At 51.8% G+C, this 56073-nt stretch carries 61 protein-coding genes (1 of these 61 only partly in view); 53 read left to right on the top strand and 8 right to left on the bottom strand.

All coding sequences use genetic code 11. The features are described from left to right. Both DG046_RS06320 and DG046_RS06325 read left to right on the top strand, forming a co-directional pair. On the top strand, nt 1-258 hold a 258-nt coding region (locus DG046_RS06320; protein WP_108831663.1), incomplete at its 5' end, for a hypothetical protein. Nucleotides 259-356: 98 nt separating this feature from the next. Continuing rightward, nucleotides 357-1127: an ADP-ribosylglycohydrolase family protein gene (locus DG046_RS06325; protein ID WP_108831664.1), complete on the top strand. Its 771-nt coding sequence runs from the start codon at nt 357-359 to the stop codon at nt 1125-1127. Nucleotides 1128-1279: 152 nt separating this feature from the next. Here DG046_RS06325 and DG046_RS06330 read toward each other — a convergent pair whose 3' ends face one another. Both DG046_RS06330 and ychF read right to left on the bottom strand, forming a co-directional pair. After that, on the bottom strand, nt 1280-1969 hold the full coding sequence (locus tag DG046_RS06330) for a stalk domain-containing protein (RefSeq protein ID WP_159082082.1): 690 nt from the start codon (nt 1967-1969) through the stop codon (nt 1280-1282). 82 nt (nt 1970-2051) lie between these two features. Further along, complete coding sequence (ychF, locus tag DG046_RS06335; RefSeq protein ID WP_108831666.1) at nt 2052-3137, bottom strand: redox-regulated ATPase YchF; 1086 nt, start codon at nt 3135-3137, stop codon at nt 2052-2054. A gap of 121 nt (nt 3138-3258) precedes the next feature. Here ychF and DG046_RS06340 point away from each other — a divergent pair, with 121 nt between their 5' ends. From DG046_RS06340 to guaB, 28 genes are all read left to right on the top strand, one after another. Then, nucleotides 3259-4524, top strand: coding sequence for an ATP-binding cassette domain-containing protein (locus DG046_RS06340; protein WP_108831667.1), 1266 nt, complete (start codon nt 3259-3261; stop codon nt 4522-4524). Continuing rightward, nucleotides 4524-5336 carry an ABC transporter permease subunit gene (locus DG046_RS06345; RefSeq protein ID WP_108831668.1) on the top strand — a complete coding sequence of 271 codons (813 nt, stop codon included), beginning with the start codon at nt 4524-4526 and terminating at the stop codon, nt 5334-5336. Before DG046_RS06340 ends, DG046_RS06345 begins: the two co-directional genes overlap by 1 nt. Nucleotides 5337-5382: 46 nt before the next feature. Further along, a complete protein-coding gene (locus DG046_RS06350) occupies nt 5383-6225 on the top strand; it encodes an HAD hydrolase family protein (protein ID WP_108831669.1) in 843 nt (280 codons plus the stop codon). Further along, nucleotides 6215-7078 (top strand): ribosome biogenesis GTPase YlqF, encoded by an 864-nt coding sequence (gene ylqF, locus DG046_RS06355; RefSeq protein ID WP_108831670.1) that lies wholly within the window; start codon nt 6215-6217, stop codon nt 7076-7078. Before DG046_RS06350 ends, ylqF begins: the two co-directional genes overlap by 11 nt. Continuing rightward, nucleotides 7059-7670, top strand: coding sequence for a ribonuclease HII (locus DG046_RS06360; protein ID WP_108831671.1), 612 nt, complete (start codon nt 7059-7061; stop codon nt 7668-7670). Before ylqF ends, DG046_RS06360 begins: the two co-directional genes overlap by 20 nt. A 74-nt stretch (nt 7671-7744) precedes the next feature. Next, entirely contained in the window at nt 7745-8113 is a 369-nt protein-coding gene (locus DG046_RS06365; protein WP_108831672.1) for an Asp23/Gls24 family envelope stress response protein, read from the top strand. Nucleotides 8114-8128: 15 nt separating this feature from the next. After that, nucleotides 8129-8641, top strand: a complete 513-nt coding sequence (nusB, locus tag DG046_RS06370) for a transcription antitermination factor NusB (protein ID WP_108831673.1) — start codon at nt 8129-8131, stop codon at nt 8639-8641. Continuing rightward, nucleotides 8628-9959: an exodeoxyribonuclease VII large subunit gene (gene xseA, locus DG046_RS06375; protein WP_108831674.1), complete on the top strand. Its 1332-nt coding sequence runs from the start codon at nt 8628-8630 to the stop codon at nt 9957-9959. Before nusB ends, xseA begins: the two co-directional genes overlap by 14 nt. Further along, the gene (xseB, locus tag DG046_RS06380) at nt 9949-10152 is read left to right on the top strand and encodes an exodeoxyribonuclease VII small subunit (protein ID WP_108831675.1); all 204 of its coding nucleotides are present in this window, start codon (nt 9949-9951) and stop codon (nt 10150-10152) included. Before xseA ends, xseB begins: the two co-directional genes overlap by 11 nt. Then, nucleotides 10142-10918, top strand: coding sequence for a polyprenyl synthetase family protein (locus DG046_RS06385; protein WP_108831676.1), 777 nt, complete (start codon nt 10142-10144; stop codon nt 10916-10918). The genes xseB and DG046_RS06385 overlap by 11 nt, the downstream gene beginning before the upstream one ends. Before the next feature lie 4 nt (nt 10919-10922). Further along, on the top strand, nt 10923-11717 hold the full coding sequence (locus tag DG046_RS06390) for a TlyA family RNA methyltransferase (protein WP_108831677.1): 795 nt from the start codon (nt 10923-10925) through the stop codon (nt 11715-11717). 1 nt (nt 11718) lies between these two features. After that, nucleotides 11719-13374: a DNA repair protein RecN gene (gene recN, locus DG046_RS06395; RefSeq protein ID WP_108831678.1), complete on the top strand. Its 1656-nt coding sequence runs from the start codon at nt 11719-11721 to the stop codon at nt 13372-13374. An 8-nt stretch (nt 13375-13382) separates the two neighbouring features. Then, complete coding sequence (locus tag DG046_RS06400; protein ID WP_108831679.1) at nt 13383-13934, top strand: NUDIX hydrolase; 552 nt, start codon at nt 13383-13385, stop codon at nt 13932-13934. After that, nucleotides 13918-14715, top strand: coding sequence for a purine-nucleoside phosphorylase (locus DG046_RS06405; protein ID WP_108831680.1), 798 nt, complete (start codon nt 13918-13920; stop codon nt 14713-14715). Before DG046_RS06400 ends, DG046_RS06405 begins: the two co-directional genes overlap by 17 nt. Before the next feature lies 1 nt (nt 14716). Continuing rightward, nucleotides 14717-16027 carry a thymidine phosphorylase gene (locus DG046_RS06410; protein WP_108831681.1) on the top strand — a complete coding sequence of 437 codons (1311 nt, stop codon included), beginning with the start codon at nt 14717-14719 and terminating at the stop codon, nt 16025-16027. Beyond that, nucleotides 16017-16625, top strand: a complete 609-nt coding sequence (locus tag DG046_RS06415) for a site-2 protease family protein (protein ID WP_108831682.1) — start codon at nt 16017-16019, stop codon at nt 16623-16625. Before DG046_RS06410 ends, DG046_RS06415 begins: the two co-directional genes overlap by 11 nt. After that, the gene (locus tag DG046_RS06420) at nt 16622-17365 is read left to right on the top strand and encodes a segregation and condensation protein A (RefSeq protein WP_108831683.1); all 744 of its coding nucleotides are present in this window, start codon (nt 16622-16624) and stop codon (nt 17363-17365) included. Before DG046_RS06415 ends, DG046_RS06420 begins: the two co-directional genes overlap by 4 nt. Beyond that, nucleotides 17343-17861: an SMC-Scp complex subunit ScpB gene (gene scpB, locus DG046_RS06425; protein WP_108831684.1), complete on the top strand. Its 519-nt coding sequence runs from the start codon at nt 17343-17345 to the stop codon at nt 17859-17861. The genes DG046_RS06420 and scpB overlap by 23 nt, the downstream gene beginning before the upstream one ends. Beyond that, complete coding sequence (locus tag DG046_RS06430; RefSeq protein WP_199909593.1) at nt 17858-18568, top strand: pseudouridine synthase; 711 nt, start codon at nt 17858-17860, stop codon at nt 18566-18568. The genes scpB and DG046_RS06430 overlap by 4 nt, the downstream gene beginning before the upstream one ends. After that, nucleotides 18559-19116 (top strand): tRNA 5-(aminomethyl)-2-thiouridylate-methyltransferase MnmM, encoded by a 558-nt coding sequence (gene mnmM / locus DG046_RS06435; protein ID WP_108831686.1) that lies wholly within the window; start codon nt 18559-18561, stop codon nt 19114-19116. Before DG046_RS06430 ends, mnmM begins: the two co-directional genes overlap by 10 nt. Beyond that, nucleotides 19117-20328, top strand: a complete 1212-nt coding sequence (locus DG046_RS06440; protein WP_108831687.1) for a BaiN/RdsA family NAD(P)/FAD-dependent oxidoreductase — start codon at nt 19117-19119, stop codon at nt 20326-20328. Further along, nucleotides 20329-20982: a (d)CMP kinase gene (cmk, locus tag DG046_RS06445; protein WP_108831688.1), complete on the top strand. Its 654-nt coding sequence runs from the start codon at nt 20329-20331 to the stop codon at nt 20980-20982. Beyond that, nucleotides 20972-21559, top strand: a complete 588-nt coding sequence (locus tag DG046_RS06450) for a lysophospholipid acyltransferase family protein (RefSeq protein ID WP_108831689.1) — start codon at nt 20972-20974, stop codon at nt 21557-21559. The genes cmk and DG046_RS06450 overlap by 11 nt, the downstream gene beginning before the upstream one ends. Next, on the top strand, nt 21540-23618 hold the full coding sequence (locus DG046_RS06455) for a bifunctional 4-hydroxy-3-methylbut-2-enyl diphosphate reductase/30S ribosomal protein S1 (protein WP_108831690.1): 2079 nt from the start codon (nt 21540-21542) through the stop codon (nt 23616-23618). Before DG046_RS06450 ends, DG046_RS06455 begins: the two co-directional genes overlap by 20 nt. Nucleotides 23619-23666: 48 nt before the next feature. Then, nucleotides 23667-24239 carry a DUF5317 family protein gene (locus tag DG046_RS06460; protein WP_108831691.1) on the top strand — a complete coding sequence of 191 codons (573 nt, stop codon included), beginning with the start codon at nt 23667-23669 and terminating at the stop codon, nt 24237-24239. After that, nucleotides 24223-25014 (top strand): diadenylate cyclase CdaA, encoded by a 792-nt coding sequence (cdaA, locus tag DG046_RS06465; protein WP_108831692.1) that lies wholly within the window; start codon nt 24223-24225, stop codon nt 25012-25014. Before DG046_RS06460 ends, cdaA begins: the two co-directional genes overlap by 17 nt. Next, on the top strand, nt 25014-26207 hold the full coding sequence (locus tag DG046_RS06470; RefSeq protein WP_108831693.1) for a CdaR family protein: 1194 nt from the start codon (nt 25014-25016) through the stop codon (nt 26205-26207). The genes cdaA and DG046_RS06470 overlap by 1 nt, the downstream gene beginning before the upstream one ends. 64 nt (nt 26208-26271) lie before the next feature. Beyond that, nucleotides 26272-27729 (top strand): IMP dehydrogenase, encoded by a 1458-nt coding sequence (guaB, locus tag DG046_RS06475; RefSeq protein WP_108831694.1) that lies wholly within the window; start codon nt 26272-26274, stop codon nt 27727-27729. A 47-nt stretch (nt 27730-27776) separates the two neighbouring features. Here guaB and DG046_RS06480 read toward each other — a convergent pair whose 3' ends face one another. From DG046_RS06480 to DG046_RS06490, 3 genes are read right to left on the bottom strand one after another with little or no spacing between them, the layout of a single operon-like run. Then, entirely contained in the window at nt 27777-28499 is a 723-nt protein-coding gene (locus tag DG046_RS06480) for an ABC transporter permease (protein ID WP_108831695.1), read from the bottom strand. An 8-nt stretch (nt 28500-28507) separates the two neighbouring features. Beyond that, nucleotides 28508-29263 carry a hypothetical protein gene (locus DG046_RS06485; RefSeq protein ID WP_108831696.1) on the bottom strand — a complete coding sequence of 252 codons (756 nt, stop codon included), beginning with the start codon at nt 29261-29263 and terminating at the stop codon, nt 28508-28510. After that, complete coding sequence (locus DG046_RS06490; RefSeq protein WP_108831697.1) at nt 29256-30167, bottom strand: ABC transporter ATP-binding protein; 912 nt, start codon at nt 30165-30167, stop codon at nt 29256-29258. Before DG046_RS06490 ends, DG046_RS06485 begins: the two co-directional genes overlap by 8 nt. 129 nt (nt 30168-30296) lie before the next feature. On the opposite strand from DG046_RS06490, the gene DG046_RS06495 reads away from it, so the two are divergent. The 5 genes from DG046_RS06495 to DG046_RS06515 all read left to right on the top strand — a co-directional run bounded on the left by DG046_RS06495 (nt 30297) and on the right by DG046_RS06515 (nt 34872). Beyond that, nucleotides 30297-30989, top strand: coding sequence for a response regulator transcription factor (locus DG046_RS06495; protein WP_108831698.1), 693 nt, complete (start codon nt 30297-30299; stop codon nt 30987-30989). 10 nt (nt 30990-30999) lie between these two features. Next, complete coding sequence (locus DG046_RS06500; RefSeq protein WP_108831699.1) at nt 31000-32307, top strand: sensor histidine kinase; 1308 nt, start codon at nt 31000-31002, stop codon at nt 32305-32307. Nucleotides 32308-32378: 71 nt separating this feature from the next. Continuing rightward, nucleotides 32379-32870, top strand: coding sequence for a 5-(carboxyamino)imidazole ribonucleotide mutase (purE, locus tag DG046_RS06505; protein WP_108831700.1), 492 nt, complete (start codon nt 32379-32381; stop codon nt 32868-32870). 1 nt (nt 32871) lies between these two features. Next, nucleotides 32872-34536 carry a formate--tetrahydrofolate ligase gene (locus DG046_RS06510; RefSeq protein WP_108831701.1) on the top strand — a complete coding sequence of 555 codons (1665 nt, stop codon included), beginning with the start codon at nt 32872-32874 and terminating at the stop codon, nt 34534-34536. Between the two features lie 9 nt (nt 34537-34545). Then, nucleotides 34546-34872 (top strand): YerC/YecD family TrpR-related protein, encoded by a 327-nt coding sequence (locus DG046_RS06515; RefSeq protein WP_108831702.1) that lies wholly within the window; start codon nt 34546-34548, stop codon nt 34870-34872. A gap of 41 nt (nt 34873-34913) precedes the next feature. Here the strand turns inward: DG046_RS06515 and DG046_RS06520 are convergent, their stop codons facing one another. Further along, on the bottom strand, nt 34914-36665 hold the full coding sequence (locus DG046_RS06520) for an Rqc2 family fibronectin-binding protein (RefSeq protein WP_108831703.1): 1752 nt from the start codon (nt 36663-36665) through the stop codon (nt 34914-34916). A gap of 60 nt (nt 36666-36725) precedes the next feature. On the opposite strand from DG046_RS06520, the gene DG046_RS06525 reads away from it, so the two are divergent. Genes DG046_RS06525 through DG046_RS06595 form a run of 15 tightly spaced genes read left to right on the top strand, consistent with a single transcriptional unit; the run spans nt 36726 to nt 51229 of the window. After that, nucleotides 36726-37580 carry a YicC/YloC family endoribonuclease gene (locus DG046_RS06525; protein WP_159082084.1) on the top strand — a complete coding sequence of 285 codons (855 nt, stop codon included), beginning with the start codon at nt 36726-36728 and terminating at the stop codon, nt 37578-37580. Between the two features lie 20 nt (nt 37581-37600). Then, nucleotides 37601-38218 carry a guanylate kinase gene (gene gmk / locus DG046_RS06530; RefSeq protein WP_108831705.1) on the top strand — a complete coding sequence of 206 codons (618 nt, stop codon included), beginning with the start codon at nt 37601-37603 and terminating at the stop codon, nt 38216-38218. Next, on the top strand, nt 38215-38505 hold the full coding sequence (gene rpoZ, locus DG046_RS06535) for a DNA-directed RNA polymerase subunit omega (protein WP_108831706.1): 291 nt from the start codon (nt 38215-38217) through the stop codon (nt 38503-38505). The genes gmk and rpoZ overlap by 4 nt, the downstream gene beginning before the upstream one ends. Then, on the top strand, nt 38495-39691 hold the full coding sequence (gene coaBC / locus DG046_RS06540) for a bifunctional phosphopantothenoylcysteine decarboxylase/phosphopantothenate--cysteine ligase CoaBC (RefSeq protein WP_108831707.1): 1197 nt from the start codon (nt 38495-38497) through the stop codon (nt 39689-39691). The genes rpoZ and coaBC overlap by 11 nt, the downstream gene beginning before the upstream one ends. 36 nt (nt 39692-39727) lie before the next feature. Beyond that, nucleotides 39728-42025 carry a replication restart helicase PriA gene (gene priA, locus DG046_RS06545; RefSeq protein ID WP_108831708.1) on the top strand — a complete coding sequence of 766 codons (2298 nt, stop codon included), beginning with the start codon at nt 39728-39730 and terminating at the stop codon, nt 42023-42025. A gap of 23 nt (nt 42026-42048) precedes the next feature. Continuing rightward, nucleotides 42049-42531, top strand: a complete 483-nt coding sequence (gene def, locus DG046_RS06550) for a peptide deformylase (RefSeq protein WP_108831709.1) — start codon at nt 42049-42051, stop codon at nt 42529-42531. Beyond that, a complete protein-coding gene (gene fmt / locus DG046_RS06555; protein WP_108831710.1) occupies nt 42531-43445 on the top strand; it encodes a methionyl-tRNA formyltransferase in 915 nt (304 codons plus the stop codon). The genes def and fmt overlap by 1 nt, the downstream gene beginning before the upstream one ends. Next, nucleotides 43445-44128 carry a zinc metallopeptidase gene (locus tag DG046_RS06560; RefSeq protein ID WP_108831711.1) on the top strand — a complete coding sequence of 228 codons (684 nt, stop codon included), beginning with the start codon at nt 43445-43447 and terminating at the stop codon, nt 44126-44128. Before fmt ends, DG046_RS06560 begins: the two co-directional genes overlap by 1 nt. Then, nucleotides 44128-45381 (top strand): 16S rRNA (cytosine(967)-C(5))-methyltransferase RsmB, encoded by a 1254-nt coding sequence (gene rsmB / locus DG046_RS06565; protein ID WP_108831712.1) that lies wholly within the window; start codon nt 44128-44130, stop codon nt 45379-45381. The genes DG046_RS06560 and rsmB overlap by 1 nt, the downstream gene beginning before the upstream one ends. Next, nucleotides 45381-46406: a dual-specificity RNA methyltransferase RlmN gene (gene rlmN, locus DG046_RS06570; RefSeq protein WP_108831713.1), complete on the top strand. Its 1026-nt coding sequence runs from the start codon at nt 45381-45383 to the stop codon at nt 46404-46406. The genes rsmB and rlmN overlap by 1 nt, the downstream gene beginning before the upstream one ends. A 4-nt stretch (nt 46407-46410) precedes the next feature. Next, the gene (locus tag DG046_RS06575) at nt 46411-47115 is read left to right on the top strand and encodes a PP2C family protein-serine/threonine phosphatase (RefSeq protein ID WP_108831714.1); all 705 of its coding nucleotides are present in this window, start codon (nt 46411-46413) and stop codon (nt 47113-47115) included. A gap of 4 nt (nt 47116-47119) precedes the next feature. Beyond that, complete coding sequence (gene pknB / locus DG046_RS06580; RefSeq protein WP_108831715.1) at nt 47120-49081, top strand: Stk1 family PASTA domain-containing Ser/Thr kinase; 1962 nt, start codon at nt 47120-47122, stop codon at nt 49079-49081. Further along, nucleotides 49081-49965, top strand: a complete 885-nt coding sequence (gene rsgA, locus DG046_RS06585) for a ribosome small subunit-dependent GTPase A (RefSeq protein WP_108831716.1) — start codon at nt 49081-49083, stop codon at nt 49963-49965. Before pknB ends, rsgA begins: the two co-directional genes overlap by 1 nt. Continuing rightward, the gene (rpe, locus tag DG046_RS06590) at nt 49956-50597 is read left to right on the top strand and encodes a ribulose-phosphate 3-epimerase (protein ID WP_108831717.1); all 642 of its coding nucleotides are present in this window, start codon (nt 49956-49958) and stop codon (nt 50595-50597) included. Before rsgA ends, rpe begins: the two co-directional genes overlap by 10 nt. Next, on the top strand, nt 50594-51229 hold the full coding sequence (locus DG046_RS06595; protein ID WP_108831718.1) for a thiamine diphosphokinase: 636 nt from the start codon (nt 50594-50596) through the stop codon (nt 51227-51229). Before rpe ends, DG046_RS06595 begins: the two co-directional genes overlap by 4 nt. Before the next feature lie 47 nt (nt 51230-51276). Here DG046_RS06595 and DG046_RS06600 read toward each other — a convergent pair whose 3' ends face one another. Both DG046_RS06600 and rpmB read right to left on the bottom strand, forming a co-directional pair. After that, nucleotides 51277-52224 (bottom strand): 2-hydroxyacid dehydrogenase family protein, encoded by a 948-nt coding sequence (locus tag DG046_RS06600; RefSeq protein WP_108831719.1) that lies wholly within the window; start codon nt 52222-52224, stop codon nt 51277-51279. A 57-nt stretch (nt 52225-52281) separates the two neighbouring features. Further along, nucleotides 52282-52473 carry a 50S ribosomal protein L28 gene (gene rpmB, locus DG046_RS06605; protein WP_077075217.1) on the bottom strand — a complete coding sequence of 64 codons (192 nt, stop codon included), beginning with the start codon at nt 52471-52473 and terminating at the stop codon, nt 52282-52284. A 140-nt stretch (nt 52474-52613) separates the two neighbouring features. On the opposite strand from rpmB, the gene DG046_RS06610 reads away from it, so the two are divergent. The 3 genes in view from DG046_RS06610 to recG are tightly spaced (at most 37 nt apart) and all read left to right on the top strand, a layout consistent with a single transcriptional unit that may run on beyond the window. Further along, nucleotides 52614-52967 (top strand): Asp23/Gls24 family envelope stress response protein, encoded by a 354-nt coding sequence (locus DG046_RS06610; protein ID WP_108831720.1) that lies wholly within the window; start codon nt 52614-52616, stop codon nt 52965-52967. A gap of 9 nt (nt 52968-52976) precedes the next feature. Next, nucleotides 52977-54611: a DAK2 domain-containing protein gene (locus DG046_RS06615; RefSeq protein ID WP_108831721.1), complete on the top strand. Its 1635-nt coding sequence runs from the start codon at nt 52977-52979 to the stop codon at nt 54609-54611. 37 nt (nt 54612-54648) lie between these two features. Then, nucleotides 54649-56073 carry the 5' portion of an ATP-dependent DNA helicase RecG gene (gene recG / locus DG046_RS06620; protein ID WP_108831722.1) on the top strand. It continues 606 nt past the right edge of the window, so the window shows 1425 of its 2031 coding nt (coding positions 1-1425); the start codon lies at nt 54649-54651; its stop codon lies beyond the right edge, outside the window.

The following is a 56073-nucleotide window of genomic DNA, read 5'->3' on the forward strand; positions in this document are numbered from 1 at the left end:
ATGGACCTGAAAGCGGTGCTGACCTTTGCATGCATGAACATGAAAAAACTGGCACTAATGATGGATCGAAAAGAGCGGGACGGAGGAGGCGACGGCCCTTCTTTTGCTGATTTATGGAAAAAATACACAAAAAAGAGACAAACCCCGAGTTTTGTTCGGAGTTTGTCTGCAGTCTGGAACCGCCTGCGGGCGGTTTTTTTGTGGGGAAATTTACGAAATTTGCTTTATACAGATGATCAGGTCATTTGCCGTGATTAGATAAGAAACCGCCGTCCATAGGACATCGGCTGAAAAAATGATAAACTAATAATAGAGTCAGCGAAAATGAGCGATGCATAAACAGAGGAGTGGAAAAAATGTTGAAATCGGCGATTTACGGCTTGGCCGTGGGGGATGCGTTAGGCGTGCCTTTCGAATTTAAAAAACGGGGCACCTTCACCTGCAAAGAAATGACCGGCTACGGCACGTGGAATCAGGCACCGGGCACCTGGTCCGACGACACGAGCATGACTCTGGCCACATTGGATTCGATTAAAGAGACGGGCCGCATCGACTGCGAGGATATGCGGAGGCGGTTTTGCGATTGGCTCCATAGAGATGCCTACACCGCCAACGGCGAGACCTTCGATGTCGGCACCACGACGCGCCTCGCCTTGGAACGAGGGCAAGGGTTCGACGATTACAACGCCAACGGCAACGGTTCCTTGATGCGCATTTTGCCCTTGGCATTTACTGAGGCGACAGACGATGAGATCAGAGCCGTCTCCGCCATTACCCACGCCCATAAAATTTCCACGGACGCCTGCGTCGACTACGTACATCTGGCGCGGCAATTAATACGCAAAGAACCAGTCACGCGGGATGAAATCAAAAACAAAAGCGTGGACGACATTCAATCCACCGGCTTCGTTTTGCACACATTGGAAGCCTCGATTTGGTGCTTGTTAAATACTACATCCTACGCAGAAGCCGTGCTTACGGCGGTGAACCTCGGCGACGATACGGACACCACCGCGGCGGTGGTGGGCAGCCTGGCGGGAATTTTGTACGGCTACGACAGCATCCCGAAGGAATGGATCGATGAACTGAAAAATAAAGGGCTTATCGACTCGATTATAAATAAATAAGAGATGGACGTAAAATTAATAGTACGGCGGGAGAGAAGCAAGGTCGATGGCCATCGGATGCCGGGAAAGGTCGAAGAAGATTGCATATGCATGGACGCAAAAAAAGCCGTTGGTCATTACAACCAACGGCTTCAACCATCTGTACATAGTCCTTATCTTTTCGCGCGTCTGTAACCCGCAGCTTGGGCCTGTGCTTCACTTTCAAATAAAACAATATTTCTCGGTGCGATTTTTTGGTAGCTTGCATCCTGAGGAAGGTGGTAAATGCGCGAATTTCGATTTCCGCGAATATGTCCTTTTCCCTGTGGAGCGCCGATTGCCCGATTATTTTTATTGTTTTGAACAATTGGCGTGACGGGAATATTTTGCTCGTTCTTTTCATCCGTCTTTTCGTTGCTTGATGGCGTTTCGGGGCTGTACCCTGTGCCGACTACGGCCGTATAGGTGGCCTGATCCCAGGAAACCGGCTTACCCATGGCTTCGGCGATAACTCGAAGCGGCAAGAAGGTGCGATTGTCGCGAATGACGGTCTCCGTATCCATTTTGACCATTTTGTCCCCGGCGCGATAATGGGATTCACCGGGCGAAAAGATAAAGTCCTCGTCGTTGATTTTGATGTGTACCTGACGTTCCTTTGTGTTCCACTGAATGTCGAGTCCTAAAGCTTCAGCTACTTGACGTAGAGGAACCAGGGTTCGGTTCTTGTGGATATAAGGCGATACATCGCCTGTAATGTAACGGCCCTCGACCCAAAGTCTTGCGTCGCGGGCAGATGCCGGTTGCGGGATGAAGCCGATCAGCATGGCCACGGCCAACAATACAGATAGAATTTTTCTTTGCAAATCAGAGTCCTTTCTATGCTAAATTATAACTTTTCGGATGGAATGCGGCCGGTCGTTTTTTCGTAGAAACGCACGGCTTGCTTTACACATTAAACTTAAAATTGACGACATCGCCGTCTTCCATGACATAATCCTTGCCTTCACTTCGGATCCAACCTTTTTCACGGGCCTGTGCTATTGAACCGGCTTCCACCAGTTTCTCGTAAGAAATGGTGTCGGCTTTAATGAAGCCGCGTTCGATGTCGGTGTGGATTTTCCCGGCGGCTTCCGGTGCCTTGGCGCCTTTTTTTACAGTCCAGGCGCGGCTTTCCATTTCGCCGGTGGTAAGGAAGCTGATTAAGCCCAAAAGGGTGTAGGATGCTTTTACCAGGCGGTCCAAACCGGAATCGGCGAGGCCCATGGCGTCGAGAAATTCCGCTTTGCTTTCGTCGTCCAGGGCGGAAATTTCTTCTTCGATGGCGGCGGAGATAATAATGGTCTCATCGCCGCTTTGATCGGCAAAGGCTCTCACCTGATCCACGTAGGCGTTGCCGCTGACGACGTCGTCTTCGCTGACATTGGCCGCGTAGATCACGGGCTTCATGGTCAAGAGGCTGAAGGAGGATAAGAGTTTTAAATCCTCTTCCGAGTAGTCCAAGGAGCGGGCCGGTTTTTCGGCTTCCAATGCGGCGATGATTTTTTCGATTAAATCGTGTTCCGCTTGCAGGCTCTTGTCGCCCTTCATTTGTTTTTTGACCCGATCCCGGCGCTTTTCCAAAAGTTCCAAATCGGAAAAGATCAGCTCGAGATTAATGGTGTCGATGTCTCGCACGGGATCGATGCTGCCTTCCACGTGGATAATGTTGCCGTCGTCGAAACAGCGTACCACGTGGACCAAAGCGTCTACTTCGCGAATGTGGGACAAGAATTGATTGCCCAGGCCTTCGCCTTTGCTTGCGCCCTTTACGAGTCCGGCGATGTCGGCGAATTCGATGGTGGCATAAATGATTTGCTTGGAGTGGCTCATTTCGCTCAACACGTCCAGTCGACGGTCTTTCACTTCCACCATGCCCACATTGGGCTCGATGGTGGCGAAGGGATAATTTGCCGCTTCGGCACCGGCTTGTGTGATGGCGTTAAATAATGTGGACTTGCCTACATTGGGCAATCCGATAATTCCTAATTTCATAAATACTTCCCCCTAATCCTAATCCAGCTCATTATACCATAGTTTTTGCCGCTCTTTTATGGGATTGGATTTCATTTTATGGGGCATTCATGTATAATATGAAGGTAAAGCGAGGTGACACATGAGTGCTATTGTAGTAAATGAACTGACCAAAAAATTTCGTCGGAATTTAGTTTTCAACGATTTTAACTTGGAAGTGTTCGATGGTGAGATTTTTTCGATCATGGGGATGGAAGGTGCCGGCAAGACGACCTTGGCCCGCATTTTGTTCCATTTTTTAAAACCGAATAAGGGAACGATCCGTATTTTCGATATGGACGGCCAAAAGGAATCCAAATCCGTAAAGGAATTTACCGGCTACATCCCGGAAGAGGTTTGGATGTACGACAATTTAAAACCCATGGCGATATTTAATCATACCTTGGCATTCCATGGATTAAAGAATACGGACGACATCCAGTCGTTAATGGAATATTTTGAATTGGACAATCGGCACAAATTCGCCGATTTAACGGATTCGGAACGCAAGCGCGTGGCGATTATTAATGCCCTGATTGCGAAACCGAAGTTGTTGGTTTTGGACAATCCGTCGAAGGATTTGTCCCGCGCCATGTTGGATAAACTTTTTACCCACATTGAGCGCCTTCAAAGTTCCGAAGGCCTTTCCGTCTTGCTCTTGACGGACGATTTGGCCATCGGCCAACGCTACGGCGATCGCGGCGCCTATTTGTCCGGCGGCCGCTTAACGGGCATCGAATATTTGAAGGATAAAAAGAACAACGACAAGGTGCTTCGCATTTTCGACGAGCTGATCGACGTGGGGGCCTTTGAAGAAATCGGCGCGACCTTATTAAAAGATGAATCCGGCGACGTGGAGTTTTTCTACGACGGCTACTTGCCCACGCTGACCACCGTATTGCATCAACAAAAAGTGAAGAACTACGTCTTGGAAGACGCGGTACTGGAAAATAAAGTGGAAATCTTTAAATCCGGCCGCAGTGTCAGCGAGCGCCCGGTTCCGCCGGCACAAGAGGCGAAGACCTCTCTTGACGATACCTCGGAAGAGGACACGATCATCGCCTACGACGACAAGGCCTTTGAAGCCGAAGCGATCGAGACGTCGGCGCCTATGGAAGACGATACGGTGATTTTAAGCGAAGCGCCTCTAAAAGATGAGGCGCAATCGACGGATGCGGCAAAAGAGAACGCAGCCGAAGAAGTCGCCGCACCGAAAGAGGAACAAGCGCTTGTCGAAGAAAAGACGGCAGCCTACGATTCCGATTCCATGATTTTGGACAGCCGCAAGACGCAGCCCATCGAACCGGTGGATTCCGACGATGTGCTCGTGGAAAAATACAGCTTTAAGCCGAAAAAGGGGGATGAGTGATGGTTTTTAATCTCGAAATGAAAAACAATCGGGGCAAGGCCTTTGCTTGGTTCTTGGTTCTCGGGATTTTAACCGGCCTGTTAATGGCCTTTTTCCCGCTTCTTCAAGACGACAATCTCCTATCCCTGGCCAACGGTTTTCGCGACGGCTTTTCCGAAAACATGCAGCCGATTTTAGGTTTCGGCAGCGAAATTGCCTTCGACAAATTCACGGACTACATTCCCTTTATCTTCCAATATCTGGGAATCTTGTTCGGGATTTTCGCCATTCAATTGGGGGCGAAGAGCTTGTCTCGGGAACAAAGCGCCGGTACCATCGAATACCTTTACGCCAATCCCATTACGCGGACGGAAATTTACAGCGGCAAGTTCACGGCCAATATGTTGCATTACGGCCTCGTGCTTCTCTGTGTATTGCTGGTCGCCTTTGCAAGCGCCTACGTCTTCGGCATCCACGACGTTCGAAACCTGGCCCTCGTGCTGCTTCAGGTATTCATTTGTCTGCTCCTTTTGGGCTTTGAATTTCTGTGCGTCGGCTTTTTCTATTCCTCGATCTCTTCTCGCGCATCCCACGCGGAAGGAGGGAGCCTGCTCTTGTTTATCGCCATCGCCCTCCTGTGGGCCGCACTCATCTTTATGGGAAGCGGGACACAAGCCATTGCGGCATTCTTCCCCTTCTCTGCATTGAACCCGCTGAGCATGGCGGGAAGCGGCGATTTCCAATGGATCGGCATGGTGGCAAACATCGTGCTCGGATTGATCTTCTGGGGATTGGGCTGTATTATCTACAAAGGAAAAGAACTAAAATTTTAAACCAAGATGAGCGGCTCATGGAGTCGCTCTTTTATTCGGAGGGAATATGATTCGATTAATTGCACTGGATTTCGACGGCACCATCGCCGCGAGAAAACAACCTTTCGATGAAACCATGATCGAGTACGTGCACCGGTGGAAAGAAATGGGCATCGAAACGGTGGTGGCCAGCGGCCGCCCCTTTCGTTCGTTGAAGCGGGAACTCGCTCCTTACAAGGATGAAATGGTCCTGATCAGCAACAACGGCAATTTAATTCGCCGTAAAAATTCGGAAGAGACTCTGGACCGCTTCGTCTTCGACAAGGACGCCATTCGCCCCTTAACGGCGGCCATCGAAGCTCGGGGGCTCCATCCGATTTTTCACGTGGACAGCTACGCCAAGGGCTACGATTTGGTCACCCTCCACGAGCAAACGGAGCGGGAAGCCTCCTACATTGTTTTTTACGAAAACATGTACAGAGAAATGTCCTTGGATGATCTTTTAAAAGAAGATGTCTTGGCCGTGGCCGGCTACACCACCCCCGATGTCTTCGAAGGATTAATCGAGGAGCCGGTGATTAAAGAAGGTGGACTGACGGCCCATTTGCTGAAGAGCAGGGATCCGAAACTTTCCCTTTTTGAAATCATCGGCAAGGGCAGCGACAAGTGGCGGGGCCTGAGCACCTACGGCAAGATGAAAGGCATCGCTCCGGAAGAGATGATCGTCGTCGGCGACGACCGAAACGACGGGGCCATGATCGCCCACGGAGGCGTGGGCATCGCCATGGCTTCGGCGCCGGAGGATGTAAAAGAAGTGGCGGATAGCATTTGCGAAGAAACGCCTGAAAATTACGGCGCCTTTCGCTGCGTCGATGCCATTGTGAGAAAGGAGGCGGAGGATGAACATTAATTGGTATCCCGGGCACATGAAAAAGACCATCGAGTCTTTAAAGAGCATGAAGGCGCAGTGCGACGTGGCGGTGGTCCTTCTCGATGCCCGCATTCCCGTGAGCAGCTACAATCCGCTTCTGGACGAGGTGCTCACCTCCATTCCCGTGCTTATGCTCTTAAATAAATCGGATTTGGCGGATCCGAAGGAAACACAGCGCTGGATCGACTACTTCAACGGGCAGGCGGACACCTCGGCCATCGCCTGGTCCGCCACATCGAAGCTCAATGAAAAAAAGCTCACCGAAGCGTTAGAAAATTCCGTAAAGGATTTGCGGGAAAGGGAAGCGGAAAAGGGCATGGAGAAGCGCAAGCTGCGCGTCATGGTGGCGGGGATTCCCAATGTGGGGAAGTCCACCTTCATCAATCAGCTGGCGGGGAAAAAATCCGCCGCCATCGGCAATCGCCCGGGGATCACGAAGACCAATCAGTGGATTCGCCACCACAAAGCCTTCGATCTTTTGGATACGCCCGGGGTCCTGTGGCCCAAGCTGGATCCGCCCATTCGCGGCCGCCATTTGGCCTACACCGGCTCCATTAAAGACGAAATCATGGACGTGGAAACCCTGGCCTTTGAGCTCGTTAAAGAAGCCATGAAGCATTTCGAAGCCCCTATGATGGCCCGCTACAATCTTACGGAAACCTTCGACGATCCCGTGGCGGTTATGGACGCCATCGGCAAGCGCCGGGGCTGTTTGATTCGCGGCGGCGAAATCGACTACACGAAAGTCTCCCACTTAATTCTGGACGAATTTCGCGCCGGCAAGTGGGGCGCGATTACCTTGGAGCGGGCAGATGACCGATCTGAATTTTGATCTGGAGCGATTGAAAGAAGGCTACGACTACATCGCCGGCATCGACGAGGTGGGTCGCGGTTGCCTCTTCGGCGACGTGGTGGCGGCCTGCGTCATCATGCCTTTGGATAAGGCCATTGAAGGCGTGACGGATTCAAAAAAGCTCTCGCCAAAAAAACGTGGCCTGCTGGAAGCGGCCATTAAAGAGCGGGCGGTTTTCTATGCCTACGCCAACGAAAGTCCCGAAGTCATCGACGCCGTCAATATAAAACAGGCCACGCGGCGCGCCATGAAGGCGGCGGCGGAAAAGGCCATGGACCGTTTTCCGGACAAGGACATCCTGTTTTTAGTCGATGCGGAAACCATGGACCTGGACTGCCATCAGTCGGCGATTATCCACGGCGACGATTTGTCTTACACCATCGCCTGTGCGTCCATTTTGGCGAAGGAGTATCGCGACAGGCTCTGCATTCAATGGGGCGAAGCCTATCCCGGCTACGGCATAGAAAAACACAAGGGCTACGGCACGAAACAGCACCGGGAAGCCATTCGCGCCCTCGGTCCCTCGGCAGGGCATCGCATGAGTTTTTTAACGAAAATTTTAAACAAATAGAGACCGAAAGAGCCGTCGGGCCTGTTTTTGCCTGTCTGTGGTTTATGGTATAATAGGTAAAATAGGAGGCAGAAATGGTTGAAAAATATTTTGTTGACCCTTCGGGGAACACCAATGTAAAAATTGCCGACGACGTGATTACGCGCATCGCTCAGGAAGCGGCCACGCGAGTCGAAGGCGTTTATAATAGCTACACGACGAAGAGAGATATCGGCGACTTCTTGCCCGGACGAGGCCAGTCGAAGACCAAAGTCACCGCCGACGAAGAAAAAAGCGTCGTGGATATTTCCATCGTCGTGGAATACGGACGCAACATCGTGGAAGTGGCGGAAGAAGTGCAAGACGCCGTCAAGATCAGCCTTGAAAACATGACGGATTTGGACATTACGGCAGTAAATGTTCACGTCAACGGCGTGCGCGCCCAAGAAAAAGAATCCGTTTAAAGGGAAGGAATTTCGTTGGACAACAAGTTGAGCAGAAAACTTTCAAGAATCGGAACCATGCAGGTTGTATTTGCGATGGAACACAGAGGCGATTTTTCCATGGACGTGGCGGAATCATTTTTCGAAAGCGTGTGGGAAGCCCACGAGGTGGAGGAAATGTATCGCCACGTTTTCAGCGAAAAGAAAGCGGCCATGCGTATGGAATCCGCAGCGGACAGTCCCTTTGCGCCCGATGAAAAGGCCTACATTATCGACTGTGTCGAAACCATTGTTGAAAACAAAGACGCCATCGACAAAATGATCGCCGATCACTTAAAAGACGGATCCATTCGCCGCATTTCCGCTGTGGATCTGTCTATTTTGCGCGTCGCCGTGGCGGAAATCATGTACCACGAAGACATTGCGCCGCCGGTCTCCGTAAACGAAGCCGTGGATTTGGCGAAGATGTACAGTTCTTCCGACAGCGCCCGCTTCGTCAACGGCGTTTTAGGCCATATCGTTCGAGAAGGCGGCTATGAATCCCATTAGTGTATCGGAGCTTCTCGCCTATGCGAAAAAAGTACTCAAGACCGATTACATGCTGAATCACGTCTTGATAAAAGGGGAGCTCTCCGAAATCAAAACCGCGGCCAGCGGCCACGTGTATTTCACCGTGAAAGACGATAGGGCCCGCATGGACTGCATTATGTACCGTGACGACGCCGAAGCGTCGGATATGGAATTCAGCGTGGGCATGGAAGTGGAAATGAACGGTTCCGTGGCCATTTACGCCCCCTCCGGACGGTTGCAATTTGTGGCGAAGACCATGGAGCTCACCGGAGAAGGCGCCCTTTACAAACTTTTCTTAAAATTAAAAGACCTTCTGAGCAAAGAAGGTCTATTTGATATGGAAAAAAAGATGCCTTTGCCTCAGATGCCGAAAACCGTGGGCGTGGTCACCAGCACCGTCGGTGCGGCCCTTCACGATTTTTTGCAGGTGGCGGCCAACAGAAATCCCGCCGTCTCCGTCATCGTGTCGCCCACCCTCGTGCAGGGGGAAGGGGCCGGAGCCTCCATCGCCCGTGCCTTCAAGCGGCTGGACGGGCGGGATGATGTGGATGTGATTCTCATTACCCGCGGCGGCGGCAGCATGGAAGATTTGTTTTGCTTTAACGACGAAACCTTGATTCGCACCTTGGCCGAAAGGCGCCATCCCGTCGTATCTGCCGTGGGCCACGAAGTGGACACCACCCTTTGCGATTACGTTGCCGATGTTCGGGCGGCGACGCCGACTCACGGCGCGGAAATCATCGTCAGCCCGCGGGAAGACATTCTCTCCGCCTCGAGGGCGCGCCTTCGCACCATGGAACACGCCATCGCCTTGAATCTTCACGAGGCGAGACGGCAAAATGACGCCTTGGGCCACCGCCTGCATCAAGCCGTGTCCATGGAGGCCATTTTAAACAAGCGTCTGGCCCAAAAAGCCGTGAAAGAGCGCATGGACTTTCGCATGAAAGAAGTGTTGAATCTCCACGCACAATCCCTTAATAGTCACGGTATACGCATAAGGGCCGTGAACCTTCCGGCCCGGGCGGAGAGGGACATGGAGCAGCTCGCTGCGCTTAAGCGGCGCATGGTGCGTCAATCGGCACTGGCGGTGAAAAATGCACAGCGGGATTTAGCCGAGCTCGACAATCGCATGAAGGCCATGGGCAAGGAGCGGGTGAAGCCACGGGTGCGCGTCTCGGATCGCTACATACGCTCGGCAAACGACGTCGACGTGGGCGACGTATTAACTATCGATCTCATTGACGGGTCCGTCGAAGCCCGCGTGCTTTCCATAGAAAGGAACGGTCATGAATTATAAAGAAAAGTCGGAGCAACTGGAAAAAATCGTGGAGCGCATGGAAAATGAAGACCTTTCCTTGGAGGAAATGGTGAAGCTCTACGAAGTGGCCACGTCCCTTTACAAGGAACTGGAAAAAGATTTAAAGGGCCTGGAACAAAAGGTTCGCGTGCTCACCGAAGGCATGGAAGAGGAGGGCGACAATGAACTTTGATAAGCGATTAAAGGAATATTACGAGGCCATCCCCTCGGCGGCCGACGAGTTAAAAGAAGCCATGCTCTACTCCTTGTTTACGGGAGGCAAACGGGTGCGGCCCACGCTTTTTTGCACCGTGTTATATGACCTGAACTACAAAGGCGACGCCGCCTTTTACTTTGCCGCTGCCATGGAATCCATCCACACGTACAGCTTGATTCACGACGACTTGCCCGCCATGGACGACGACGATTTCAGGCGGGGAAAGCCCTCTTGCCACAAGGCCTACGGGGAGGCCTTGGCCATTCTCGCAGGGGACGGGCTCCTGTCCCAAGCGGCGGAGCTTGCCGCCGAAGGAGCGTCGTTGGATCCCGCGGGCGGAATCGAGGCCATGAAATACTTATTTAAAGCCGCGGGAACCACGGGTATGGTGGACGGCCAGGTCCTGGATATACGCGCCGGCGCATCCTCCGGCGACGAAGTGATCTACAAGCGTAAAACCGGTGCCTTATTAGGCGCTTGCTTCGCCATGGCCGGTGCACTGGCGGGTAAACCCAAAGAAGTGAACGACACCTTGTACCGCGTAGGTGAAACCTTGGGCCTGAGCTATCAATTTCAAGACGACTACTTCGATTTGGAAGAAGACGGTGCGGAAGTGAATCCCGAGGATTATCTCACCAAGGCCCGTGAATACACGGAGGAATGTTTAAGCCTCCTTGCTTCCATTGGCCGATTTAAGGAAACGGAAGCGCTGATTACTATGATTTTAAAGCGAGACAGGTGATGGCGTGAAAGAGCGTGCAGATGTCCTTTTGGTAAAAAAGAATTTGGCGCCTTCCCGGGAAAAGGCGAAGACCATGATTATGGCCGGCGAAGCCTTTATCGGCACGGAGCGCATCGCCAAGGCGGGGCAAATGATCGATGCCGATGCGGAAATCAGAGTAAAGGGACACAGCCTGAAATACGTCTCCCGCGGGGGATTTAAGCTGGAAAAAATCATTGAAAATTGCGGGATCGACTTGACGGACAAGGTGTGCATGGACATCGGTTCCTCCACGGGAGGCTTTACCGATTGCATGCTTTCCCACGGCGCTAGGAAAGTCTACGCCGTGGATGTGGGCTACAATCAGCTGGCCTATTCCCTGAGGGTGGATCCAAGAGTCGTGGTTATGGAGCGGACCAATGTGCGCTATCTCGATGCGGAAGATCTTGACGATGCCATGGATTTTATTTCCATCGACGTGTCCTTCATCTCCCTCGAATTGGTGCTTCCCAAAGCCGTGAGCTACTTGTCCGAGACGGGGAAAATTGCCGCATTGATCAAGCCCCAATTTGAGGCGGGTAAAGGCAAGGTGGGCAAGGGCGGCATCGTCTCCGACCCGGAGATCCACCGGGAAGTTTTAAATAAAATACAGGATCTCGTCGCAGATTTGGGTATGTATCCCGAGGTACTGACCTTCTCGCCGATTCAAGGCGCGACGGGAAACACGGAATTTTTAATGCTTATGACGAAGGACGCCGCCGCGTCGAAGCCCGTCGACATCGACGGCGTGGTGCGGGCGTCCGGGGAGGAGTTTCGCTAATATGTTTTTACGCCTTCAAATCGATGACTTCGCCATTATCGATCACTCGTCCATGGAATTTCACGACGGCTTTTCCGTATTGACCGGGGAGACCGGCGCGGGAAAATCCATTATTATGGACGCCATCGGATTGATTCTCGGCGGGCGGGCTCAAAAAAATATGATTCGAAAAGGCGCGGAAAAGGCGTCGGTTCAGGGCGTTTTTATGACAAAAAACAAAAAGGCCCAGGATTTTCTCGCGGACCACAACATTCCCTTTGAAGACGTGATTATTGTGGAGCGAAGCATCGACCGCGATCGGCCGTCGCTGTCGGAAATCAACGGAAAAATCGTGACGAACGGGGTTTTGAAAGACTTCGGCTCCATTCTCGCCCTGTCGGAAGTGCAAGGCGAAAACAGTTTTCTCATGAAACCGGATTTTCAGCTGGAGCTTTTGGATCGTTTCTGCGGTGAGGAGCACAAGAGGGATCTCGCCGAGTTAAAAGATATCTACGGCGCGTACCGTGCGCTCATCGAACGCCTCAAGGACGAGGTGAAAGATCCCGAGGCCTTGGCTCGCGAAGGGGATCTCTTGCGCTACCAAATCGAGGAGATCGAAACCCTGGCTCTCGAAGAAGGGGAAGACGAGGCCTTGGCTGAAGAATTTCGCGCGAGAAACAGCCACACGGAAACCTTGGAACTTCTCAATGAAATGAATCAGCTGGCCTTTGAAGAGGGGGGCATTCGCTCCCTCCTGGATCGCTACGGCGCCGCCCTCGAGAAGGTGGCGCAAAATGACAGCCATTTCGCCGAGCTCTTTGAATCCTTTGAAGACATTCGCTACGGTTTTCAGGACTTGGCGCAAACCCTTCGGGACAAGGGCGAAAATTTCGACGACGGTCCCGGCCGTTTGCAGGAAGTGACGGATCGCCTGGATACGATCAATTCCATGAAGAGAAAATACGGCGACAGCTACGAAAAGATTCAGGCTTTTTTGGAAGAAAGCCGAAAGCGGCTGGACTTTATCGACGATTACGAACACGTGGTCGAAACCATGAAAAAAGCCTGCGAGGAAAAAAAGGAAGCGGCTACGGCCCTTTCCCTTCGGCTGAGAAAACGCAGGAAGGATGCGGCAAAAATTCTTGAAGGACGCATGGCTCGGGAAATGGAAGAGCTGGACATTCAGGGCGCGGCCTTTCAGGTGGATTTTTCCGAAAAGCCCTTGGCCGCAGACGGGATGGACGGCGTCCGCTTCCTCGTCGCCACAAACAGGGGCGAAGATTTGCTTCCCATGGCGGACATCGCCTCGGGCGGCGAAATCAGCCGCATCTTTTTAGCCTTTATCAGTATCTTTTCCGAATTGGACGAGCGGGAAATTCTCATCCTCGACGAAGTGGACACGGGCATGAGCGGCAAGACCGCGAAAGTAGTGGCGGAGAAAATGAAGCGCCTGTCCGAAGACAGGCAGCTCATCGTCGTGAGCCACTTGCCCCAAGTGGTGGCGCGGGCCGATCGCCAATACCGCATTCAAAAGCGGATGGAAGCGGGACGCACCGTTTCCTTCGTTCAAAAATTAAACGACGAGGAACGCATCGCCATGCTGGCCACCATGATCAGCGGCGAGGACACGGAAAAGACGCGAGAGACAGCACGCGAAATGTTACGAAACCGAATCTAGGAGGTTTTATGATTTCTGAAGAGCGCATTATACGCAGCGAAAAAATATACGAAGGCAAGGTCGTCACTTTGAGCTGCCACACCGTAGAGCTGGACGGTCAACGTTACGGCAAGCGGGAAGTGGTAGAACACGCCGGCGGCTGCACCATGGTGGCTCTGTGTGAAGACGGTAAAATCCCCTTCGTGAAGCAGTATCGTATCGCCACGAAAAAATGTCTTCTGGAGCTTCCCGCCGGGCTTATCGAGCACAACGAAAATCCCATGAAGGCCGCCATTCGGGAACTGGCCGAGGAAACGGGACTCGTGGCGGAATCCGCCGAGTTTCTCCTTGAAGCCTATACGTCCCCGGGATTTACCAACGAAAAGATCCACATCTTCTATTGCGAAAATCCCACGCCCGGTGAAATGCATTTGGACGACACGGAGGATTTGGAAGTGGTCTACATGGATCTGGACGAAGCCCTGCGCATGATTAAATTAGGCGAAATTATCGACGCAAAAACCATTATCGGGCTCTACGCCGTAAAAGAAATGAGAGATGCTAATGAACAAAACCATTGAATACTTAAATAAACAAACCGACCGACCTCCGGAGATCGGCATTATTTTGGGAAGCGGCTTAGGTGATTTCGCCGAAACCATCGAAAACGCCGTGTCCATTCCCTACAAAGACATTCCCGGATTTAAACAATCCACGGTTCAGGGCCACAGCGGCGAGCTGATTTTCGGCACCTTGGCTGGAAAAAATATCGTCGCCATGAAAGGCCGCATCCACTTTTACGAAGGCGTGGATATGGCCGACGTGGTCTTTCCAACGAAGATTCTCTGCGAACTGGGCATTAAAACCTTAATCGTGACCAACGCCGCCGGCGGCGTCAACGAAGGTTTTGAACCCGGCGATTTAATGATTATTACCGATCACATTAATTTCAACGGAAAGAATCCCTTGATCGGTCCCAACGACGGCAAGGGCGAGCGCTTCCCGGACATGTCCTATGCCTACGATCCGAAGCTTGCGGCGCTGGCGAAATCCACGGCCGAAGCATTAAAGATCAAGCATCAATCGGGTGTCTACATGTACATGACCGGCCCCAGCTACGAAACGCCGGCGGAAGTGCGCATGGCCCGCATTTTAGGTGCCGATGCCGTGGGCATGAGCACGGTGCCCGAAGTGATCGTCGCCAACCACCGAGGCGTGAAGGTCATCGGCATTTCCTGCATTACCAATATGGCGGCGGGTATTTTGGATCAACCCTTGGAACACGAGGAAGTGATCGAGATTTCCGCACGCGTTGCCGACGATTTTAAGGCATTGGTTACGAAGACCATCGAGGCGATTTAATATGAGCGTATTGGAAGTTATCGAAAAGAAAAAGCACGGCGAGGCCTTGTCGAAAGAAGAAATCGAAAGCACCATTGCCGGCTACCTTTCCGGCGCAGTAAAAGAGTATCAAATGAGCGCCCTCTTAATGGCCATTTACTTTTCCGGCATGGACGGCGACGAAATCGCCCATCTGACTCGCACCATCATCGAATCCGGCGAGACCGTGGATCTTTCATCCATTAAGGGCACGGTGGTGGACAAGCACTCCACAGGCGGCGTAGGCGATACGACCACCCTGATTATCGGGCCCATTCTCTCGGCCTACGGACTGCCCTTCGGCAAAATGAGCGGCCGCGGCCTGGGCCACACCGGCGGCACCTTGGACAAGCTGGAATCCATTCCCGGCATGGGTGTGGACCTGAGCATGGAAGAAATCGTGGCATCCACCAATGCCATCGGCATGGCCGTTGCGGGACAGACGGCAAACATTACGCCGGCGGACAAAAAGCTTTACGCCCTGCGGGACGCCACGGCCACGGTGGATTCCATTCCCCTGATTGCATCGAGCATTATGAGCAAGAAGCTCGCCATTCACGGCGACTGTTTGCTCTTGGATGTGAAGGTGGGCGACGGCGCCTTTATGAAAGATAAAGAATCGGCCCGCGAATTGGCGGAAACCATGGTGCACATCGGTGAGACCTTCGGACGAAAGACCCTGGCCATTTTAACGGCCATGGAAGAACCCCTGGGCCGCGCCGTGGGCAATGCACTGGAAGTGGAAGAAGCCATTGCCACATTAAAGGGCGAAGGTCCCGAGGATTTAACGGAGCTTTGCGTGTTTTTATCCACGAAACTGATTCACCTGGCCGAAGGCGGCGACGAAAAGGCCCTTGAAAAAAAGGTGAAAGAGCTGATCGAAAGCGGAAAGGCCCTGGACAAGCTCAGAGCCTTTATTAAAAACCAAGGCGGCGACGACAGAGTCATCGATGATTTTTCTGTTTTCCCCCAAGCTGAGAAAACCTACGACGTGATCAGCGAATCCGAAGGCTATTTGAACCATTTGCCTGCCCACGAAGTCGGAATTATCTCGAGAGATTTAGGGGCGGGGCGCGTAACCATGGACGATGAACTTGATATGGCCGCCGGCGTTTATCTGCACAAAAAACGCGGCGATTATGTGAAAAAAGGCGACGTCCTCGCCACATTCTACGGCGGGAAAAATCGCCCTATGGAAGAGCTGGCCCGTCGCTTCCTGGCCATCGCGTCTTTTTCCGAAGAACCTGTTCCCGCGGCGCCCTTAATTATCGACGAGGTTTATCATGGACATTAGTACCTATATATGGTCCATTCCCGCCCTGATCATCGCCATCGTCGGCCACGAAATCGGCCACGGCTACGTCTCTTATCTCCTCGGCGACGACACGGCGAAGCGGGACGGCCGATTGAGCTTAAATCCACTGGATCACATCGATCCCGTCGGGCTTTTGTTTATGATCGTCTTTCGCTTCGGCTGGGCGAAGGCCGTGCCCATTAACCCGTCCTATTACAAAAACCGCAAAAAAGGCACGATCCTCGTGTCCCTGGCCGGGGTGACGGTGAATTTTATTTTCGCCATTCTCGGCGCCTTTTTCTTCGTGTGGACGTCGAAGCATCAATTCGTGATCAGCAATTTCTTTCTGCACTTCCTCTGGTACAATGCCATGCTCGGCGTCTTTAACCTCGTGCCCCTGCCGCCACTGGACGGATCGAAAGTATTGGCCTCACTTCTCCCTTCGAAGACGGAGTTTTACTTCTACCAATACGAAAAATACTTCTACTGGATCTTGTTTTTAGGCGTGGTCACCGGATTCATTCCCCGCATTATCGGGCCTGTCGTTGAAGGCTTGATCCAAGTCTGCGTGGGCCTGGCCATGATGCTTCTCTCATGAGTTATGAATTCGTGTACGGATCCTTTTCCGGCCCCATGGACGTGCTTTTGGATCTGATCAAAAAGCGGGAGATGGATATTTACGACATTCAAATCCACGTCCTCGTCGACGATTTTCTCGCTTACCTTGACGGCATCACGGGCCCGGTATTGGATTCCATGGTGGATTTTCTCGCCATGGCCAGCTACCTTCTCGCCATTAAAAGCCGCATGCTTTTGCCCAAGCCTGTGACGGAAGAGGAAGAGGAAGAAGAAGATCCCCGCGCCGGCCTCGTGGAGCGGATTGTGGAATACAAACGCATGAAGGCGGCGGGCCTTCTTTTGGATGAAATGGCCGCCTACGAAGACGGCGCCGTCTACAAAAAGCAGGAGGATTTTTCGGATTTTTCCGAAGAGGAGCTCTTGGCCGATGGCGACGCATCCCGTTTAGCGAAAGCCTTTCGCGACGTCATGGTGCGCTTTGAGATCCACGAAGCGGCTCGGCAGTCTTTGGAAAAAATCCCCGCCGCGGAATTCAGCTTCAAACAAGCCGCGGATAAAATCGACGCCGCTTTCAGGAAGTGGGAGAAGCCGCGATTCCTTCAAATGATGGAAGACGCACAGAGTCGAATCGAAATCGTCACGGTTTTTCTCACCCTCCTGGAGCTTATGAAGCTTGAGAAGATCAGCTGCGTTCAAGAAGGAAAAGACATTGTACTGATAAAAAAAGGAAGGATCCATGGAACTGAAAGCGAAAGTTGAAGCCCTGTTATTTGCCTGGGGCGATCCCATTACGGAAAAAGAGATGGCAGACGCCCTCAAGGTCACGGCCTTGGAGCTGCGTCACGCCGTCAATGCCTTAAAAGAGGATCTTTCCGCAGACGACCGCGGCCTGCGCCTCGTGTGTGTCAACGACAGCTATCAACTTTCCACGAAGCCGGAGCTTTTCGAAGCCATTAGCGAATTTGCAAAAAAGACGCGGACGAAGAGCCTCTCCAATGCCGCCCTCGAGACCCTTTCCATCATCGCTTACAAGCAGCCGGTGCTGAAATCAGAGATCGAGGAGATACGCGGCGTGCGCTGCGATCAGGTGCTGAAAAGCCTGGAGCGCATCGACTTAATCGCCGTCCTCGGCCGCATGGAAATTCCCGGCCGTCCGAAAGTGTACGGCACCACGGAGACCTTTTTACGAAAATTCGGCCTGTCCGGTTTGGAAGATTTGCCGAAAGAAGAAGCAATAGAGGAGACGGAATCATGAGACTTCAAAAATACATGGCCCACGCCGGCGTCGCCAGCCGCAGAAAATGCGAAGAAATCATCGACGCCGGACGCGTCAAAGTAAACGGCGAAATCGTGACGGAACAGGGCATGAAGGTGGAGGAAAGTGACAAAGTCACCGTCGACGGAAAGCTTCTGCGCCTGCCGAAGACGAATCGCTACGTCTTATTGAACAAACCCCGCGGCGTCGTCTCCACCGTAGACGACAACAAGGGGCGCAAGACCGTGCTGGATTTGGTGCCCACGGGCAAAGGGCAGCGGCTCTATCCCGTGGGGCGGCTTGACATGGATTCCTCCGGTCTCTTGCTCTTAACGGACGACGGGGAGTTGACCCAGCGCTTGCTCCATCCGAAATATGAACTGGAAAAGACCTATCGCGTCACGGTGAAAGGCGTGGTGGACGAGGCGACGGCAAAAAAATTGTCCTCCGGCATCGAACTTAGTGACGGCATGACGGCGCCTGCGACCTTTAAAATTTTGGAACACAGAAACGCAAAGACCCGCATGGAAGTGACCATACACGAGGGCCGTAATCGCCAAATTCGCCGCATGTTTGAGGCCGTAGGCGCTGAAGTGGTTGAGCTTGAGCGGATTCAAATGGGCCCCTTAAAGCTGGGCCAATTGGGAAAAGGGGAGTACCGTCCCCTTCGGGATAAAGAAATTCGGGCGTTGAAATCATGGAAGTAATGCCTACATCGGCCGTGGACTGGTCCCATGCCGTCCTGGAAAACTTTTTGAAGAAGGACCATCTCGCTGTGGATCTCACGGCGGGAAACGGAAAAGACACCTTGTTTCTCGCCCGACGGGCGAGTCGCGTCCTGGCCATGGACATTCAGCAGGCCGCCATGGACAAGACGGAGGCCCTGTTAAAAAAAGAAGAGATAGAAAACGCGGAGCTGATTCACGACAGCTTTGAGAATGTATCGAACTATGTGGATCTCAAAGAGGTCGACGCCTTTGTCATGAATCTGGGCTATTTGCCCGGCGGCGACAAGACGATCACCACGACCTGGCCCGCCACGAAGCGGACCTTAAATGAAATCCTGGCCGCCATGAAATCCGGCGCCCTAATCAGTCTCGCGATCTATCCGGGACACGAGGCGGGAAAAGTTGAGAGCGAGGGTATGGAAGCGTTGATCGGCGCGTTGGATCAAAAAGAGTATAAGGTGGTAAAAATCACCTTTCCCAATCAAAATCATTGCCCGCCCTATTGGGTAGGCATCGCGAGGTGTTAGATGATACTGGTCATAGGAGGCGGACCCGCCGGCATGATGGCCGCCATAAAAGCGGCGGAGACGGCGGAGGTCACCTTAATCGAAAAAAATGAAAAATTGGGAAAGAAGCTGTTTATTACGGGCAAGGGACGGTGCAATCTCTGTAACGACTGCGACGATCCCTTTTTCTTTGAGGTCCTGAATCGCAATGCAAGCTTTATGTACTCGTCCTATTACAGTTTTACCGCCGCCATGCTGAAAGATTTCTTCGAAAGCCGCGGCACCCCCTTAAAGGTGGAGCGGGGCGATCGAGTCTTTCCGAAAAGCGACAAGTCTTCGGACATCATTAAAACCTTAGAGCGGGAGCTGGTGAAAAAGAAGGTGGCCATTCGTCTGAACACGACGGTAGAATCCGTTGAAAGAGAAGAAGACGGCTATACCCTAAGGACGAACAAAGGCACGTTCCGCGGAGACAAGGTGATCGTCGCCACGGGAGGCATGACCTATCGCCTCACCGGCTCCACCGGCGACGGCTACGGCTTTGCCGAAGATTTCGGCATGGGCGTGGTGAGGCCCGTGGCAGGCCTCGTGGGCTTAAAGCTCAAGGAAAGCTACTTAGAGGAACTGTCCGGTCTGTCTTTAAAAAACGTGGCGCTCACGGCGACGACGAGAGAGGGAAGCTATTCCGATTTCGGCGAAATGCTCTTTACCCACTTCGGCATCAGCGGGCCCATCGTCCTGAGTCTCTCTTCGAAAATCAATCGCTCCGATAAAGTGGACTTGTCTCTCGACTTAAAGCCCGCCCTTACAGAAGAGGTGCTCGATAAGCGGCTATTGCGCGAAGTAAAGGACAATTCCAATCGGGCCATGCACAATCTGATGAAGAACCTGCTGCCCAAATCGTTGATCGCGCCGGTGTTGGATCAGGCGCAGGTGCCTCAGGATCTGCCGGCCCATCAGCTCTCGGCGGAAATGCGCCGCGCATTGATTGGGTCGCTGAAAAAATTCCGCCTTCACTACGCCGGGCTGTTTAACGAAAACACCGGAATCATTACCACCGGCGGCGTGGACGTAAAGGACGTGGATCCTTCGACTATGGAAAGCAAAAAGGCCAAGGGTCTCTACTTCTGCGGAGAAGTTTTGGACGTGGACGGACCCACCGGGGGCTTTAATTTACAGATCGCATTTTCTACCGGATACTTAGCCGGCATGTGTTCCGGTGAGGAGGAATAAATGAAAACCATCGCCATTGACGGACCCTCCGGCGCGGGGAAAAGCGCCATTGCAAGCGCCCTGGCAAAGCGTCTGGGCTACGAATACATCGACACCGGCGCTCTCTATCGCACCATCGCCTACATCGCCGTAAAAGAAGGCGGGGATCTTTCCACTGTGGAGCTTCTGAAGCGCGTGGACGCTCAGTCCATCGACTACAAAGACGGCGCCGTGCAATTAAACGGCCAGGCCCTGGGCGATGTTATTCGCACGGAGGCCATCTCCCAAAAGACCTCGCAACTGTCGAAAGAACCAGCGGTGCGGGATTACCTTCTGTCTCTGCAACGGCGGCTCGCTGAAGACGGTGGCGTCGTCATGGAAGGGCGGGACATCGGCACGGTGGTGCTGCCCTCGGCGGATGTGAAATTTTTCCTCACGGCGTCGGAAGAAGAGCGGGCGAGACGACGCTACGAACAGCGCCTGGCCTTTGGCGAAGCCGTGGATATGGAAAAGATCAAGGCCGACATTCATGCCCGAGACGAGCGGGATAAAAATCGCACCGTGGCTCCCTTGAAGCAAGCGGCGGATGCAATTCTCGTGGATTCCACCGCCATGAGCGAAGAAGAAGTCTTGGACACCATGGTGAATTACGTGGAGAACGGCCATGTTTTATAATTTCGTGAAAGGCATTACCGGGTGGCTTTTAAAAATCCTCTATCCCTACGAAGTGGTGAACATGCCCGAGCTGGAGGACAAGGCCTATCTTTTGGTGGCCAATCACAAGAGCAATTGGGATCCCCTCTTCGTTTCGATTTTATTTCCCAAACAGGTGCGCTGGATGGCGAAGCGGGAGCTCTTTGAAAAGCCGGTTTTAAAGCAAATCCTTCAGGGTGTCGGCGCCATCTCCGTCGACCGGGACCACGGCGATGCGAAGAGCACCATTATCGCCATGCGTGCATTAAAAAAGAATGAGATCGTGGGCATTTTTCCGGAGGGAACCCGGGTCAAGGACGTGGACTACGATCGGGCCAAGCCCGGCACCATTCTTCTCGCTTCCCGCACCGGGACCGAAGTTCTGCCCCTATACATCGAAGGGGACTACAAACTTTTTCGCAAACGGCGCTACATATTCCGTGCGCCGATCCCCTTCGAAAAGGAAAAGCTCACCGAAGAGGAATACCAAAAACGCATGCGCGCCTTAATGGCCACCATTTACGAAGGGAGAAACTACCTTGGAAATACTGTTGAGTGAATGCTACGGCTTTTGCGGCGGCGTGAAGCGCGCCGTGGAAAGCGCCTTTCAGACGGCTCAGACCTACGACGACGTGAAGATCTTAGGGGAGCTGGTGCATAACGCCCAAGTAAACGAAGACCTGCGGGAAAAAGGCGTAGAGCTCATCGACGAAGCCCATCTGCCTGAAAATGCCACGGTCATTACGAGAAGCCACGGCACGACGAAAGCCTTAAAGGAAGAGTTGAGCGCGAAAGGCAACCGCGTGGTAGACACGACCTGCCCCTTTGTCTCGAGGATTTACACCATCGTCGAGGAAAACAACGCCAAGGGCATTCCCGTGGTCATCGTCGGCGACAAAGGCCATCCGGAAGTAAAGGGCATCGCCTCTTACGGCGACGATGTTTACATCGTTGCAGACGCCGATGAGGCGGACGCCTTGCCTTTAAGTGAGAAAGATCAAATTGCCCTTGTTTCCCAGACGACAAATCCCAATAAATTGGTTGATTCTGTGGAAGAAAGGCTAAAAGGTGTTTTCACCGGGGAGATTTTAAGGTATAATACCATATGTAAAGCCACAAACGACCGTCAGGATGCCTGTCGCATGTTGGCTACTCATGTGGATTGTATGCTCGTTATAGGTGGTAAGAATAGTGCAAATACGAAGAAGCTCGTAAAGATTGCGTCAGAACATTGCGATAATGTCTACCATATTCAAACCATAAATCAACTCGATCTACGTCCATTTAAAAAATTCAATAAAATTGGTATTACCGCCGGGGCATCCACTCCGGATTCGGTAATCAAGGAGGCTGTTAGTAGAATGGATAATATGAACAGGGACGAAATGAACAATGAAATGATGGAGGCCATTGAAAACTCTTTCACGCGCGTACGCCGCGGTGAAATTGTCGATGGCGAGGTATTATACGTAACCGACGACGAGGTTATGGTTAATATCGGCTACCGCGCAGACGGTATCATCTCCAGAGATGAATTGTCCAACGATCCCAATGTAAAACCGAGTGAAATCTTCAACCAAGGAGATCAAATTCAGGTTTACGTAATGAAAATGGACGATGGAGACGGTAATGTCGTTTTATCCTTCAAACGCGTGGAAAACATGAAAGTTTGGGATGAAATGGAAGAAAAATTTGAAAACGGCGAAACGGTTACGGCTCACGTCACCAATGTCGTCAAAGGCGGCTTGACCTGTGACGTCGACGGATTAAACGGATTCATTCCCGCATCCCACGTTTCCGTACGTTTCCAAAGAGATTTAAGCAAATACGTCGATGAAGACTTAGAATGCGAAATCATCGATTTCGATAAGGGCAGAAGAAAATTCGTTCTCTCCCGCAAAAACATCGAATCCAAGGAAATCGAAGAAAAACGCAAAGAAGTGTACAGCACCCTTCAAGAAGGCGAATTCATCGAAGGTACGGTTCAACGCCTTACCAACTTCGGCGCATTCGTCGATGTCGGCGGCGTAGACGGATTGATTCACATCTCTGAACTTTCCTGGAACCGCGTGAAACATCCCAGCGATGTCGTAAGCCCCGGCGAAAAGGTAAAGGTGCTGGTTCTGAAAATCGACGAAGAAAAGAACCGCATTGCCCTCGGCTTAAAACAAACCACCCAAAAACCCTGGGATACCTTTGTTGAAACCGTACAAGTCGGCGATGACGTAAAAGGTACCGTCGTAAACATTCTGGACTTCGGCGCATTCGTTCGCCTGGAATCCGGTGTAGACGGCTTACTGCACGTTTCTCAAATTTCCAGACAACACGTCGAAAAACCGTCTGATGTCTTAGAAATCGGTCAAGAAATCGACGTTCGCGTCACCGATATCAACTTCGAAGACAAGAAGATTTCTCTTTCCATGAAGGCCCTTCAACCGGGCGGCGAAGACGAACAAGCTCCTCGCGAAAGAAAGAAAGAGCAAAAACCTCGTCGCAGAGAACAACCGCAAGTAGAAGCGAAACCTGAAGAAGAAAGCTTCTCCATGGCAATCGGCGATCTGATCAACTTCGATCAACTTGAAACCGTCGATGCGGAAGAATCCCAAGACGAAGAATAATAAAACAAATGCGCTTTCTAAGGAGAGCGCATTTTTTGTAGGTGAAGAATGACAACTGAAGGGATTATCTTAGGCGTATGCCTGGGGCTTCTTATGGCGTGGAAAGACAAGACGTTTTTGCAGGAACCCCGCTTTAAAAATTTAATCGTCGCAGGCACCGGCGCCGTCCTCTTTCTCATTGCACTCAAGGCGGCGCCTTCGGTGACTTTCCTTGCGGCGCACTTTTCGGCCATCCACGCCCTTGCGCTTTTTATCATGGCCGTGGGCTGTGTGATCGGTCGCCATTTGGGTTACACCCTATCCGGCGTGGGACTCGCCTTAAATGGTGCGGTCGTCGCCTTAAACGGTGCCATGCCCGTGGAAGCAAATGCCCTGTTAAAGATCGGCGACAGTCGCGCCCTTACCTTAATCACCGAGGGGCGGGTTCTGACCCACAGCTTGGCCAACGAGGCGACGCGGCTTCGCTTTTTAGGCGACCGCTTCTGTTTTTCCTCGGCAGTCTCAAGTGCAAAGGTCATGAGCATCGGCGACGGCTTCATCGCCTTCGGTTTGTTTTTATTTGTAGCAAGCGCTACGTCTTATTTATTCGGAAAGGCGGATCACCATGCAATGGATAAGTGAAACTTTATCGATGCTTCGGATTCAAGACGTCATCGACATCGCCATCGTCGCGGTGATCATCTATTGGCTCTTTAAATTAATCAAGGGCACCCGCGCCGAGCAGTTAAGCAAGGGGATCGTCGTGGTCCTGATCCTTACGAAGCTCAGCGAAATCCTGCAGATCTACATGCTCAATTACCTCTTAAAAAGCATGTTGACTTGGGGATTTTTGGGCCTGTTTATCGTGTTTCAGCCGGAAATCCGACGGGGCCTGGAATTTATCGGCCGAAACAGCTCCATTCGAAAAGGCTTCGTCTTGTCGGGAACCCGGGATGAATCCACCATTAATGAAATCATCAGCGCCGTGGCCTCTCTGTCCCGCCAGAAGATCGGCGCCTTAATGGTGATCGAGCGCAAGACGGGCTTAAATGAAATTATCGAAACAGGGACGAGCATTTACGGCGACTTGTCTTCAGGTCTGTTGATCAACATCTTCATCCCCAACACGCCCCTTCACGACGGCGCCGTCATCATCAACGGGGATCAGATCGTTTCCGCCGCCTGTTTTCTGCCCTTAACGGAGGAAAAGGGCCTTTCCAAGGAATTGGGCACGCGCCACCGTGCGGCCATCGGCATCAGCGAAAAAAGCGACGCCTTCGCCATCGTGGTCAGCGAAGAAACGGGATCCATCTCTGTCGCCGAATTCGGAAACATTAACCGCCATTTGGATCTTTCCACCCTGGAACAAATGCTGCGGGGGATCTACTTCCCAAAGAGTGACGAGGAGGAAATTTGATGCGCGATAAATATGTAAATTTTATAGCGAACAATCGGGACACGATTACGAAAATATTCTCCCTGGTCCTGGCAATTTTGCTTTGGTTTTTCATCATTACGGAAATCGATCCGGTGATCACCAAGGACTTCACCAATGTGGAAGTGGAGCTTCGGAACCAATCCACCATGCGGGAAGCGGGAATGGAGCTTTTGCAAAACGATGATTACACCACCAATATCGTCGTCTCCGGAAACCGCAGCGCCATCGTCGGATTAAAAGAAGAAGATATTTCCGCCTATGTGGATTTAGGCGAAGTGCAACCGGGCTCCCAACGGCTGCCCATTCACTTCCGCCTCTCCGACGAGAGTATAAAAATTAAAAAATCCAATCCCTCGGCCATTACCATCGCCGTGGATGAAATGGTGACGATGCAAAAACCGGTGACGGTGACGGCCAAAGGCAAGCCCGCCGACGGCATGGTGCTGGACAGAATCATCGTTAATCAAGAAGAAGTCACCGTCAAGGGCCCGCAAAAAGCCGTCGACAAAGTGCATTCCGTGGCCGGCCACATCGCCATATCCGGTGCGAAAGATACGGTGTTATCCTCTGTGGAGCTTTCGCCCTTGGATAAAAATAAAAACGTGATTGCAGGCATCGAGGTGACGCCGAATACCGTCGGCGTTCAGGCGACCATATCGAAGGCGAAAAGTGTGCCCGTGGAAGTGAACTTCGTCGACGTCGAGGGTGGCGACTTTAATCGGGATCGAGCCATCCTTACGCCGGCCACCGTGACCATTACCGGTGAGACCGACGTCATTGATCGCATCGAGAGCATTCCTACCCGGCCGGTGGATGCGAAAGAGCTCATGAGCACCAATGCCGTGCCCGTGCAGTTAAACGTGCCGGAGGGGATCCATCTCGTCAATCCCGACGAATCCGTGATTTTACGTTACATGAAAAAGGAATCGGCGCGGCGCACCATGGAAGTCTCCACAGAGCACATGACGTCCATGAAAGATGTCAATCTCAGCGATTTTAACGTGCCGAAGAAGATCGACGTGGAAATTTACGGCGACGCCTCTTTGGTGGATGCCCTCAGGGAGACGGACATTCAACTAAGTGTCGATCGCGAAGGCAAGGTGATCGCCAAGGGGCCGAAGGATTTAGAGATTATTCGCATTACGCCGAAACGTCTCTCATCCTCGTCTTGATTGGCGGCCGGTCTTTTGCTAAAATAAATGTCTATCGTAGAATGAGAAAAAAGAGGAGGCTTTGATGAAATTTTTAGGAGACGGTTTAACTTTCGACGACATTTTGCTCATGCCCGGGTATTCTGAAGTGTTGCCCAACGAAGTGGATTTAAAGACGAAGATCACCGAAGGCATCGAACTGAACATTCCCCTGATGAGTGCCGGTATGGATACGGTTACGGAATCGCAAATGGCCATTGCCATGGCCCGCGAAGGGGGCATCGGCATTATTCACAAGAGCATGCCCTTGGAAGAACAGGTAAAGGAAGTGGACCGCGTCAAACGTTCGGAACACGGCGTCATCACCGACCCCTTCTCCTTATCCAAAGAGCATGAAATTAAAGATGCCATGGAATTAATGAGCCACTACCGCATTAGCGGCGTGCCCATTGTCGACGAAAATAATATTTTGGAAGGCATTATTACCAACCGCGACATTCGCTTCGAAGACGATTTAAACAAAAAAATCGCCAGCGTCATGACCAGCGACAATTTAGTCACGGGCAAGCAAGGCATTTCCATGGACGATGCCCTGAAGGTGATGAAGCAATACAAGATCGAAAAACTGCCTCTCATCGACGACAGTCACCATCTCATGGGTTTAATTACGATTAAGGACATTGAAAAAGCCATTCAATACCCGAATTCCGCCAGAGATGCAGGCGGTCGCCTCCTTGCCGGAGCCGCCATCGGCGTCACCCACGACGTATACGAACGGGTGGAAGCCCTTCGTGCGGCAGGTACAGACTTATTCGTCATCGACACGGCCCACGGACAATCGAGGGGCGTTTTGAAAACCATCCGCGAAATTAAAAAAGCCTTCCCCGACATTCAACTGGTTGCCGGGAACGTGGCCACCTATCAAGGCACCATGGACTTAATCGAAGCCGGCGCCGACTGCGTCAAAGTCGGTATAGGCCCCGGTTCCATTTGTACCACTCGCGTGGTCACCGGGATCGGCGTGCCCCAAGTGACGGCGATCTTAAATTGTTCGAAAGCAGGCAGAGAAAAGGGCATCCCCATTATCGGCGACGGCGGGATCAAGTATTCCGGCGACGTGACCAAGGCCATTGCGGCGGGCGCCGACGTGGTTATGATGGGCTCCATGTTTGCCGGTACCGACGAAAGTCCCGGCGAAGAAATCTACGTGGAAGGTCGTCGCTTCAAGACCTACCGCGGCATGGGCTCCTTAGGTGCCATGAGCAGCGGATCCAGCGACCGCTATTTCCAATCGGAAACGAAGAAATACGTACCCGAAGGTGTGGAAGGACGCGTGCCCTTTAAGGGAAAAGTCGGCGATGTCATCTATCAACTGATTGGCGGTTTAAAATCCGGTATGGGTTATGTCGGGGCAAAAGATATTTATGAACTCAAGACCAATACGGAGTACATGAAGATCACTCCCGCTACCCTGCAAGAAAACCATCCTCACAACATTACGATTACAAGAGAAAGTCCGAACTACATCAGTTCTCGAAAATAGACACAAAAATGGCCGCTCCCGTGGAAACACAGGGGCGGCTTTTTCATTTATTCATATTTTAAGCGTCGTTGGGCAAAACCGTAGCCGAGAATACTCTCGGCGGCGGCAAAACCGATGACGACGAGGGAATCCTGCATTGTAAATCGGGCGAAGTGATTCATTTCATAGGCCAAGGTATTCAAAGCAAAAGCATTTTCGATCATGGGGATGATTTGCTGGGCACAGGTTAAAAAACCGACCATGGTCAATGCCACGGAAAGCAGGGTTACGCCGCCGAGGGATTTCATACGAATGCTTAAAGCGGAAAAAACAAAGACGGCGGGTATGGCCAAAAGAATGCTCGCGAAGAAGTAGTAGAAATAAAGAGAAAAATTAAGGCCACCGAAGCCGCAGACGAAGCGGCCGGCCAGGAAGAAACAGGAAAAGAAGAAAATTTGAGCGATGAGGATGAGAGCCAGCGCCAGGAAACATTTCGCAAAAATAAATTGGCTGTGTTTTGCGCTGCTGAGTCGGATAAAATTTAATCCCGCCTTGTGCTCCACTTGCCACAACAGGGCGACGATGATGGCGATGAGGGGCACATAGAAAAAAGAGAAATAGAATAGGGCGATCTGGGTAAATAAGCTCTCCCATTCATGGGTGAGCATGGCGCGATTGCCCATGTAATTAAAGGTACCGAAACTTGTCGCCAACAATGGCACGACGAGAATGGCCAAGAGAAGGGGTAGCCATCTTATTTTCTTGACCTCAATTGAAAAAACAGAAAACATAATGCCTCCTAAATGGTTTTGTCGCGGCGGATGCGCGTGTGTTTTTTAATAATGAATAGGCAGATTAATAAACCCGTGAGGGATGCGGCCAAGGATGGCCAAGGAACGGGATTAATCACGCGGTCAAATCCTTCGCTTCCCTTGACGAAGGAAATGCTCAAAAGGGAGCTGTACCACGCGAAGGGATTGATGAGCGTGAGCACCCTTGAAGTCAGCATGGAGAGAATACCAAAAAGAGCCCCGCCCATGGAAAAGAAGAGGGTAAAGTAAGGGCTTTTGGCCCGCGTATCCAATAGAAGAAAGAGGGCGACAAAAGCCGAGGTAGTAAGCCACTGGCTGAAAAACACTACGGCCACGTGGGCGCTCGCCACTTGGGATAGATGGAAATGATCGGAACGGGCGGCCATATGAAGAATCAATGCCCACTCGATCAATTGCAGAATGAAGAGGCGCAAACTGAGCCACGACCATTTTCTCATGAGAAGGGTCGACGGCTCCACGCCGAGCATTTCCTGGAGCTGAAACATATTGTTTTTCTCTTCGATTTCCACCACTTTTTTCACTAATGAAGAAAGAAGCACCGGGTTGAAGATCAACTGAAACAAAAAGTAGGCGTCTAAAAGGGAGAAAAGGGGATAGATTTCCTCTGTAAAAGAATTTGTAAAGCCAATGACGCCTAAGATGGGGACGTGAACGCATAGCATAAGGAAAAGCAGCAGATAGAGTCTCAAGCCTTTGTATTTTTTCGATTCCGTATTAATCAATGACGGCGCCTCCCCTCTGCGTATCCTGAATAAATAATGCTTCCAAACTTTCTCGCTCCTCTTCGATGCGGTAAATGTCCACATAAGGGCTTAGGGCGCGAACCGTCTTCGCCACATCGCGATCGGTAGGGTGGTTTAAGATCAGTCGGTCGCTGCGAATTTTGCATTCCAGGGAAGAAAGGACCTCCGCCGCCTTTTCATTGTCCGAAGTGCGAATGGAAAGAATCGGCGGATGAAGGCGACGATAATTTTCCAAGGTGCCGTCGTAGATCAAGTGACCCTTTTGAAGCATGGCGATATGGGTGGCGATTTTTTCCACTTCGTCGAGAATGTGAGAAGAAATTAAAATCGTCGTATTCTTCTCCACCGCCAATCGCTGAAAGAGGTGGCGCATGTCCAGGGTGCCCACGGGATCCAGGCCGTTAATGGGTTCGTCCAGAATTAAAAGCTTCGGTTCGCCGATGATGGCCATGGCGATGCCCAAACGCTGCTTCATGCCAAGAGAATAAGTTCGCACCTTTTCGTTTGCCTTTGTCTCTAGGCCCACGGCTTCCAAGGCCGGGAGAATATGCTTTTTGTCGATGCCCTTTAAGGTGCAGAGAATGGAAAGATTCTCATATCCCGTGAGATGATCGTAATAGGCGGGGCGCTCGATCAATGCGCCCAGCTTGCGATTGAGCATCTTTTGATTTTTCGGCACTACCTTTTCGCCGAAAAGCATCATGTCGCCAACCTCCGGTTCGATGAGGCCCAAAATGGCCTTCATCAATGTGGATTTCCCGGCGCCGTTGGGGCCGATTAAGCCGTAAATGGCGCCGGAGGGTAGATCGAAGTGATCGATGTCCAATACTTTTTTGCCGCCGTAGGTTTTTATAAGATGGTCGATGGTTAGTAGTTTACTCATGTAAGCCTCCTTTTGATTTCATGATAAAAGCTATAGCTCACACAAGCATGGAAGCACCATCACTTTTACATCACAAAAGAGGAAGCAGCCGCCCCCTATGATAAAATAAGGGCGAAAGGGGCAGTAGAGATGAATAAAAAAGAACCGGTCATTTTAATCGTAGACGATGAAAAATCCCTCCTGGATCATTTGGAAGCCTACCTGCGTAAGGCGGGCTATTCTTCCGTAAAAACGGCGTCGAATCTTGCACAGGCGCGGTTTCAACTGGCCAATCACCACGTGGATCTCATGATTTTAGATCTCATGTTGCCCGACGGAAGCGGCATGGACCTGTTGAAATCCCTGCGCAAAAGATCCCATCTGCCGGTGATTATTCTATCGGCTTTAGATGGCATCGACGACAGGCGGGAAGGCTTTGAGTCGGAGGCGGACGACTACATCGTGAAGCCCTTTCTCGCGGAAGACCTTTTGTGGCGGGTAGAGGCTGTGCTCCGCAGAAGCTTTCGCGAGGAGCGAAAAGGCCCCGTGGATTTAAACGGCGCCCTCTTCGATCCGGCGAAAGGCACGATTACAAAAGAAGGCGGGGAAGAGAAACTCACGGCGAAGCAGTACAAAATCTTGGCCCTTCTCGCCGAGAACTTAAACCGAATCGTCTCCATCGACCAAATTATCGACGCCGTGTGGGAGGAATCCTTCGGTTACGAAAACACCCTTATCACCCATATCTACCGCCTGCGGGAAAAATTGGAAGACGATCCTTCCAATCCCACCCGCCTGGTGACGGTAAAGGGCTTGGGCTATAAGCTCGTCGGAAAGCAGTAGAGGCTTCATTATGTTTCAGTTTATTTTAAAAAAATTACGCCGCTTCTTTTTGTTTACCGTGGCACTGTTCTTCGTCCTCGTCTTTCTCATCCTAATTATTCTCTACATCAACTACAATATGAGAAAGCAGTACACCACCCCAAGCGTTGCCTACGACTACATTATGGAAAATAAAAGTGACGACCTTTTTTTTGGCGAAAAGAATCGCCGCTTTCTAGAAGAAAACGGCTTGTGGGCCATACGCATCGACGAAGAGGGAAAAGTGGCGGAGTCTTGGAGAAAGCCGCCTGAAGTGCCCGAATACTACAAGATGACGGATGTGGCCCGCTTCACGCGATTTTATTTAAAGGATTATCCGGTGCTCACCTATGTGGTGGGGGACGAGCTGTTGGTCTTCGGCTATCCCAAGGGTTCCCTGGACAAGTTGCCCTTTAATTATTACAGTGTGGAACAATTGCTCTTAAACGTGGACTTGGCTCTTCTGTTTCTTTTTGGTTATCTCGTTTTCGTCTTTTTTATGTACCGCAAAGAGCGGGCCAATCTTTATAAAAACCTGAATCCGCTGCAAGATGCCTTGGATAATATCTATGCCGACGACTATGTACCTTTGGAGGAGACCGGGCAATTAAAGGAAGTGTCCCACGCGGTCAACGACGCCAATGCCCGCTATGTGCAGCTGAGCAAAAGCCAGAGCCAATGGATTCGAGGCATCAGCCATGACGTGCGCACGCCTCTTTCTAAACTTAGCTGGGGGCTGAATGATTTAAAGGACGAGTCCAATAAGGATGCGGTGGCGACCATGGAAGAAGAGATCATGCGCATCAGCAAAACCATTCAGGACCTGAACGACACCACGCGCCTTCAAAGCTTAAGAGACGACCGATTCACTTTTCAAAATCCTGCGCCTATTCTCAGGAAAATCATCGTCGCTCATCTGAACGAACACGAGGATCGAAGCATTTTATTCGACAATCAGTTAAGTGAAGACACGAAGATCCATATGGACAGCCACCTCTTCGCCCGCATGATCGACAATGTGATCAGAAACAGCATCATGTATCAATCGGGAGACATTCACGTGGAATGTTGTGAAAAAGAGGATAATGTCCGTATGACCATCCGGGACCAAGGCGGCGGCGTAAAAAAAGAGGTGCTGGATCGTTTGGAAGCTTCGGATTCGACTTCCGTTTACGTTCATGGCATGGGGCTTTTGATTTCGAAGCAGATTTGCAGGTTGCATAGAGGCGTAATGACGGCGACAAATAAAGACGGCGGTTTTCGGGTGGACTTTTCTTTTCCGAAGCGGGCGGGCGAATGAGGGGCCTGCCTATATTGACAGCTTTACTCACTCTTGATAACATGGTAAAGGATTTAAGGAGGTACGGATAAATGAAAGTTTCTATAATCATGGGCAGCTACAGCGACAAAGACATCGCCTTTGACGTGATCGGCGCCTTAAAAATGCTCGAAATTCCCTATGACGTGGTCGTTTACAGCGCGCACAGAACGCCCAACGACGTGGTGGACCACGTGAAAAAACAAGAAGAAGAGGGCACGGAAGTATTTATTTCTATTGCGGGAAAAGCCGCCCACTTAGGCGGGGTCATCGCCGCGCACACGACGCGTCCGGTGATCGGCGTGCCGGGAAAAACCTCTGTCGCAGGCGGGATGGATTCCCTTCTTTCCACGGTACAAATGCCCTCCGGCGTGCCCGTGGCAACCGTTGCCATTAACGGGGGAAAGAATGCCGGTATTTTAGCGGCGCAAATTCTTTCCGTCGGCGATCCGGCCATTAAGCAACGACTCCTGGCCTACAAAAAGCAATTACAAGACGAAGTGGCGGAAATGAACAAAAAATTGGAGGCTGATCTTCGTGCCTAAAATGAAAAGCGATGTAGAAATTGCACGGGAGGCCCATTTGGATGAAATCCAAGTGATTGCCGAACGCCTGAATATTCCGAAAGATAAATTAAAACCCTACGGCCGCTACATGGCAAAGATCGAAGGGCGCGCCTTTGAAGATCACGACGAAGCGCGGGGCAAGCTCGTCCTAGTCACCGCCATTAACCCGACGCCGGCGGGAGAAGGAAAGACCACCACAAACATCGGCCTCGCCATGGCCATGGACAAGATGGGCAAGTCTACCATCAGCACCTTGCGGGAGCCGAGCCTGGGACCGGTCTTCGGCATTAAGGGCGGCGCGGCCGGCGGCGGCTATGCACAGGTCCTTCCCATGGACGACATTAACCTCCACTTTACAGGCGACTTTCACGCCATTACCAGCGCCAACAATTTAATCGCCGCGGCCATTGACAACCACATTCACCAAGGAAACGAACTGGGCATCGATCCGAAAAAAATCTCCTTTAAGCGCGTATTGGATATGAACGACCGCGCCCTCCGGGAAGTGATCGTGGCCATGGGTCCGAAGAAAAACGGCGTCATCCGTCAAGACGGCTTCGACATTACCGTGGCCTCGGAAATCATGGCGATTCTGTGCCTGGCTCGTGATTTGGAAGATTTCAAAGCCCGCGTCGGCCGGATCATCATCGGTTATACCTACGACGACAAGCCCGTTTACGTCAAAGACCTTGAAGTGGCAGGCGCCGTCACCATGCTTATGAAAGATGCGATCTTGCCGAATTTGGTGCAAACCATCGAAAATACGCCGGCGATTATTCACGGCGGGCCCTTTGCCAACATTGCCCACGGGTGCAACTCCATTATCGCCACGGAAACGGCCCTGCATCTGGCTGATTACACCATTACGGAAGCGGGCTTCGGTGCCGATCTCGGTGCGGAAAAGTTTTTGGATATCGCGGCGCCTGAAGCTGGCTTTACGCCGGACTGCATCGTGGTCGTCGCCACGGTGCGCGCTCTGAAATACAATGGCGGCGTGGCCGTGAAGGATTTGGGCGAAGAAGACGTGGACGCATTGAAAACGGGCTTTGTGAACTTAAAGCGCCACGTTGAAAACATGAAGAGCTATGGCGTGCCCGTGGTTATCGCCATCAATAAATTCCCCACGGATACGGAAGCTGAGCTTAAGACAATCGACGAATTGGCGGTTGGCCTGGGCGTCGACGTGGCCCTTTCCGATGTATTCAGCAAGGGATCTCAAGGCGGCATGGAGCTTGCCGAAAAGGTCGTGGCTCTTTGCGAAGCGCCCAACAGCTACGCGCCCCTCTACGACACAAACCTGCCCGTAGAGGAAAAAATCGAAATGATTTCGAAGAAGATTTACGGCGCGAAAGACGTCGTCTATTCCGACGACGCCCTCGCCATGATCGAGCGCATTAAGAAGCTCGGCCGGGACAAACTCCCCGTCTGCATGGCAAAGACCCAAATGTCCTTTACCGACGATCCCACAAAGCTGGGCGCTCCGGAAGACTTTACCATTCACATTCGAGACATTCGCCTGTCCAACGGCGCGGGCTTTATCGTGGCCCTTACCGGCGCGGTTATGACCATGCCGGGTCTGCCGAAAGTTCCCGCCGCCAACGGCATGGACATCGACGCCCACGGCGTCATTACAGGCCTTTCATAAGGGGTGACTATGAGTTATTCTTCAAAAATACAAAATGATAGCATGGATGCGCTGTTTGAAGCCATTTTATCCTTAGAAAATAAAGAAGAGTGCTACCGTTTTTTCGAAGACATTTGCACCATCAAGGAATTAAAAGCCATTTCCCAACGCCTGGAAGTGGTGAAACTCTTGGTTTCCGACCAAACCTATCACGCCATTGAAAAGCAGACCGGCGCTTCTACGGCGACGATCAGCCGAATCAATCGCGCCCTAAACTACGGCGCCGACGGCTACCATTTGGTCTTGAAACGACTGGGCTATTTAGACGAGAAGAAAGACGAAGAAGAAGAGAAATAAAAAATCGGATCCCGCGGGGTCCGATTTTTTCATGAAGAGACTTATTTCGTTTTCAATTTGTCGACGATTTCTTTTTCCGGTGTCACCGCCACCGTGGAAAAGTCCGTGTAGAGGACGAGGCCCGGCTGATTGGAAGGATGGCGGCGTATAAATTGCCGCTTCGTGTAGTCCACGTCCACGTGGGCGGATTGACGGGCGCGGCTGTAGTAGGCGGCCAGGGCGGCCCCCTCGTAAATCGTGGCCTCGCCCACATCTTCGCCTTCGGTTTTTACGATGACGTGACTGCCCGGGCCGTTTTTCACGTGGAACCACAGATCGTCTTTTCGCGCAAATTTCAGGGTGAGTTCCTGATTCTGGCGATTGTTCCTGCCCACGTACATGGCGAAGCCCTCGGAGGAAGTGAAGGTCAGGTACTCGGGTTCTTTCTTTTTCTTTTTTTTGTTTTCCCCGCGGCCCTTATACTTTTTCTTCAGGAAATCTTCACGAAATTCTTCCTGTATGGCGTCCACCTCATCAATGGATTCGGCATCGTCGAGATTGTAGAGCATGGCATCCAAATAGCGAATGGTGTTTCTGTTTTTATCGATGCGGCCGGCCAAAAGCTTTTCCGCGTGTTTTAATTTCGTGTACTTTTTATAGTAGCGGGCCGCATTTTGAATGCCGTCTTTCGTCTCGTCCAGGGGAATCGTCAGGGGATTCATATCGTCGTAAAAATTTTCCAAAGTGACTTCCCCGGCGCCGCGCTGGATTTTCCACGCGTTGGAAGAGATTAAATCGCCGTAGACCTTGTATTTTTGGCGGTCTTTCGCATCCCGCAGTTCAAATTCCATTTTTTCCTGTTTATGAAGGGCCCGCTCTAAATGATTTTTGATCTGCTTATTCAGATTCTGGCTCTTTTGCCGCACCCGGTCTTCCAAGACCCGGGCGGAAAAGGTGTGATCCAAAAGCGCCGAAGGCCCGTCGTAAAAGGTCTTGCTCTCCTCCGGGTAGTGGGTTAAATTCACGGCGGAAAAGGCGATAATGTGGCCGGCGTCCGAAATGCTTTGGGGTCTGAATTCCGATGCGGCGATTTCCGAAAAAAGGGAGTGAAAGGCGCCGTACAAATCTTCAGACGAAAAAAGCTTCACCGGATCTTTGTCGCTTCCCCCGGCTCGATAGGCGATTTCTCTGGCGACAAGAGGCGAGACGCCTAAATAGCTGCGGATAAAAAAGTTTTTCAGAGACGTGCCTTCGCTTTCGTGAAGCCGCGCCATAAAATCCTCCTCCGTTTCCTTCAGGGGATTGGTCCGGTCTACAATGCCCTCCAAGGTGTAGCTTCCCCCCGGCAGCACTTCCCGCACGCGGCTCATGGAGCGATTGATCCGCTTTAAGGCGTCGAGGATAGTATTGTTTTCGTCGAGAAGAATAATATTGGAGTAGCGGCCCATCATTTCGATGACCAGCGTCTTTTCCACGCGGTCGAAAAGCTCGTTGAAACCGTCGACTTTGATTTTTATAATGCGGTCCATTTCCACCTGCTCGATGGCCGTAATGGTGGCCGATTCCAAATGCTTTCTGAGGAGCATGCAAAAAGCCGGCGGCGTTTGAGGATTTTTGAATTTTTTCTCCGTAATGTAGGCGCAGGGATTGTTCGCCGAGGCGGAGAGCAAGAGGCTCCCCCGGTCCGTCTTGCTCCTGAGATTTAATACCAAGGTGTCGTCTTGGGGCTGGTAGATCTTGTCGATCTTGCCGCCGGTGAAGCGACTGTTTAATTCCTCGGCCACCGCCTTTGTCATGGTTCCGTCGTAACTCAATGAATACCTCCCTTTCTGTCTTCGGGTCGTATCATGTATAATACCATAGAGGAGGCGTCTATGAACAGTATGACGGGCTTCGGCTCAAGTGAAATCGTCAAAGACGGCGTGAAGCTGAACGTGACGGTAAAATCGGTGAATCATAAAAATTTGGATATTCGGATCAAGGGATTGGCGGAAGCTCCGGCCTTGGAGCAAATGGTGAAATCCGCCATTGCCAAAGGGGCGAAGCGCGGCCACTTCGACGTGTTTGTGCGCACGGAAGGAGAGTCGAATACGGATCTTCGTTTCGATGCGGAGGCCTACGCCTTTTACGAGCAAATATTGAGGGAAAAGGGCGCGGCCCGGCCCGCGGAAGTGGCTTGGCTTCTGGAGCGACCCGGCGTCATTAAGCAGGGAACAGAGGAGGCCCTTGATTTGGACGAGGCCTTTTTAAAAGAGGCATTCGATGGGGCCTTTTCGGATCTCTGTGCCATGCGCGAAAAAGAAGGCGCGAATTTAAAGCAGGTTTTGGAAACGAATCTGGCAAAGCTCTCTGCCTACGTCGAAGAGATTCAATCGGCGGCCGCGGATGAAAAGGCGGAAGAAAAAGAGGCGTTCAGCCGCAGGGTCAAGGAGATCATGGCGGAATATGAATTGGACCTTCCTCGATTTTCCACGGAACTTGCTCTGCTCTACGAAAAAATGTCCATCGAAGAAGAAATTGCGCGTCTGATTTCTCACATAGACCAATTTAATGTTATAATGAACGGTAAAGGTTCTGTCGGTCGACGTTTGGATTTTCTCCTGCAGGAAATGTTCAGGGAAGCCAATACGATCGCCAGCAAATCAAGACATTTGGGGATTTTACACGACATTGTGGAAGTAAAAACCCTCATCGATCATTTACGGGAACAAGTTGCAAATATAGAGTAAAAAGACAAGGCGGGTGTCAGGTGTCAAAAGGATTTTTATTGGTACTTTCCGGTCCATCGGGCAGCGGAAAAGGTACCGTCAGCGAAGCCTTAATGGCGAAAAATCACGAAGTGAAATTTTCCACCTCGGTGACCACGAGAAAACCGAGATCAATGGAAGTCGACGGAGAAAACTACTTCTTTAAGACGGAAGAAGAATTTAAGGACATGGTGAAAAACGACGAACTCTTGGAGTACGCCCATGTGCACACGAATTACTACGGCACGCCGAAGGAGTTTGTATTTCAGGAAATTGAAAAGGGCGAAATCGTCTTATTGGAAATCGACGTGCAAGGCGCCCTTCAAATCAAGGACAAATACAAAGAAGCCGTGTTTATTTTCCTCCTTCCTCCCACCATGGAAGAGTTGAAACACCGAATCGTCAGCCGCGGCACCGAAAGTGAAAAAGACATTGAAACCCGCTTTGCCAATGCCTTTAAGGAACTGGACTTTGTCGGAAAATACGACTATTTCGTCGTCAACGACAAGGTGGATCAGGCGGTAAAGGACATCGAAAACATTATAGCGGCGGAAAAACTTCGGGTGAAACGATACAAGAACATTAAAAAGGACATAGTAGACAGAAAGGCGATACGATGAATATTTTATCATTTGGCGAAATTTCGAAAATTACCAAGAGCCGCTACGCGCTGGCGACCTTGGTTTCCAACCGCGCCAGGGAGCTGGTGGACGGCGAAGAGGCTTTGATCGACACGGATCTGGAAAACCCCGTGTCCGTTTCTCTGGAAGAAATTAACCAAGGCGCCGTGAAATTTACGAGCAAAGAACGCTTTGAAGCGATCATGGAAGAAAAAGCTCGCCGCGAAGAGGCCCTTCAGAGAGAGCTTGCCATGGTCGAAGAGGAGGAAGTGGTCGATGAAGAATAAACACGTTCTTCTCGGCGTCACCGGCGGCATCGCTGCCTACAAGGCGCCGGCCATCGTCAGCCGATTAAAAAAACTTGGCATGGAAGTCAAGGTGGTGATGACGGAGGCCGCTACAAAATTCGTCACGCCCCTTACCTTTCAGACCATGAGCAATGAAGTCGTTCATGTGGATATGTTCGATCAATTGAACAATATGGATGTGGAACACATTGCCTTGGCTAAATGGGCCGATGTCATGGTCATTGCGCCGGCGACGGCAAACACCATGGCCAAATTGGCCTACGGCATCGCCGACAACATGCTCACCACCGTGGCCTTGGCCACGACGGCGCCGATTCTCATCGCCCCGGCCATGAACACGCAAATGCTTCGCGCCGATGCCACCCAAGAGGCTCTGAAGGTTTTAAAAAACCGCAAGCAGTATGAGATTCTTCCCACGGCGGAAGGGCTCCTGGCCTGTCAAGACGTAGGCGAAGGGAAGATGCTCGAGCCGGAAGATATCGTGGATTACATCCTTATGGCCTTAACGGAAAAGACCATGGCCGGCGTGGATCTTACCGTAACGGCGGGTCCCACGAAGGAACGCATGGATCCCGTGCGCTTTATCAGCAATCACAGCACAGGGAAAATGGGCTATGCCATTGCCGCGGAGGCGGCAGCCAGGGGCGCGAAGGTGCATTTAATTTCGGGCCCGAGCAATTTAAAGGTGCCCAAGGGCGTGGACTTTATTCCCGTGGAATCCACCGAGGATATGTTTAAAGCCGTGGAAGCGAAGTTTGACGCCACTGACGTGTTGATTAAATCGGCGGCACCCAGCGACTACAAGCCCAAAACCTATGCCGCGGAAAAGATCAAGAAGCGGGAAGGCGGCCTCATGGCCGTGGAATTTTCGCCGAATCCTGACATCGCCAAACACTTCGGCGGCATGAAGGGTGATCGGGTCATCGTGGGCTTTGCCGCGGAAAGCCATAACATGGCCGACTATGCGAAAAAGAAATTGAAAGAGAAGAACTTTAATTTTATCGTGGCCAATAACATTACCGAAGCCAAGGCCGGTTTCGGCAGCGACACGAACCACGTGCACATTTTTTCCGCCGACGGCACCGACGAAGAATTGCCCATGATGGATAAAAGTGATTTGGCCGCCGCCATATTGGACCGGGTAGAAAGAGACCTGAAAAGCTAGAACATTCTAGCTTTTTTTGTATTATAGGGAGCGACTATGATTGTAGATGTGTATTTAGACAAGGCCTTGCCGCAAATCGATCAACTCTATTCCTATGCCTACGGCGGCGAGGATGCGGCCATTGTGGGCAAGCGCGTCATCGTTCCCTTCGGTCGCGGAAACAAGCCGGAGACGGCGGTGGTTTTAAGAATCGGGAGGGACGAAGGCAAGAAATTAAAATCCGTGATCCAGGTTCTGGACAGGCGACCCATACTGACGGAATCCGCCATTGCCTTGGGTATGAAGATGCGGGAGATCTTCGTCACATCCTATGTGCAGGCCTTTCAACCCCTCCTTCCGAAATACGTCTTAGGCGGCGTGGAAGAGGTGGCGGTAAAATTAATTGACGACGAGGAAGTGGCGGGTATTTTTCAAGGCGCGGATGCCCTTTCCACGGAGAAAATTCCTGCGGACGAACTGGACCGGCTGATCGAGGCGAAGAAAGTCGCCGTCCGCTTTCGCGGCACACAGCCCGTGAAGAAACGAGTGGTGGAAAAATACGTTGTCTGCGGCGATTACGACGGCCCCATGACCGAGAAACAGGCCATTGTCTTCGATCTTTTGAAAAATTCCCCGCCTCTTTCAAAGGCCGAAATCACCAAAAGGACCGGGCTCTCCGCGAGTCCTGTTGACAGCTTAATCAAGCGAGGCGCCGTCGCCCCGGCGGATCCCAAGGCCCTTCCTCCCGACAAGGCGCCGGATCTCCGGGAGGATCAGGTCGCGGCCATTGAAGGCATTGCCGAGTCCAAGCGGCCCGTCCATCTCCTCTACGGCAAGACGGGAAGCGGCAAGACGGAAGTCTACATGCAATTGGCCCGGCGCGCCATGGACGAGGGGAAGTCGTCTCTGATCATCGTTCCGGAAATCGGCCTGGCCACCCAAATGGTGCACCGATTGTCGGCCCGCTTTCCCGGGAAGGTAGACATCCTTCACTCCCGCCGCTCCGAAGGTGAAAAGGCCGCAGCCTGGATACGACTGAAAGAAGAGCCGGGGCGCATCGTCGTCGGCGCCCGCTCGGCGGTGTTTTCTCCTGTGCCCGAGGTGGGCTATATTTTTATCGACGAGGAACAGGAAGAAAGCTACGATTACCGGGAAGGTCTGCGCTACAATGTGCGGGACGTGGCGGAAATGCGCGTGCGCTTTGAAGGCGGCAAGGTCATCTACGGCTCGGCGACCCCTTCGGTGATTACCTACGCCCGTTGCGGCGAGGATGTGGAGCTTCATCGACTGGTGGGGGATCCGAAAAAAACGGAGGCGTCGCCGGTGGAGATCGTGGACATGCGGGAAGAGCTCTTTAAGGGCAATGTGGAAATCCTCTCCGAACGCATGGTGGAAGGCCTTGAGGAAGCCTTAAAGGAGAAGAAGCAGGCTATCCTCTTTATAAATCGTCGGGGCTACAGTCAATTCGTGAGCTGCAGAAGCTGCGGCCACGTCATCGAATGCGATGCCTGCGATATTTCCATGGTCTATCACCGGCGGACCCACCGCCTCCATTGCCACTACTGCGGCAGAACCAAGCCCATGCCGAGAACCTGCCCCGTCTGCGGCAGCGAATACTTAAAACAGTTCGGCATCGGCACTGAACAGGTGGAGTCCTGGATAAAGAATAAATTCCCCGAGGCGCGGGTCTATCGCATGGACAAAGACACCATGGCGCAAAAGGGAAATTACGAAAAGGTCTACGAAGCCATGAACGAAAAAAAGGTGGACATTCTCGTGGGAACGCAAATGCTCGCCAAGGGCTTCGATTTTGAAAATGTGGTCTTTGTCGGCGTCGTGGCGGCGGATTTGTCTCTCTTCGTTTCCGACTACAAGGCCCAGGAAAAAACCTACCAGCTCCTGACCCAAGTGGCGGGCAGGGCCGGCCGGGGCAAACACAAAGGCCGCGCCGTGATCCAAACCTACAATCCTGAAAATTACAGCATTCAATACGCGAAAGAGCGAAGCTACGAGCCCTTTTTCCACCGGGAGATGGAAGAGCGCAAGCGCTTCTTGTATCCGCCCTATGTGCACTTAGTGAAGATTCACATTCGCGGCACCAGGGACGTGGATCAGGTGGCATTGAACTGGAAAAAAACCCTGGAAGCCATCAACAAGCACGAACAGTTCGACATGCTCGTGGCCAATCCCGTGGAACAGCCGAAGATTAAAAATAAAAGACATGTGTCGATTTTAGCAAAAGTCTGGCCAAAGGAGTTTCAGCCTCTATTAAAGGCTTTAAAACGGGTATTGATGTATTACTATCGTACGCAAGCGGAAAAAGATATTACCATAAGCTTAGAAATAGACGGATAAAGTGAAAGAGAAGGAAGTGAAGAATGGCTAAATTACAAATTCGCATCGACGGCGATCCCATATTGCGCAAAAAGTCCCGAAAGGTAGAGGTCATCGACGAGGATCTCCACCGCCTCATCGACGATATGTACGAAACCATGTACGAGGCACAGGGCGTGGGCCTGGCCGCCGTGCAAATCGGAAAATTAAAACAACTCATCGTCATCGACGATTACGAAGGAACGAAGATCGTGCTCATCAATCCCGAGCGCGTGGCGGAAGAAGGGTCGTCTGAGGCCTTGGAAGGCTGTTTAAGCGTCCCCGAACGCGTCGGCAAGGTGAAACGCTTTGAAAAGATCAAAATCAACTACACCGACCGCGACGGGGAAGCGAAGACCCTGGAAGCCGAAGATTTTCTCGCCCGAATCATCCAACACGAAATGGATCATTTAGAGGGGATTCTCTACACGGATCTGACCGATGAAATGTACGATGTCGACGGGTCGAACGAGAGCGAGGCGGAATGATGAAAGCGGTCTTTTTCGGCACGCCTGATTTTGCCGTGCCCACACTGAATGCCTTAAACGAAATCTGCGACGTCACCTTGGTCGTGACCCGGGAAGACAAGAAAAAAGGCCGCGGGAAAAAGCTCTTGCCCACGCCGGTGAAGACCCGCGCTGAAGTCTTGGGGATCGAGGTCTATCAGCCCCATAGCTGCAACACGGAAGAATCGCTGGAAAAACTGAGAGCACAGGATGCGGATCTATTCGTCGTCGTGGCCTACGGACAAATTCTCTCGGAAGACGTGCTGGCCCTGCCGAAGAAACACATCGTAAACGTCCACAGCTCCCTGCTCCCGAAGTATCGGGGCGCGGCGCCCATGCAGTGGGCCATTCTGAACGGCGATGAAGAAACCGGCGTAAGCCTCATGAAAGTGGAAGCGGGACTGGACAGCGGACCGGTCTACGCCATGAAGAAAACCACGATCGGCGACAAAAACTTCGGCGCCATTCACGACGAATTAGCGGATTTCGGCGCGGATTTAATCCGAGAATTTGTCACAGATCTTGAAAAAAACACCGTCAGCTTCACGGAACAGGAACACGATGGGGCCACCTATGCGGCAAAAATCGACGACGAGCTTCTGGCCCTTCGCGCCGACGAGCTGACGGCGAAGGAATTTGTACGAAAGATTCGCGCCTTTTCGCCGGAGCCCGGCGCCCATTTCCTCTTTCGGGACGAGCGCCTGAAAGTCTACGACGGCGAAGTAAGCGACGAAAAAGTACCGACAGGTCATTATAAAGCGACGAAAAAGAAGCTGTGGATCGGAACCAAAGACGGCTCCGTCTTATTAAAGGAAATCCAACGTCCCGGCAAAAAACGCATGGCCATCGGCTCGTACCTTGCCGGTGCCCACTTGGATGAGAAGGGAGAAATCTGATGTACGGCATGTACTACAATTGGGATTACTTGATTTATATTCTTCCCGGCTTTCTCTTGGCCCTTTACGCCCAATCGAAAATCAAGACAAATTTCGATAAATACAGTCGCGTCACCAATGGCGAAGGCCTTACCGGCCGCTCCGTGGCGGAAATGATCTTGAGAGGCCACGGCATTTACGACGTGCGAGTGGACCGCGTGCGGGGGAGCTTAACCGACCACTACGATCCGACGCAAAAGGTGTTGCGCCTGTCCGATCCCGTCTATGACTCCACATCCATCGCGGCCCTGGGCATCGCCGCCCACGAATGCGGCCACGCCATTCAACATAACGAATCCTACGCGCCCCTTAAATTCAGAAACGCCATCGTGCCTGCGGCAAACTTGGGATCGAATCTGTCCTTTTTATTGATCTTTATCGGCCTCTTTGCCTTCGAGCCTTTGATGAAATTGGGCATTGCCCTCTTTGCCATTACCGTTTTGTTTCAACTGATGACGTTGCCCGTGGAATACGACGCCAGCCGCCGAGCTAAAGCCATATTAGCCGACGGCGTCCTATCCGGCGAAGAAATGGTGGGCGTGGAGCGCATTCTTTCCGCGGCGGCCCTCACTTATGTTGCGAGCCTGCTCACGGCCATCGGCACCTTGCTGCGATTTATTTCTCTGGGAAGGAGACGGGACTGATGCGAAATCCCCGTTTTCTCGCCCTCACCACGCTGGAAAAAGTGGAGAACGGCGCCTTTATTCAAGACGCCTTTGATCCCAAGGGACTCAAAGAGGCGGACCGCAACCTGGCGGAGACCATCGTCTACGGCACGGTGCAAAACAAGCTGTTTTTAGATTACGTGATCCATCGCTTCGTGAAAAAGCCGGAAAACCTGGATCAAAACATCCGCCAATTCCTGCGCATGGCCCTCTATCAAATGCACTTTCTGGATCGGGTGCCGGACCACGCGGTGGTCAACGAAACTGTGAAAATGGCAAAGATCATCTCGAATGTCGGCGCCTCCGGGCTTGTCAACGGCGTGTTGAGGCAAGTGATTCGGGAAGGAGACGAGGCCTTTAAGGTCCATGTCGACGACGAAGTGCGCCGTCTCGCCGTCACTTACAGCTTCCCTGAAGAATGGGTGCGCTATTTTCAGCGCCTTTTAAAAGACGAAACGGAAGAATTTTTAAAATCCACCTTCGATCCTGCGCCCTTAACTCTGCGCCCGGTCTCCGTGAGTGCCGAGGCGCTGATCGGAGAGCTTGAGGATGAAGGTTTTACCTGCGAAAGAACGAAGCCCAAATCCGCCGTGGTCGTAAAACATCCCCGAGGCCTTTTTGAAACCGAGGCCTACAAAGAAGGGCGCTTTTACGTTCAAGACGCGGCGTCTCAGGCGGTGGTTTCATTATTTACGCCGGATAAAGAGGCGCAGGCCATGGATCTTTGCGCAGCACCCGGCGGAAAGAGCTTTCAAATGGCGGAACAATTTGCCCACGTGGACGCCTTCGATGCTTCAGCCGAGCGCCTGGTGCGCATGGAAGAAAACATCCGCCGTTTGGGATATAAGAACATCACCACGGCGGTACGGGACGGAAAAACGCCCCTGCCGAAGAAAAAATACGATCGCATTTTGGTGGACGCGCCCTGTACGGGCCTGGGCCTGATCCGAAGAAAACCCGAGATCAAGTACCGCGTCGGATACGACGACGTGCTCCAGCTGGCCCGGGTGCAACGGCTCTTGCTGGAAAATGCCTACGACGCGTTAAACGACGGCGGCGAGCTGGTGTACAGCACCTGCAGCGTCACCGTGGAAGAAAATGAAGGCGTGCTTCATTCCTTCTTGTCGGATCATCCGGAGTGTCGATTAAAGGAAAAGGGAACGCGCTACTGGCCCCATCGCCACGGTACCGACGGGTTTACCATGGCTTGTATCGTAAGAAAGGATGCCTAATGCATTGGATGGAAATGACGCCTGAGGAACTAAAGGCCTACGTCGCCGGCTTCGGCGAAAAAAGTTTTCGCGCAACGCAACTCTTCGAAGGCATTCACGGTCAACGAAAGGCCCTCGAGGAGCTTTCGAATGTGCCGGATTCCTTGAAGAAGAGTCTTCCCGCGCCTCTTCGCGGCGCCAAAATCGTGAAGCGTCTGGCGTCGAAGCTGGACGAGACGAAGAAGTACCTCTACGAAATGGAAGACGGGGAGATCGTCGAAGGGGTTTTGATGAAATACCATTACGGCTACAGCCTGTGTGTATCGACGCAAGTCGGTTGCCGCATGGGGTGTAGCTTTTGCGTGTCCACACTCAAGGGCCGCATCCGCGATCTCACGCCTTATGAAATGCTTTCACAGATCTACGCCGTGGAAGAAAATGAAGAGATCTCCGTGGGAAACATCATCCTTATGGGGAGCGGCGAGCCCTTGGACAATTACGACAATGTGTTGCGCTTTTTGAAACTTCTCCACGAACCCAAGGGAAAGAACAAGAGCTACCGCTCCATGACCATTTCCACTTGCGGCCTCGTCGACGGCATCGGCCGTTTGGCGAAGGAGGGCCTGCCCGTTAATTTGGCCGTCAGCCTTCACGAGACGGATCAATCGGCCAGGGAGGCACTGATGCCCGTCGCCAACAGCTATAATTTAGACGAACTTTTTTCCGCCCTCAGGGATTACTGCGACGAGACAAAACAGCGGATCACCTTGGAATACACATTGATTCAGGGGAAAAACGATCAACCGAGAAACATTCGCGAGATGAAAGCCCTTACCAAGGGCCTTCCCTGTCACGTGAACTTAATCGCCCTGAACGACACGGCCCATTTCGCAGAGAAAAAACCGTCCAAAGAACACATCCTGCGCTTTCAACGAGAGTTGTCTCAAAGCGGCGTATCATGTACAATACGTAGAGAATTAGGCAGTGACATACAGGCCAGCTGTGGACAATTAAAAGCGGGTTCTGAAGCCATAAAGACAAGGTGATACTATGATAATTTCTGCATACACCCATATCGGTGGCAGAGAAAACAATGAAGACAGTTACTACGTGGATCCGAAAAAGCGCTTTGCCATTTTAGCCGACGGCATGGGCGGCCACGCGGCGGGGGAAAAGGCCAGCGCCTTGGCCGTGAACCGCTTAAAAGAAGTTCTCTCCGTTCCCGTGGAAAGTGAACGGGAACTTTTAGACCTTTTAAACAACGGCGTGCGGGACGTGAATCAAGAGATTTTCGATCAGTCCGCGGCCCATTTAAAGTACCGGGGCATGGGAACCACGTTGAGTTTGATTTATCTGCTTGATGGCAAGCTTTACTACATTAACATCGGCGATTCCAGAATCTACGGTTACGACGACGCCCTCTTTCAAATTTCAAAAGACGATAGCTTCGTCAATTATCTCTTGGATATCGGCGATATCTCCGAAGAAGAGGCCCGCGTCCATCCGAAGAAAAATGTCCTGACAAAGGCTTTAGGCACGACTCAAGGCGTGGATTTTCAAATTCGAAGCCTGGATGCGGATTTAAAATTTATCATCCTCTGTTCCGACGGCCTCTCCGACGTGGTGGAGAGCGCCGAGATTCAAAATGTATTGGAAACGGAAAAGGGCGATATCTCGAAGAAACTGGTGAAAAAAGCCCTGGATGGTGGCGGAAAAGACAATATCACCGTCATTGTACTAGATAAGAGCAGGTGAAGGTATGCAAGGAATGATTTTAGCTGACAGGTACGAATGCCTGAAACGAATCGGAAGCGGCGGCATGGGCGATGTCTACAAGGCCCACGACCGCAGGCTGGACAGAATCGTTGCCATCAAAGTCTTAAAGAGCGAATACAACGAAGACGAAAACTTCATTCGCAAATTCCGCCGAGAATCTTTGGCTGCCGCCAGTATTTCTCACCCGAATATCGTAAGTATCTACGACGTGGGCATGGAAACCGTGGGCGACGAAGACGTCTACTACATCGTCATGGAATACATCGACGGAAAGACGTTAAAGGAATTAATTAAAGAAGAGGGCATGTTGAGCCAGAATCAGGCGTTGAATTACCTGATTCAAATCGCCGAGGCTTTAAAAATCGCCCACAATAAAAACATTATCCATCGGGACATTAAGTCTCAAAACATTATGGTGACCCGAGACAATCGCGTAAAGGTCACGGACTTCGGCATCGCCCGCATGGCGGGAAACGCCACGGTCACCGTCACCAATGCGGTCATGGGAAGCGTCCATTACTTTTCGCCGGAGCAGGCTCGCGGCCAAAAAGTCGATGCCAGAAGCGATATCTACTCCATGGGCATCGTCTTATTCGAAATGCTCACAGGCGACGTGCCCTTTGATTCGGAAAATCCCATTACCGTTGCCTTAATGCACGTTCAAAACGACATTCCCATGCCGTCGGAGCGAAACCCCAGGGTGAGTCCGGAAGTGGACCGTGTCTTTAAACACATGACGGAGAAAAAACCGTCGGATCGCTATGCCAATGTGAGTTTGATCATCGAAGATGTGAAGGCCATTTTGCTTGGCAAAGTGTACGGCGACCGCGGCCAAACGGCTACCGGAACCACGGTGGTGATTCCGCCGAGTGCAAACCGCCTTCAAAACGATGCGACGGCGCCGAGAGATGCGGTGGGACCGACGAAGCGAAACACTCGGCCGATCCCGGTGAAAAAACCCAAGAAAAAGAGCAATCCCCTGGCCACCATCGGCGGGGTCTTGCTGGCTCTGTTGCTTCTCTTCGGCCTGGCTTTCGGCGGATCGAAGATCAAAGACATGCTGATTTCCAATCAGAAAGATGCGGCGGTGGAAATGATCGACTTAATCGGAAAAGATGTTTCCGAAGCCAAGGACTTCGCCGCTTCAAATGACTTGAAGTTGGAAATTGACGAGAAGGAATCGGACGAGGGGATAAAACCCGGCACCATATTGTCGCAATCCGTGGACGAAGGGGAAGTCCTGAAGCGAGGAGACCAATTCTCTGTTGTCATCGCCAAGGAGACGGAAAAAGTAAAGGTTCCCGATCTGGAGAACATGACCATCTCCGAAGCGCAGTCCACTTTAAAGACTGCGGGACTCAATTTAGTCGTGGATAAAACGGAATATAGCGATTCCGTTCCGGCGGATCGAATCATCAGTCAAAAGCCGAAGTCCCAAGAAGAACTTCCCAAGGGCGACAGCGTCCACGTGGTCATGAGCAAGGGCCAAGACGACAAGACGACCATCGTTCCCAATTTAAAAGGCGTTTCCATCGACAAAGCGAGAGCCCTTCTTAAAGAACAGGGTTTGAAGCTGGGCAATGTGGAAGAGCGGGAAGATATTTCCGTCGGCCCCGGCGAAGTCGTATGGCAACAATACAATAGCGGCAATCAAATCAAACAAGGTTCCACCGTGGACATTATCGTGAGCAAACGCGCAGGCAGCGGCGAGTCCGGTGACGAAAACGAAGGCCAAGTGAGCCACAAGAACATTTCCCACCGCATTCCGGACGACGGCGAAACCCACGAAATCGAAGTCGTGGTAGAGTCCGGCGGAAGCGAGCGTGTGGTCAATCACGAAGAAGTCATGGGTGGCTCCTCCGTATCCTATCCGGTGCAGGGAAGCCCCGGCGACAAAGCCTATATGCGCGTAGACGGCAATGTGGTTAAATCGGTGAACTTTTAATGAAAAAGAAGGGTAGAATCACGAAGCTGCTCGGCGGCTTTTACTACGTGGCCGCCGAAGACGGCGAAGTGTACGAAACGCGGGCCCGAGGCATTTTTCGCCATCAGAATCGAAAACCCGTGGTAGGCGATTACGTGGAGCTTTTAATCGACGAGGGAGACAGGCTGAATTCGGTTGAAGAAATTTTGCCGAGAAAAAACAGTCTGCTCCGCCCGCCGGTGGCCAATGTGGATCAAATTTTGCTTTTCATCCCCACGGCGAATCCCAAATACAATTTGTATTTGGTGGATAAAATGCTGGCTTACTACGAACAGAAAAACGTCAGCGTCGTCCCCGTCGTATCGAAACAAGACATGGATCCCGAAGAAGCGGATCGCCTGCGCACCCTTTACGAAGGCTGCGGCTACCGAGTCATGGGCTTGTCGGAAGCCGACGAGGAGTCGGTGAATCGGCTGAGGGAGATGCTCTATGAAAAGACCACGGTCTTAAGCGGCGTCTCCGGCTCGGGGAAGACCACGTTCTTAAACCGTATCTTGAATTTGGATTTGGAAACGGGCACGGTGAGCGAAAAGACCAATCGCGGCAAGCACACGACGCGGCATACGGAGATCTTTACCGGAGAGAAGGGCATGTATCTCTTCGATACACCCGGGTTTTCCAGCATCGAAATCGACTCCATCGCATCAGTGGATTTGGACGTGCATTTCAGAGACTTTGTGCCTTTTATTCAAGACTGCAAATTTCTGGATTGTCGCCACGTGAAAGAGCCCGGCTGTGCCGTGCGTGAGGCCTACGAAAGCGGCGATTTGGCGAGCAGTCGCTATGAAAATTATTTGCGTTTTTACGAGGAATTAGTAGAAAAGGAGAATGGAAAATGGCGTTAGTGGCACCGTCGATATTATCGGCAGATTTTGCGAAATTAGGTGAAGCCATCACCTTCTTGGACGAGAGAGTGGTGGATTACATTCACATCGACGTAATGGACGGCAAGTATGTGCCGAATCTGACCTTCGGCCCGCCGGTCATCAAGGCCATTCGCCCCTTCACCGCCATTCCCTTCGACGTCCATTTGATGATCGAGAAGCCGGAAGATTCCGTGGATGACTACATCGCCGCCGGCGCCGATCGAATTACGTTTCACACCGACGCCACCATTCACGCCCATCGACTGATTCACCGCATAAAAGAAGCGGGGATCAAGGCCGGCATCAGCTTAAACCCGTCTCAAAATCCCGAATCCGTTCGCTACCTGCTCGACGATGTGGATCTCGTGCTTTTAATGAGCGTCAATCCCGGCTTCGGCGGTCAATCCTTTATCTCCTCCACCATCGAAAAGGCGAAGCAATTACGGGCCATGACCCATCGCGAAGATTTGGAAATCATGGTGGACGGCGGAATCAACGAAACCACCGGCGCATCCATGGTGGAAGCGGGCTGCGACAGCTTGGTGGCGGGATCCTACATCTTTAAACACGACGATCCCACAGCTGCCATCGACGCATTGAAACGCCTATGAAGCGGGGATTGATCGTTACCGGCGGGCGGCGTCCGTCAAGGGAACTGCTTGAAAGCGAAATTCGCTGGGCCGACGGCATTATCTGTGCCGACGGCGGCTACGACGCGCTGGCTCATGTGCCGGAAAAATTGAAGCTCGTGATCGGCGATTTCGACAGCTCCCATCGCCTGGCTGAACTGAAAGAAAAGCAACTTCCCATCGAAGTGCTTCCGCCGATGAAAGATGAGACGGACACGGAAATGGCCATGACGCGCATGTTGGAATACGAGCCCGATGAAATTCATATTTTAGGCGGTACGGGCAGCCGTTGGGATCACAGCGTGGCGACGATTTTTTCCATGGAAGCCTATCTTGACGAAAAGGCAAAGATCACCATGATCGACGAAAACAATCGCCTGCGCATGGTCGGCCCCGGTACCTACGCCATCGAAAAGCTAGGATTTCACTATGTAAGTTTTGTTCCCGTTACCGACGCCATCACCATTTCCACCGAAGGATTTAAATACGAAGTGGACCACTTAAAGCTTTCCAGAAAAAAAACCCGCGGCGTCAGCAACGAATTGCTGAAGGACGCGGGCAAGGTGACACTGCACGAGGGAAAGATGCTCATCATCCATTCGAAAGATGAATAGCATTTCCGCCAATCAAAAAAGGCCCCGAAGGGCTTTTTTTGTTGCGCTTAATTCACTTGATTTCTCGGCTTCTTTCCGGCGATGAAATCTTCCAGATTGTCGACGCAGGCATTGCCCATCTCAAGGCGTGCTTCCACCGTGGCATTGCCCAGGTGAGGCGCCAAGGTCACATTGTCGAGATGCAAAAGATCTTCCGTGACCTTCGGTTCGAATTCATAGACGTCCAAGGCGGCGCCGGCGATGGTGCCGTCTTTTAACGCATCGGCCAGAGCCTGTTCGTCGATTAACGGGCCGCGAGCCGCATTGATGAAGGTGGCGGATTTCTTCATGGCCTTAAAAGCGTCGGCGTCGAATTTGTGCTTCAATTCGGGAACGAAGGCGGAGTGAAGGCTGATGAAGTCCGATTCCTTCAACAGTTCTTCAAAGGATACATAGGTGGCACCTAATTCTTCGATGGCTTCTTTGCGATTTCTCGAATTGTAAATAACCTTCATGTCGAAAGCAAGGGCGCGCTTCGCCAAGTTTTGACCGATATTTCCCATGCCGAAAATACCCAGGGTCTTTCCCTTTAATTGTTGGCCAAGGAAGTAGGTGGGGCGCCATCCGTGGAAGCCGCCTTCACGAAGATCCTTTTCGCCGCGAATCAATTGCCGCGCTTGTGCCAGCATTAAGGTAAAGGCCAATTCGGCGGTGGAAACGGCGGAGGAGGGAGCCGGTGCGTTGCAGACGACGATGCCTTTTTCGCGGGCATAGGCGATGTCGATGTTATCGAAGCCGGCGCCGTAATTTAAAATCAGTTTTAAATCCTTTGCAGCATCAATGACTTCTTTGTCGATCTTATCCGACAGGGGACAGATCAGGGCGTCTTTTCCCTGAAGGCCCGCGATAATTTCTTCTTTCGTCATGGGAACATTGCTGTCGTTGTAGCTGTAATCCACGCCTTCTAAGCGTTTGATGATTTCTTCGGGTACACGACTGGAAATAAAAAGTTTCATACTATCCTCCTTGAAAATATAATAAAAAAAGCCGATTCCTCAAGAATCGACTCGTGATTAAAGGGCGCGTTCAACCTTGCCGGATCTCAGGCAACGCGTACATACGTAAATTCTCTTTTTCGATCCGTTAACAACGGCGCGGACGCGTTGAAGGTTCGGAGACCAAGATCTATTTCCTCTTTTGTGGGAGAAGGAAACCGAGTTACCGAATTTTTTTTCTTTTCCGCAGATTTCACATCTTTTTGCCATACTTACACCTCCTCCGACATTTTTTCAACTCGGATTATTTTACCACAGAGAAAAATAAATTGCAATCGGCCCTCGGTTTTTTCCGTGATGTTTATGTGATATAATGACGGTAATTCCCAAAAGCGGAAAGGAGACGAATCATGCAAATAACGATCCCCAACGAAAAGGGCAATATTACCATAGATAATCAAGTGATCGCCACCATCGCGGGCGTTTCCGCCATGGAAAGTTACGGCGTCGTGGGCATGGCCAGCAAAAATGCCACGGACGGAATTTTTCAATTGCTGAAATTTGAAAATCTCACCAGAGGCATCGAGGTGTACACGGATAATGAACGGGTGCACATTCTTTTACACGTCATCATCGAATACGGCATTCGCATTTCTACCGTCGGGCAAAATATTATTGACACGGTTCAATTTAATATCGAGTCGCTAACCGGATTGGAAGTCGATCAAATCGAGGTTTTGGTCGAAGGCATACGAATGAACTAGAGGTAGGTTATGGATCAGATTACGATTACAGAATTTAAGGAAGCACTGATCAGTGCTTCGAATTTTTTAGAAATAAATAAAGAACACGTCAACGATCTCAATGTCTTTCCCGTTCCCGACGGGGACACGGGCACGAATATGTCGAAGACCATAAAAAGTGCCGTGAAACAGGTTCTCGCATCCGACGCCACGGAGCTCGGCGCCTTGGCCGGCGAAATGAGCCGCGGCGCGCTCATGGGCGCCCGGGGCAATAGCGGCGTCATTCTTTCTCAACTGTTCAGAGGCTTTGCAGAAGGCCTCAAGGGGCAGGAGAAGCTCACCGTGCCGGTTCTCGCTCAGGCCATGAAGAGCGCATCGGAGATGACGTATCTCGCCGTCATGAAGCCGACAGAAGGCACGATTCTCACCGTGGGCCGTGAAAGCGCCGACTTCGCCGTGAAACACGCGAAGAAATACAGCGATTTGATCTTGTTCTCGGAAGCCGTGTTGGAAAGGGCGAAAGAATCTTTGGCCAACACGCCGAATCTCTTGCCCGTATTAAAAGAAGCCGGCGTCGTGGATGCCGGGGGCCAAGGGCTCGTAACCATTATGGAAGGGGCGCTGAAGGCCCTGAAAGGCGAGGCCGTCTTAGGTGAGGCGGAGGAAGCATCCGAACACGGCAAGGAAAAAATCGAGCGGAAAGAAATTTCCACAGATGACATTAAATTCGGCTACTGCACGGAATTTATCGTCAACACGAAATCCAATCACGTGGAAGACCTGAAGGCGGATTTGATTCCCCGAGGCGACAGCCTGATCGTCGTCGGCGACGACAGCATGATTAAGGTCCACGTCCACACCAACGATCCGGGGCTCGCCATTCAAAGTGCGCTGAACTACGGCTTCTTAAAAGACATTAAAGTCGATAATATGCGCCTGCAACACTCCGAGCGCCTGTTCACCGACTACGAGGTGGAAGCCTCCAATGCCGAAGTGCCCGAAGAGAAGAAACCCTACGGTTTTGTCTCTATTTGCGCCGGAAAAGGCATCGAAGAAATTTTCCGTCAAGTCGGCGTGGACTATCTGGTCACCGGCGGACAAACCATGAATCCCAGTACGGAAGATATTTTGGCCGGCATCGACCGCGTCAATGCGGAACACATTTTCGTGCTTCCCAACAACAGCAATATTTTCCTCGCGGCGGAAGCGGCGGCAAAGATTTCCGATAAAGAGGTGACGGTCTTAAAGACCCGATCCATTCCCGAAGGAATCAATGCATGCGTCCACTTTATGCCGGACAAGGGCGTCGAGGAAAATGTGGAATCCATGATGGAAGCCGTAGGCGATTTAACCACCGGCCAGGTCACCTATGCCGTGCGGGATACGGAAATGGACGGCATCGCCATTAAAAAAGGCGACTACATCGGCATTTCCGGCAAGAAGATTTTGGCAAAGGGCCAATCCATTAATGAAACCACCGTCGAAATGATCGAAAAGATGGTGGATGAAGACGCGACATTCGTCTCTCTCTACGCCGGAGAGGACGTGAGCGAAGCCGATGCCGAAGCTCTCGAGGAAAGCCTGGAAGAAGCCTTCCCCGACATGGATGTGGAGATCTTGCGCGGCGATCAGCCCATTTACTATTATTTAATTTCAGTCGAGTGAGAAGCAGGCGCAGGCCTGCTTTTTCATTGGAGGAGCCATGGACCTCAGTTCAAGTATTTTAGAGATCAAAGGAATCGGCAAGAAAATTGCGGAAAAACTAAATAAGGCCTCCGTGTTTACCGTGGAAGATCTGTTGTATACGTTGCCGATTCGCTACGAAGACGGCAGCGCGCTCAAAGACTTTGCCCACGCGGATTTCGACAAGCCCGCCACTTATTTCGTTCGTCTCGTGGAAAAAAAGCCCCGCCGCTACTTAAAAAAGGGCCTGAGCATGCAGACCTTTGTGATTTCCGACGGGGCGCGGGAAGGGGAAATGACCTTCTTCAACATGCCCTATTTGGACAAGAGCCTGAAGGTGGGAAAAGACTATTATATTTTCGGAAAGCCGAAATTTTTCAGAAACCGTCTGTCTTTTTCCGCGCCGAAATTTTTCGACGAGGCGAAGCGAAAAGAAGCCTTGGCCGTCTCGCCCGTCTATCCCATCTTAGGCGGCGTGGGACAAAAGGCCACGGCAAAATTTATTCAAGAGGCGCTGAGGGATGTGTTTATTCCGCCGGTGGTGCCTGAGTATCTCAGGGTGCGCTACGGTCTTATGACGGAGGCGGAAGCCCTGAAGGTGCTCCACGGACCGAAGCAATTGGATGATGCAAAAGTCGCCCTTCAGTCCTTGATCTTTTCGGAATTTCTCCGCTTTCAACTGGCTCTCGGCCGCTTTCATCGTAGCAAGAGCGAGGCGGGCTTTTCCATGGCAAAAACCGATTTAGCGGAAGTGATTTTATCCAATCTGCCCTTTGAGTTGACGGAAGGCCAAAAAGAGGCGTGGAAAGACATTCAGCGCGACATGGCCTCACCCAACCGCATGGAGCGCTTGGTGCAAGGGGATGTGGGCAGCGGGAAGACCGTGCTCGCTTTTCTCGCCATCGCTACCTGCGTGGCCTCGGGTCATCAGGCCCTCTTCATGGCGCCGACGGAAATCCTCGCCAAGCAGCATTACGAAGAGGCCTTCGATTTATTTATGCCTCTCGGCGTGCGGGTGGAGCTCTTGACCGGGAGTACGAAGGAAAGCAAGAAAAAAATCATTCGGGAAAATTTCGAAAGCGGCATCTGCGACGTGATTATCGGCACCCACGCTCTGTTCAACGAAGATTTAAAGAGCGATCGCATCGGCCTGACCATTACCGACGAGCAACACCGCTTTGGCGTCATGCAGCGGGAAGCCCTTCAGGAAAAGCAGTCGAAAAGCGACCGCTTGATTATGACGGCGACGCCGATTCCGAGAAGCCTCGGCATCGTCATGTACGGCAACACGAAGATTTCCTCCATTCGAACCATGCCAAAGGGACGAAAAGCCGTTCAGACCACGGTGATCAACGAATCTGGCCTGAAAGGTGCCTACGATTTTATGGAGCGGTTTTTAAAGAGCGGCCAACAGATTTATGTGGTCTGCCCGCTTATCGAAGAA

Source organism: Aedoeadaptatus coli (assembly GCF_900343085.1).
Lineage (GTDB): Bacteria > Bacillota > Clostridia > Tissierellales > Peptoniphilaceae > Aedoeadaptatus > Aedoeadaptatus coli.

What these genes read in the sequence shown, in the direction of transcription:
- DG046_RS06385 (WP_108831676.1), top strand. Translation starts at nt 10,142, where the DNA reads ATGAACTTTGATAAGCGATTAAAGGAATATTACGAGGCCATCCCCTCG.
- DG046_RS06490 (WP_108831697.1), bottom strand. Translation starts at nt 30,167, where the DNA reads ATGAGTAAACTACTAACCATCGACCATCTTATAAAAACCTACGGCGGC.
- DG046_RS06405 (WP_108831680.1), top strand. Translation starts at nt 13,918, where the DNA reads ATGAACAAAACCATTGAATACTTAAATAAACAAACCGACCGACCTCCG.
- rpmB (WP_077075217.1), bottom strand. Translation starts at nt 52,473, where the DNA reads ATGGCAAAAAGATGTGAAATCTGCGGAAAAGAAAAAAAATTCGGTAAC.
- DG046_RS06500 (WP_108831699.1), top strand. Translation starts at nt 31,000, where the DNA reads ATGTTTCAGTTTATTTTAAAAAAATTACGCCGCTTCTTTTTGTTTACC.
- DG046_RS06610 (WP_108831720.1), top strand. Translation starts at nt 52,614, where the DNA reads ATGCAAATAACGATCCCCAACGAAAAGGGCAATATTACCATAGATAAT.
- DG046_RS06360 (WP_108831671.1), top strand. Translation starts at nt 7,059, where the DNA reads ATGACCGATCTGAATTTTGATCTGGAGCGATTGAAAGAAGGCTACGAC.
- DG046_RS06340 (WP_108831667.1), top strand. Translation starts at nt 3,259, where the DNA reads ATGAGTGCTATTGTAGTAAATGAACTGACCAAAAAATTTCGTCGGAAT.
- DG046_RS06470 (WP_108831693.1), top strand. Translation starts at nt 25,014, where the DNA reads ATGCGCGATAAATATGTAAATTTTATAGCGAACAATCGGGACACGATT.
- rlmN (WP_108831713.1), top strand. Translation starts at nt 45,381, where the DNA reads ATGCATTGGATGGAAATGACGCCTGAGGAACTAAAGGCCTACGTCGCC.
- DG046_RS06410 (WP_108831681.1), top strand. Translation starts at nt 14,717, where the DNA reads ATGAGCGTATTGGAAGTTATCGAAAAGAAAAAGCACGGCGAGGCCTTG.
- cmk (WP_108831688.1), top strand. Translation starts at nt 20,329, where the DNA reads ATGAAAACCATCGCCATTGACGGACCCTCCGGCGCGGGGAAAAGCGCC.
- def (WP_108831709.1), top strand. Translation starts at nt 42,049, where the DNA reads ATGGCTAAATTACAAATTCGCATCGACGGCGATCCCATATTGCGCAAA.
- DG046_RS06440 (WP_108831687.1), top strand. Translation starts at nt 19,117, where the DNA reads ATGATACTGGTCATAGGAGGCGGACCCGCCGGCATGATGGCCGCCATA.
- DG046_RS06600 (WP_108831719.1), bottom strand. Translation starts at nt 52,224, where the DNA reads ATGAAACTTTTTATTTCCAGTCGTGTACCCGAAGAAATCATCAAACGC.
- DG046_RS06615 (WP_108831721.1), top strand. Translation starts at nt 52,977, where the DNA reads ATGGATCAGATTACGATTACAGAATTTAAGGAAGCACTGATCAGTGCT.
- DG046_RS06480 (WP_108831695.1), bottom strand. Translation starts at nt 28,499, where the DNA reads ATGTTTTCTGTTTTTTCAATTGAGGTCAAGAAAATAAGATGGCTACCC.
- DG046_RS06420 (WP_108831683.1), top strand. Translation starts at nt 16,622, where the DNA reads ATGAGTTATGAATTCGTGTACGGATCCTTTTCCGGCCCCATGGACGTG.
- ylqF (WP_108831670.1), top strand. Translation starts at nt 6,215, where the DNA reads ATGAACATTAATTGGTATCCCGGGCACATGAAAAAGACCATCGAGTCT.
- guaB (WP_108831694.1), top strand. Translation starts at nt 26,272, where the DNA reads ATGAAATTTTTAGGAGACGGTTTAACTTTCGACGACATTTTGCTCATG.
- cdaA (WP_108831692.1), top strand. Translation starts at nt 24,223, where the DNA reads ATGCAATGGATAAGTGAAACTTTATCGATGCTTCGGATTCAAGACGTC.
- DG046_RS06325 (WP_108831664.1), top strand. Translation starts at nt 357, where the DNA reads ATGTTGAAATCGGCGATTTACGGCTTGGCCGTGGGGGATGCGTTAGGC.
- rsgA (WP_108831716.1), top strand. Translation starts at nt 49,081, where the DNA reads ATGAAAAAGAAGGGTAGAATCACGAAGCTGCTCGGCGGCTTTTACTAC.
- xseB (WP_108831675.1), top strand. Translation starts at nt 9,949, where the DNA reads ATGAATTATAAAGAAAAGTCGGAGCAACTGGAAAAAATCGTGGAGCGC.
- rpe (WP_108831717.1), top strand. Translation starts at nt 49,956, where the DNA reads ATGGCGTTAGTGGCACCGTCGATATTATCGGCAGATTTTGCGAAATTA.
- DG046_RS06595 (WP_108831718.1), top strand. Translation starts at nt 50,594, where the DNA reads ATGAAGCGGGGATTGATCGTTACCGGCGGGCGGCGTCCGTCAAGGGAA.
- DG046_RS06525 (WP_159082084.1), top strand. Translation starts at nt 36,726, where the DNA reads ATGAACAGTATGACGGGCTTCGGCTCAAGTGAAATCGTCAAAGACGGC.
- DG046_RS06450 (WP_108831689.1), top strand. Translation starts at nt 20,972, where the DNA reads ATGTTTTATAATTTCGTGAAAGGCATTACCGGGTGGCTTTTAAAAATC.
- ychF (WP_108831666.1), bottom strand. Translation starts at nt 3,137, where the DNA reads ATGAAATTAGGAATTATCGGATTGCCCAATGTAGGCAAGTCCACATTA.
- DG046_RS06400 (WP_108831679.1), top strand. Translation starts at nt 13,383, where the DNA reads ATGATTTCTGAAGAGCGCATTATACGCAGCGAAAAAATATACGAAGGC.
- mnmM (WP_108831686.1), top strand. Translation starts at nt 18,559, where the DNA reads ATGGAAGTAATGCCTACATCGGCCGTGGACTGGTCCCATGCCGTCCTG.
- DG046_RS06515 (WP_108831702.1), top strand. Translation starts at nt 34,546, where the DNA reads ATGAGTTATTCTTCAAAAATACAAAATGATAGCATGGATGCGCTGTTT.
- recN (WP_108831678.1), top strand. Translation starts at nt 11,719, where the DNA reads ATGTTTTTACGCCTTCAAATCGATGACTTCGCCATTATCGATCACTCG.
- rsmB (WP_108831712.1), top strand. Translation starts at nt 44,128, where the DNA reads ATGCGAAATCCCCGTTTTCTCGCCCTCACCACGCTGGAAAAAGTGGAG.
- purE (WP_108831700.1), top strand. Translation starts at nt 32,379, where the DNA reads ATGAAAGTTTCTATAATCATGGGCAGCTACAGCGACAAAGACATCGCC.
- coaBC (WP_108831707.1), top strand. Translation starts at nt 38,495, where the DNA reads ATGAAGAATAAACACGTTCTTCTCGGCGTCACCGGCGGCATCGCTGCC.
- DG046_RS06350 (WP_108831669.1), top strand. Translation starts at nt 5,383, where the DNA reads ATGATTCGATTAATTGCACTGGATTTCGACGGCACCATCGCCGCGAGA.
- DG046_RS06365 (WP_108831672.1), top strand. Translation starts at nt 7,745, where the DNA reads ATGGTTGAAAAATATTTTGTTGACCCTTCGGGGAACACCAATGTAAAA.
- scpB (WP_108831684.1), top strand. Translation starts at nt 17,343, where the DNA reads ATGGAACTGAAAGCGAAAGTTGAAGCCCTGTTATTTGCCTGGGGCGAT.
- DG046_RS06415 (WP_108831682.1), top strand. Translation starts at nt 16,017, where the DNA reads ATGGACATTAGTACCTATATATGGTCCATTCCCGCCCTGATCATCGCC.
- rpoZ (WP_108831706.1), top strand. Translation starts at nt 38,215, where the DNA reads ATGAATATTTTATCATTTGGCGAAATTTCGAAAATTACCAAGAGCCGC.
- DG046_RS06430 (WP_199909593.1), top strand. Translation starts at nt 17,858, where the DNA reads ATGAGACTTCAAAAATACATGGCCCACGCCGGCGTCGCCAGCCGCAGA.
- xseA (WP_108831674.1), top strand. Translation starts at nt 8,628, where the DNA reads ATGAATCCCATTAGTGTATCGGAGCTTCTCGCCTATGCGAAAAAAGTA.
- DG046_RS06510 (WP_108831701.1), top strand. Translation starts at nt 32,872, where the DNA reads ATGAAAAGCGATGTAGAAATTGCACGGGAGGCCCATTTGGATGAAATC.
- DG046_RS06560 (WP_108831711.1), top strand. Translation starts at nt 43,445, where the DNA reads ATGTACGGCATGTACTACAATTGGGATTACTTGATTTATATTCTTCCC.
- priA (WP_108831708.1), top strand. Translation starts at nt 39,728, where the DNA reads ATGATTGTAGATGTGTATTTAGACAAGGCCTTGCCGCAAATCGATCAA.
- fmt (WP_108831710.1), top strand. Translation starts at nt 42,531, where the DNA reads ATGAAAGCGGTCTTTTTCGGCACGCCTGATTTTGCCGTGCCCACACTG.
- DG046_RS06345 (WP_108831668.1), top strand. Translation starts at nt 4,524, where the DNA reads ATGGTTTTTAATCTCGAAATGAAAAACAATCGGGGCAAGGCCTTTGCT.
- DG046_RS06495 (WP_108831698.1), top strand. Translation starts at nt 30,297, where the DNA reads ATGAATAAAAAAGAACCGGTCATTTTAATCGTAGACGATGAAAAATCC.
- DG046_RS06460 (WP_108831691.1), top strand. Translation starts at nt 23,667, where the DNA reads ATGACAACTGAAGGGATTATCTTAGGCGTATGCCTGGGGCTTCTTATG.
- DG046_RS06575 (WP_108831714.1), top strand. Translation starts at nt 46,411, where the DNA reads ATGATAATTTCTGCATACACCCATATCGGTGGCAGAGAAAACAATGAA.
- pknB (WP_108831715.1), top strand. Translation starts at nt 47,120, where the DNA reads ATGCAAGGAATGATTTTAGCTGACAGGTACGAATGCCTGAAACGAATC.